Annotated in this window: 45 protein-coding genes and 1 pseudogene; 28 read left to right on the forward strand and 18 right to left on the reverse strand. The window is 70.6% G+C overall.

Annotated features, from left to right (window positions below):
* Positions 1-217 precede the first annotated feature (217 nt).
* Both AAT21_RS14835 and AAT21_RS14840 read left to right on the forward strand, forming a co-directional pair.
* Positions 218-586, forward strand: coding sequence for a UBP-type zinc finger domain-containing protein (locus AAT21_RS14835; protein WP_079025646.1), 369 nt, complete (start codon positions 218-220; stop codon positions 584-586).
* A gap of 13 nt (positions 587-599) precedes the next feature.
* Positions 600-1,097 carry a DUF427 domain-containing protein gene (locus tag AAT21_RS14840; RefSeq protein ID WP_046776999.1) on the forward strand — a complete coding sequence of 166 codons (498 nt, stop codon included), beginning with the start codon at positions 600-602 and terminating at the stop codon, positions 1,095-1,097.
* Between the two features lie 161 nt (positions 1,098-1,258).
* Here AAT21_RS14840 and AAT21_RS14845 read toward each other — a convergent pair whose 3' ends face one another.
* From AAT21_RS14845 to AAT21_RS14855, 3 genes are all read right to left on the reverse strand, one after another.
* The gene (locus AAT21_RS14845; protein ID WP_046777000.1) at positions 1,259-2,923 is read right to left on the reverse strand and encodes a glycoside hydrolase family 64 protein; all 1,665 of its coding nucleotides are present in this window, start codon (positions 2,921-2,923) and stop codon (positions 1,259-1,261) included.
* Between the two features lie 128 nt (positions 2,924-3,051).
* Positions 3,052-4,311: a glycoside hydrolase family 16 protein gene (locus AAT21_RS14850; protein ID WP_046777001.1), complete on the reverse strand. Its 1,260-nt coding sequence runs from the start codon at positions 4,309-4,311 to the stop codon at positions 3,052-3,054.
* A 538-nt stretch (positions 4,312-4,849) separates the two neighbouring features.
* The gene (locus AAT21_RS14855; protein ID WP_046777002.1) at positions 4,850-6,016 is read right to left on the reverse strand and encodes a S1 family peptidase; all 1,167 of its coding nucleotides are present in this window, start codon (positions 6,014-6,016) and stop codon (positions 4,850-4,852) included.
* Positions 6,017-6,399: 383 nt separating this feature from the next.
* Here AAT21_RS14855 and AAT21_RS14860 point away from each other — a divergent pair, with 383 nt between their 5' ends.
* Positions 6,400-7,347 carry a hypothetical protein gene (locus tag AAT21_RS14860; RefSeq protein ID WP_157879700.1) on the forward strand — a complete coding sequence of 316 codons (948 nt, stop codon included), beginning with the start codon at positions 6,400-6,402 and terminating at the stop codon, positions 7,345-7,347.
* A gap of 383 nt (positions 7,348-7,730) precedes the next feature.
* Here the strand turns inward: AAT21_RS14860 and AAT21_RS14865 are convergent, their stop codons facing one another.
* Complete coding sequence (locus AAT21_RS14865) at positions 7,731-8,537, reverse strand: class I SAM-dependent methyltransferase (protein WP_200904403.1); 807 nt, start codon at positions 8,535-8,537, stop codon at positions 7,731-7,733.
* A 132-nt stretch (positions 8,538-8,669) separates the two neighbouring features.
* Positions 8,670-8,828: an Arc family DNA-binding protein gene (locus AAT21_RS35600; RefSeq protein ID WP_079025647.1), complete on the reverse strand. Its 159-nt coding sequence runs from the start codon at positions 8,826-8,828 to the stop codon at positions 8,670-8,672.
* A gap of 29 nt (positions 8,829-8,857) precedes the next feature.
* Between AAT21_RS35600 and AAT21_RS14870 the strand changes: the two genes are divergently transcribed.
* A complete protein-coding gene (locus AAT21_RS14870; protein WP_200904385.1) occupies positions 8,858-10,099 on the forward strand; it encodes an RNA-guided endonuclease InsQ/TnpB family protein in 1,242 nt (413 codons plus the stop codon).
* A gap of 17 nt (positions 10,100-10,116) precedes the next feature.
* Here the strand turns inward: AAT21_RS14870 and AAT21_RS14875 are convergent, their stop codons facing one another.
* A complete protein-coding gene (locus tag AAT21_RS14875) occupies positions 10,117-11,430 on the reverse strand; it encodes an MFS transporter (protein WP_052757791.1) in 1,314 nt (437 codons plus the stop codon).
* A 238-nt stretch (positions 11,431-11,668) separates the two neighbouring features.
* Between AAT21_RS14875 and AAT21_RS14880 the strand changes: the two genes are divergently transcribed.
* The 8 genes from AAT21_RS14880 (at position 11,669) to AAT21_RS14915 (ending at position 22,997) form a co-directional block, all read left to right on the forward strand.
* Positions 11,669-13,660 (forward strand): S9 family peptidase, encoded by a 1,992-nt coding sequence (locus AAT21_RS14880; protein WP_046777004.1) that lies wholly within the window; start codon positions 11,669-11,671, stop codon positions 13,658-13,660.
* Complete coding sequence (locus AAT21_RS14885; RefSeq protein ID WP_052757792.1) at positions 13,644-15,638, forward strand: carbamoyltransferase C-terminal domain-containing protein; 1,995 nt, start codon at positions 13,644-13,646, stop codon at positions 15,636-15,638. The genes AAT21_RS14880 and AAT21_RS14885 overlap by 17 nt, the downstream gene beginning before the upstream one ends.
* Positions 15,639-15,685: 47 nt before the next feature.
* Complete coding sequence (locus tag AAT21_RS14890) at positions 15,686-16,867, forward strand: cupin domain-containing protein (RefSeq protein WP_046777005.1); 1,182 nt, start codon at positions 15,686-15,688, stop codon at positions 16,865-16,867.
* Positions 16,868-16,901: 34 nt separating this feature from the next.
* Complete coding sequence (locus AAT21_RS14895) at positions 16,902-17,408, forward strand: DinB family protein (protein WP_107081266.1); 507 nt, start codon at positions 16,902-16,904, stop codon at positions 17,406-17,408.
* Between the two features lie 409 nt (positions 17,409-17,817).
* A complete protein-coding gene (locus AAT21_RS14900; protein WP_046777006.1) occupies positions 17,818-19,035 on the forward strand; it encodes a cupin domain-containing protein in 1,218 nt (405 codons plus the stop codon).
* Positions 19,032-21,053 (forward strand): M13-type metalloendopeptidase, encoded by a 2,022-nt coding sequence (locus tag AAT21_RS14905; RefSeq protein ID WP_046777007.1) that lies wholly within the window; start codon positions 19,032-19,034, stop codon positions 21,051-21,053. Before AAT21_RS14900 ends, AAT21_RS14905 begins: the two co-directional genes overlap by 4 nt.
* A gap of 1 nt (position 21,054) precedes the next feature.
* Positions 21,055-22,356, forward strand: coding sequence for a Zn-dependent hydrolase (locus tag AAT21_RS14910; RefSeq protein WP_046777008.1), 1,302 nt, complete (start codon positions 21,055-21,057; stop codon positions 22,354-22,356).
* Positions 22,357-22,448: 92 nt separating this feature from the next.
* Complete coding sequence (locus AAT21_RS14915; protein ID WP_052757793.1) at positions 22,449-22,997, forward strand: LOG family protein; 549 nt, start codon at positions 22,449-22,451, stop codon at positions 22,995-22,997.
* Positions 22,998-23,032: 35 nt separating this feature from the next.
* On the opposite strand, the gene AAT21_RS14920 is transcribed toward AAT21_RS14915, so the two are convergent.
* The gene (locus AAT21_RS14920; RefSeq protein ID WP_046777009.1) at positions 23,033-24,022 is read right to left on the reverse strand and encodes a helix-turn-helix domain-containing protein; all 990 of its coding nucleotides are present in this window, start codon (positions 24,020-24,022) and stop codon (positions 23,033-23,035) included.
* A 127-nt stretch (positions 24,023-24,149) separates the two neighbouring features.
* Here AAT21_RS14920 and AAT21_RS14925 point away from each other — a divergent pair, with 127 nt between their 5' ends.
* From AAT21_RS14925 to AAT21_RS35605, 8 genes are all read left to right on the forward strand, one after another.
* On the forward strand, positions 24,150-24,491 hold the full coding sequence (locus AAT21_RS14925; RefSeq protein WP_157879701.1) for a hypothetical protein: 342 nt from the start codon (positions 24,150-24,152) through the stop codon (positions 24,489-24,491).
* Between the two features lie 155 nt (positions 24,492-24,646).
* Positions 24,647-24,829 (forward strand): hypothetical protein, encoded by a 183-nt coding sequence (locus AAT21_RS37525; protein WP_052757795.1) that lies wholly within the window; start codon positions 24,647-24,649, stop codon positions 24,827-24,829.
* Between the two features lie 5 nt (positions 24,830-24,834).
* Positions 24,835-25,941, forward strand: a complete 1,107-nt coding sequence (locus tag AAT21_RS14930) for a ParB/RepB/Spo0J family partition protein (RefSeq protein WP_157879702.1) — start codon at positions 24,835-24,837, stop codon at positions 25,939-25,941.
* Positions 25,942-26,022: 81 nt separating this feature from the next.
* Positions 26,023-26,250: a hypothetical protein gene (locus AAT21_RS14935; protein ID WP_046777010.1), complete on the forward strand. Its 228-nt coding sequence runs from the start codon at positions 26,023-26,025 to the stop codon at positions 26,248-26,250.
* A 212-nt stretch (positions 26,251-26,462) separates the two neighbouring features.
* Complete coding sequence (locus AAT21_RS14940; RefSeq protein ID WP_046777011.1) at positions 26,463-27,017, forward strand: SUKH-4 family immunity protein; 555 nt, start codon at positions 26,463-26,465, stop codon at positions 27,015-27,017.
* A 122-nt stretch (positions 27,018-27,139) separates the two neighbouring features.
* Positions 27,140-28,963: a hypothetical protein gene (locus AAT21_RS14945; protein ID WP_046777012.1), complete on the forward strand. Its 1,824-nt coding sequence runs from the start codon at positions 27,140-27,142 to the stop codon at positions 28,961-28,963.
* Between the two features lie 449 nt (positions 28,964-29,412).
* On the forward strand, positions 29,413-30,387 hold the full coding sequence (locus tag AAT21_RS14950; RefSeq protein WP_046777013.1) for a TerC family protein: 975 nt from the start codon (positions 29,413-29,415) through the stop codon (positions 30,385-30,387).
* Between the two features lie 121 nt (positions 30,388-30,508).
* Positions 30,509-30,664: a hypothetical protein gene (locus tag AAT21_RS35605; protein ID WP_235438796.1), complete on the forward strand. Its 156-nt coding sequence runs from the start codon at positions 30,509-30,511 to the stop codon at positions 30,662-30,664.
* An 11-nt stretch (positions 30,665-30,675) separates the two neighbouring features.
* Here AAT21_RS35605 and AAT21_RS14955 read toward each other — a convergent pair whose 3' ends face one another.
* From AAT21_RS14955 to AAT21_RS14970, 4 genes are all read right to left on the reverse strand, one after another.
* Positions 30,676-31,101 (reverse strand): DUF3592 domain-containing protein, encoded by a 426-nt coding sequence (locus AAT21_RS14955; RefSeq protein ID WP_063838097.1) that lies wholly within the window; start codon positions 31,099-31,101, stop codon positions 30,676-30,678.
* A 10-nt stretch (positions 31,102-31,111) separates the two neighbouring features.
* Positions 31,112-32,608 carry a DUF418 domain-containing protein gene (locus AAT21_RS14960; protein ID WP_063838098.1) on the reverse strand — a complete coding sequence of 499 codons (1,497 nt, stop codon included), beginning with the start codon at positions 32,606-32,608 and terminating at the stop codon, positions 31,112-31,114.
* 441 nt (positions 32,609-33,049) lie between these two features.
* The gene (locus tag AAT21_RS14965) at positions 33,050-34,258 is read right to left on the reverse strand and encodes an aromatic ring-hydroxylating oxygenase subunit alpha (RefSeq protein WP_052757797.1); all 1,209 of its coding nucleotides are present in this window, start codon (positions 34,256-34,258) and stop codon (positions 33,050-33,052) included.
* Positions 34,255-34,950 carry a VC0807 family protein gene (locus tag AAT21_RS14970; protein ID WP_327152738.1) on the reverse strand — a complete coding sequence of 232 codons (696 nt, stop codon included), beginning with the start codon at positions 34,948-34,950 and terminating at the stop codon, positions 34,255-34,257. Before AAT21_RS14970 ends, AAT21_RS14965 begins: the two co-directional genes overlap by 4 nt.
* Positions 34,951-35,289: 339 nt before the next feature.
* On the opposite strand from AAT21_RS14970, the gene AAT21_RS14975 reads away from it, so the two are divergent.
* Complete coding sequence (locus AAT21_RS14975; protein ID WP_079025654.1) at positions 35,290-37,107, forward strand: serine/threonine-protein kinase; 1,818 nt, start codon at positions 35,290-35,292, stop codon at positions 37,105-37,107.
* Between the two features lie 403 nt (positions 37,108-37,510).
* Positions 37,511-37,951: a hypothetical protein gene (locus AAT21_RS14980; protein ID WP_052757798.1), complete on the forward strand. Its 441-nt coding sequence runs from the start codon at positions 37,511-37,513 to the stop codon at positions 37,949-37,951.
* A 546-nt stretch (positions 37,952-38,497) separates the two neighbouring features.
* On the opposite strand, the gene AAT21_RS14985 is transcribed toward AAT21_RS14980, so the two are convergent.
* Positions 38,498-39,022, reverse strand: coding sequence for a peptidylprolyl isomerase (locus AAT21_RS14985; protein ID WP_235438798.1), 525 nt, complete (start codon positions 39,020-39,022; stop codon positions 38,498-38,500).
* A 707-nt stretch (positions 39,023-39,729) separates the two neighbouring features.
* Positions 39,730-40,131, reverse strand: coding sequence for a hypothetical protein (locus AAT21_RS37530; protein WP_157879703.1), 402 nt, complete (start codon positions 40,129-40,131; stop codon positions 39,730-39,732).
* A gap of 76 nt (positions 40,132-40,207) precedes the next feature.
* On the opposite strand from AAT21_RS37530, the gene AAT21_RS14995 reads away from it, so the two are divergent.
* Together AAT21_RS14995 and AAT21_RS38970 are read left to right on the forward strand one after the other, a co-directional pair.
* Positions 40,208-40,441, forward strand: coding sequence for a protein kinase family protein (locus AAT21_RS14995; RefSeq protein WP_235438799.1), 234 nt, complete (start codon positions 40,208-40,210; stop codon positions 40,439-40,441).
* Positions 40,435-40,719 carry a GNAT family N-acetyltransferase gene (locus tag AAT21_RS38970; protein ID WP_063838099.1) on the forward strand — a complete coding sequence of 95 codons (285 nt, stop codon included), beginning with the start codon at positions 40,435-40,437 and terminating at the stop codon, positions 40,717-40,719. Before AAT21_RS14995 ends, AAT21_RS38970 begins: the two co-directional genes overlap by 7 nt.
* 730 nt (positions 40,720-41,449) lie before the next feature.
* Here the strand turns inward: AAT21_RS38970 and AAT21_RS15005 are convergent.
* On the reverse strand, positions 41,450-42,289 hold the full coding sequence (locus tag AAT21_RS15005) for an SDR family oxidoreductase (protein WP_046777017.1): 840 nt from the start codon (positions 42,287-42,289) through the stop codon (positions 41,450-41,452).
* 90 nt (positions 42,290-42,379) lie between these two features.
* Here AAT21_RS15005 and AAT21_RS15010 point away from each other — a divergent pair, with 90 nt between their 5' ends.
* The 3 genes and pseudogenes from AAT21_RS15010 to AAT21_RS15020 all read left to right on the forward strand — a co-directional run bounded on the left by AAT21_RS15010 (position 42,380) and on the right by AAT21_RS15020 (position 44,566).
* The gene (locus AAT21_RS15010) at positions 42,380-42,751 is read left to right on the forward strand and encodes a winged helix-turn-helix transcriptional regulator (protein WP_046777018.1); all 372 of its coding nucleotides are present in this window, start codon (positions 42,380-42,382) and stop codon (positions 42,749-42,751) included.
* Between the two features lie 288 nt (positions 42,752-43,039).
* Positions 43,040-43,390, forward strand: a pseudogene (locus AAT21_RS39690) (IS110 family transposase); the annotation flags it as partial.
* 207 nt (positions 43,391-43,597) lie between these two features.
* Positions 43,598-44,566: a hypothetical protein gene (locus tag AAT21_RS15020; RefSeq protein WP_046777020.1), complete on the forward strand. Its 969-nt coding sequence runs from the start codon at positions 43,598-43,600 to the stop codon at positions 44,564-44,566.
* A gap of 634 nt (positions 44,567-45,200) precedes the next feature.
* On the opposite strand, the gene AAT21_RS15025 is transcribed toward AAT21_RS15020, so the two are convergent.
* Positions 45,201-45,842 carry a DUF6461 domain-containing protein gene (locus tag AAT21_RS15025; RefSeq protein WP_235438800.1) on the reverse strand — a complete coding sequence of 214 codons (642 nt, stop codon included), beginning with the start codon at positions 45,840-45,842 and terminating at the stop codon, positions 45,201-45,203.
* Positions 45,843-46,259: 417 nt separating this feature from the next.
* On the opposite strand from AAT21_RS15025, the gene AAT21_RS15030 reads away from it, so the two are divergent.
* Positions 46,260-46,844, forward strand: coding sequence for a tetratricopeptide repeat protein (locus tag AAT21_RS15030; RefSeq protein ID WP_167350584.1), 585 nt, complete (start codon positions 46,260-46,262; stop codon positions 46,842-46,844).
* A gap of 372 nt (positions 46,845-47,216) precedes the next feature.
* Here AAT21_RS15030 and AAT21_RS15035 read toward each other — a convergent pair whose 3' ends face one another.
* From AAT21_RS15035 to AAT21_RS37535, 3 genes are all read right to left on the reverse strand, one after another.
* Entirely contained in the window at positions 47,217-47,906 is a 690-nt protein-coding gene (locus AAT21_RS15035; RefSeq protein WP_235438801.1) for a trypsin-like serine peptidase, read from the reverse strand.
* A 936-nt stretch (positions 47,907-48,842) separates the two neighbouring features.
* Complete coding sequence (locus AAT21_RS15045) at positions 48,843-49,787, reverse strand: hypothetical protein (RefSeq protein ID WP_046777023.1); 945 nt, start codon at positions 49,785-49,787, stop codon at positions 48,843-48,845.
* Between the two features lie 618 nt (positions 49,788-50,405).
* Positions 50,406-51,143, reverse strand: coding sequence for a barstar family protein (locus tag AAT21_RS37535; protein ID WP_052757801.1), 738 nt, complete (start codon positions 51,141-51,143; stop codon positions 50,406-50,408).
* Between the last annotated feature and the right edge of the window lie 211 nt (positions 51,144-51,354).

Consider the following 51,354-nt stretch of genomic DNA (forward strand, 5'->3'; position numbering starts at 1 on the left):
GTGTCTGGACGGAGGAGTCCACCCCAGCATCCAGCTGGGCACTACCTCCAAGCCCGGTCCTTCAGGGCCGGGTCAAGTTGACGAAGATCGTGGACACGGACAACCCGTCCACCCTTCGGGTGGCGTTGCGGGCGCATCCGTCCGCGCCGCTCCCGCCGAAGAAGGACGCTGGAGTCCGCGAGCGGCGGACGCGGTGCGATCGTGGAACGGAGGCCCGATGGGCGAAGCCGAGCGGTGGGAGGTCGCTCCCGACGCAGGCCGTCCGGAGGGACGCGCGTGCTCTCACCTCGGCCTGCTGGAGGAGAGCGGCGCGCCCGGGGCCGCGCCGTCCGCCGGATGCCGGGGGTGCGCGCCCCACGGGGCGCCCTGGGTCAGGCTGCGGCAGTGCGTGACCTGCGGATACGTCGGATGCTGCGACAGTTCCCCGGGCCGCCACTCCTACGGGCACCATGCGCGCAGCGGCCACCCCGTGGCCGTGTCCCTCGCGCCGGACGAGGACTGGGCCTGGTGCTTCCCGGACGAGGTCTTCCTGGTCCGGGCCCGGCCCGACGCGGCGGACCCACCGACAGGCGGGGAGCGGTACTGATGGGAGGCCCCCAATGGGAACGAACGGCGCGGCCACGCCGGGCACGGAATCGGTGTGGGACTATCCGCGCCCGCCCCGGATCGAGCCCGACACCCGGCACGTCATGGTGTGGCACGCGGGCGTGCCGCTGGCCGACTCCCGGCGCTGTGTCCGCGTCCTGGAGACCAGCCACCCGCCGGTGTTCTACGTACCGCGGGCCGACGTGCGCATGGAACTCCTCCGGGCCTCGGAGCACCGGAGCGTGTGCGAGTGGAAGGGCACCGCCACCTACTGGAACCTCGGCCCGGAGCTCGGCCACCCGTCCGCGGCCCCCATCGCCTGGAGCTACGAGGCCCCGCGCCCGGACTACGCGCCGATCGCCGGGCATCTGGCGTTCCACGCCGACCGGGTCGACACGTGCACGGTGGACGGCGAGCGGGTCCGGGCCCAGCCGGGCGGCTTCTACGGCGGGTGGATCACGGACGGGATCACGGGCCCCTTCAAGGGCGTGCCCGGGAGCTGGGGCTGGTGATGCGGCCCCGGCTCCCGCCCCGGCTCCGGGTATTCGTGTGGCGACCGAACTCCCCGTCGGCACCGGCCGTCGCCCCGACGAGATCCGCACCCTTGCGCCGGACTGTCTGGTCCCTTCCGGATCTTGCGCGGGCTTGATCGGCAAGATCCGAGAGAGACGGCCTAGGCGAAGGAGAACCAGTTGACGTTGACGAAGTCGGAGGACTGGCCGCTGTCGAAGGTCAGATAGACGTCGTGGGTTCCGGTGGTGCGGCGGATGTCGGCGGGGACGGTGCGCCAGGCCTGCCAGCCGCCGGTGTTGGCGACGGCGAAGCCGCCGACCGGGGTGGCTGTGGGGCTGCCGAGGCGGACCTGGACCAGGCCGCTCACTCCGCCGGCGGCCCCTGAGGCGACGCGGGCGTGGAAGCGGGTGGCGCCGGTGGAGCCGAAGGCGACGGCCGAGAACTTGAGCCAGTCGCCGTTGGACAGATGGCCGACGGCGGATCCGCCGCCGCCGTCGGAGCAGGCCTCGACCTGTGCTCCGGACTGGGCATGGAACGCCTCGGCCTGGATGGTGGTGAAGGCGCCGGCCCCGCCGCCCGGGGCGGTGGCGGTCGGCGTCGGGGCCGGTGTGCCGCCGCCGGCCACACCGCCGACTGTGATGGTCCAGCGGCCGGGGGTGCCGGACTGCACCTTGCCCTCGAAGTCGACTCCGGCCGGGTGCACGTCGTCGTACGGGAAGGCGTACCCGAGATGGTCGGGCGTGGTGTTGTGCAGGATGCGGGCGTAGTGGTTGGTGCGCGGCCGGGTGTAGAAGGCGGCGGGCTTCTCGGCGGTCGGCTGGTGGGGGTTGTCCAGCAGGGTGGTGCGGTTGAAGGCGGCGGCGAGCCGTGCGCTGAGATTGCCCATCAGGTCGTTGCCCGTGGTGAAGGGCGCGTCGCTGCAGGAGAAGACCGAAAGGGTGGACGGCTTGGCGAAGCTGCCGACTCCGGGGAAGACGAGGACATCGCCGTTCACCCGGCCGGTGACGGTTCCCCAGGTGAACTGGGTGTCGATGCGCAGGTCGGTGGAGCGGTACTTGTTCCACACCTCGTCCACGTAGCCGTCGAAGTAGCCTCGGAACAAGGCGTTGTTGCCGCGGATCGCCAGGTTGGGGCTGAGTACGCGCACGTCGCGGCCGCCCGCGGTGACGATCAGCCGGCTCCAGTCGCTGCCGTCGGCGGCGGACTGGGCCCGCAGCGCGGCGGCGACCTTCGACAGTCCGTCGGCGGGCAGCCCGCGCACCGTCTGGGTGCCCTGGCCGGTCTCCAGCTGGAAGGCGATCGGCAGCGAGACCATGTCGACGAACGTGATGTTGGCGTACAACTGGTCGCTGTTGAAGGTGAATTCGCAGAAGTCGTGAGCGACGTTCGCGTTGGGGTCGGAAGGGTTGCTCACCGACGGCAGGGCCAGACCGCCGCCGCGGTTCACCAGGAAGGTGAGCTTCGCGCCGACGGAGAAGTAGATACGGCCGCTGTCCAGGCGGGGCAGCGTCACCCTCCGCGCTCCGGCGCCGGACGCGTTCAGCGCGATGGCACAGTCGACCCCGAGCGGGGTCTGGTCGTTGGCCGGAGCCGGCGGGTGGTACAGGCTGAAGCCGTCGGCCCGGATGAAGGCCCAGGTGCCGCCGGCCGCGGGGTCACGGCCGAGCACATAGGCGTACACCGTGCTGTTGCCGGTGGTGTTCACCAGGTCCAGGGGGAGCGTGCCGGTGGTGGACGCGTTGGCGCCCATCTCGAGCCAGGCCGCCGCGGCGGGCACGGCCAGGGCCAGGCCCGCTGTCGCGGCGAGGAGTTTTCTACGGGGCATGGTTCGCTGGTGGCGAGCCGTCACGGTGGCGGTTCCGTTCTTCGTGAGGTCGGGCGGGGGAGCGGTCGGACGCGGGGACGGGGGAGAAGGGAGGACGGGGGAGAAGGGAGGGCGGCGGGGCCGGTGGGTCAGCCGGCCGTCCACTTCTGGTTGGCGGCGCCGGTGCAGGTCCAGGTCTGCAACCGGGTGCCGTCGGCGGAGGAGTTGCCCTTGGCATCCAGGCACTTGCCCGCACCGGTGTTGGTGAGGTCACGGGCGGCGGTGTACGTCCACTTCTGGGCGTTGGTGCCGTTGCAGGTGTAGAGCTGGACGACGGCGCCGTCGGCGGTGGAGCCGCCCGCGACGTCCAGGCACTTGCCGAGGGCGCGGACGGTGCCGTCGCCCCCGATGGTCCACTGCTGGGCCGCGCTGCCGGTGCAGTCGTGCAGCTGGATGGGGGTGCGGTCGGCGTCGGAGCCGCCGGCGACGTCGACGCACATGCCACCGATGCCACGGATCGGGCGTGCGGCCGGGGCACTTGCGGAGGAGGCGCGGACATAGTCGACGGTCATCGTCTGCGGGAAGGACGTGGAGGCGTCCGGGCTGCCGGGCCAGTCCCCACCGACCGCCAGGTTGAGGATGACGAAGAACGGGTGGTCGAAGACCCACTTGTTGCCACCGGTGTCGGCCGGCGTGAGCGTCTTGTACGGGGTGCCGTCCACCGACCAGACGAGGGAGTTCGGGCTCCAGTCGACGGCGAACACGTGGAAGTCGTCGGCGAAGGCACGGCCGTCGGGCAGGTTGTACGCGGCGCCGAGGCCGCCCGCTCCGGAGTAGCCGGGGCCGTGCACCGTACCGTGCACGGTGCTGGGTTCGCGGCCGATGTTCTCCATGATGTCGATCTCGCCGCTGCCCGGCCAGCCCACGCTGCCGAGGTCGTTGCCCAGCATCCAGAAGGCGGGCCAGATGCCCTGGCCGCGCGGGATTTTGATGCGGGCCTCGAAGCGGCCGTACGCCTGGGTGAAGGTCTTGGCGGTGTTCAGCCGGGCCGAGGTGTACTGGCACTGCCCGTACCAGCAGCCGAGGCCGGCGTCGGCGTTCTTCCGCGCGGTGATGACGAGGTTGCCCCGGCCGTCGAGCGCGGCGTTCGAGGTGCTGTTGGTGTAGTACTGCAGCTCGCGGTTGCCGAAGCCCGAACCGCCCGTTTCGAGCGTCCACTTGGCGGCGTCAGGAGCGCGGCCGGCGGGGCCGTCGAATTCGTCGGACCAGGTCTGCGCGGCAACTGCGGCACCGGCGGGCGGGGCGACCGAACGGGTGAGGGACATGAGCACCGCCGCGACCAGGGCGGTGGTCACGAGGAGCACCACGCCGCCGAGAGAGCGGCGACGTGCGCGATGAGCAGCAGCCATGGGCATGGTTCCTTGTCTGGGTGGGGGAGAAGAGGCGCCGGGCCGGGCGAGCCGTGAAGAATGACAGAGAGGTACGAGAGCGCTCTCAAACGTGACGCAACGTCACCCGAGGCAGTGAGTATTACGGAGGGGTAACCGCCATGGCAACGTGGGGCGTTGCTCTTCGCACGTCTCTGACCTGCGGATTTCTCGCGCGGCCCGCGGCTTAACGATCTCTTAAGGCTGGCTTGATGCAGAGATGTGTGAAGCGGAGCCCCGCGTGATCGTCGGCCGGACGGCCGCCGCGGGTACTCCGCGCGGGCGTCCGGACCGCGTGCTCCCGCCCTCGCACCCGGCCCAGGCCGGCGGTTCCTCGTTCCTGCGCAGGTGTCCGGCGCCGCGCAGCCCGTCGATCGGTGCACCGGCGCCGGCCCGCGACACCGCAGACACCTCGGCGAGCGGCGCCGCCGGCCCCGTACGGGAAGCCGGGCGGCAGGTCCTTGCGGGTGCTCGCGCCCGGAAGGACCTGCCGCCGCGCCGGCCTCAGGCGTGTGCAGGGTCAGGCGGTGTGCAGCGTCAGGCCGTAGCGGCCGAGGATTTCGTTGACCGGCTGGAACCACGTCTGGCCGCCGGACGAGCAGTTGCCCCAGCCGCCGGAGGTGACGCCCTGGGCCTGGTCCCCGCTGAGGAACGAGCCGCCGGAGTCGCCTCCCTCGGCGCAGACGCTGGTCTTCGTCATCTGGTGGACGGCGCCCTGGCTGTAGTTGACGGTCTCGTTCCTGGCGAGGACGGTGCCGCAGTGCCAGCGCGTCGTGGACCCCGACCGGCAGACCGAGGCGCCCACGGGTGCCTCGGCGGAGCCGCGTACCAGCTGGTCCGGGATGGTGCCCCAGCCGAGCACCACCGGTACCGTCCACCAGCCGCTGTGGACGGCGACGTACGCGTAGTCGTCGCCGGGGAACGAGGATCCCCGGAAGGTGCCCATCGCGGACCCGTCCCAGCCGCGCACGGCGGCCCCCGCCCGCCCGCAGTGCCCAGCCGTCACGAAGCCGCCGTGCACGGAGAAGCCGATCGAACAGCGGACGTTGCCGGTGTAGTACGGGTCGCCGCCGACGGTGCCCGCGGCGTACGTACGGGGCGCCTGCGCCGTCTCGGCGACGGTGACGGGGCTGCCGGCCCGGGCCCGGTCGACGAACGCCCGTACGGCGGGGGCTTCCCGCTCGGCACGTACGACCGTGACGACGACGCTGTTGGTCCGCGGGTCGACGTGCCAGCCGGCCACCCCGGTGGGCGCGCCCAGCGTGTCCAGGCGCGCTTTGGCGCGGTCCAGCGCTGCGGCGCTGTGCCGGACGAGGCGGGTGTCGGCGCCCAGTGCCCGCACCTCGGACTCCTCCGCGCGGTCGGTCACCGCGACCACGAGCCGGCCGGTGGACGGCTCGTACCAGGAGCCGCCGTACGCACCACCCGCGGCCTGGCGTGCGGTCTTCTCCAGGGCCGCGGCGGCCTTTTCCGCGCGCAGCCGTTCCTCGGCCCGGGAAGCGGTGAGCCCGAGGTCCCGGCGCATCGCGTCGAGCAGCCCGGCCGAGGCGGACGGCGCTGCGGCGGACGATGCCGCGGCGGGCTCCGGAAGCGGGACGGCGCTCGCCGCGCCGGCGTGGGCGGCGCCCAGGCCGACGGTCAGGAGCAGTGCGGCGACGGCGGCGCGTAAGGGGGCGGTGTGTTGCACGAGACCTCCTGGTGTGGGGGACCGAACGCTTGAGAGCGCTCTCAGGGAGTGTCGGGCGCTACGCTAGCCGACCTGATTTGACAGGTCCATACCAAATTCCGGTTCCGCCGTGGCGGGACCCGCGCAACGGGACCAGGCTGTGCCCGCCGCCAGCTCGCCGTCGCTTCCTCCTCCGCCGCGCCGATCGGGTCACCTGCACTGCCCGGGCCGGTGGACTTGCCGGTGGGACAGAAAGCGACGTGCTGCGCAGGTCTCATCCCGGGGCGGCTGTCCCTCGCGGGCATTCATGCTGCCCCCAGCAGCGCTGTGGTGCCCCTCCTGCGCTCCCGGCCATGCCGATAGCGTCCTTCGGGCGGACTGTCTACACGCGGGGAGTGTGCGCCGTGCCATTACGCAAGGACCGGGAAGAGGCCGAGGTCGCGACGAAGGCGAACCGACGCGCAGCGGATCCGTACGGGGGCCGGCAGGTCGCGCCGGAATTCCGACCGGTCAATCCGGCCATGGCCACGGCCATGCAGCGCTCGGTGGGCAACGCGACGCTCGGGCGGATGATCGCGCAGGGACCGGCCGGGCCGAAGGTGCCGCACGCCGCGCCCGGTGCGCGCAACAGAAAACGCACCCAGGACGAGGTCGTCGAGCGCGGCGAAAGCCCCCCGGCCAGCCAGCAGAAGACCGAGGCAGGAGCGGCCACCCGGGCCACCCGCAGCGGCAGGGCCGGCGCGGCGCCCTTGGTGAAGGGCAAGGAAAAGAGGGCCGAGGAAGAGATCGGCAATCCGACCCTTGTCTTCACCTCCAGCTACGACGGAGACGAGCAGCAGTCGCTGAACGGCAACAACAACATCGGCTTCGAACAGACGGCAACGCTGCGCCGCGCGGACGGGATGCAAACGCCCGCGGCAGACGCGTACGACTTCTGGCAGGAGGTCTCCGACGAAAGCCGCCAGATCGTTCCGACGTCGGTGAATTACCAGCCCAAGAAGGCACCCCGCCGCGCCTGGGGCGTGGACGGCCCCTTCCGCCCCCCGTACAACGACGAGGACGGCACCATCGTCAAGGACGCCGACCGGATCAGCTTCGTCGACAACCCCGGCTTCTCCACCACCACACGCATGTCGGCCGGCTACTTCCTCGTCGACTACACGGTCCGGTTCCGCTGGAAGGTCCGCAAGAAGCAGGGCGGCCGCTTCACCAAGGCCGAGCCGTTCTGGGAGAGCGACGAGATGACGCACCGCGTCACGTCCGCCTTCGACGCGGAGAACCCGGAGGAGGCCGTGCAGGTCAACCACCACGCGGCGGGCAACCGCACCTGGAACGTACAGCTGCCCAACTGACCCCGCCGACGCGGCAGCGCTCAGCACCCCCCCCACACGACCGGAGCCCGGAGCAGGCCCTGAAGGGTGTTGCACAAAGTCGACGTTGCGGCCGGTGCGGGGGTGTGCCTGCCCGGGCCGGGAACGGCAACAGGGCCGGCCCGGTGCGTGCGGGTCGGCCCTGTCGCGTGCGGCACTCGCGCGGCAACGCGGTGCTGCTCTGCCCCTGTCTGCGAAGCAGGTCCACCGGCAGTTCGAACCGTACGGGCCGCGGCGCTCCGCAGAAGTCCGCGTCCGGAAGCCGGCGTCGAGCACCTTCTTCCCGAGGCCGTCCCGGGCAGGGACCTCACCGGGGAACGCGGCGAGGGAGTCCAGGGCTGCCAGGACGCCCTCGAGCGGGCTTGTCAGTGTGCGGTGACCGAATACGCGGCGAGCGCACGGTTGCCGCGCGGCTTGGCGATGGCCCGGAGAACGTCGGCCTGGCTCAGGACGAGCTGTCGTACCGGCTCGGGCAGCGCGGCCAGCCGCTCATCCCTTTCCACCAGGTCGAGGCAGGCTGCGATTTCCCAGTCGCCGTCCTGGAGTTCCCGGGTGTCGACCGGCTCGCTGCTGTCGGCCGTCCAGCCGGCCCCGGGCAGGAGACGGAGCAGGCTCTCGCGGGAGAAGGGCGTGCGGACGTTGCCCTGGCCGGGCGATCCCGCGGCCCCGGTCTGTCCCTGGATCAGTACGGCGAGCAGGTGCGCCAACTGGTCGTCGCAGGCAGGCGTCAGGTCCCACTCGGTGAACCACAGTCGCCGCGCCCACGGCCGTACCCGGGCCAGCGTGTCGCGCAGTTGTCCGAGCGAGGTGAAGTACCAGGAGCAATGTGCGAGCACCACATGGTCGAAGGTGCTGTCGGGAAAGCCGGCTGACGGGTCGAGGACGTCGGTGCCGAAGCGGAAGTCGATGCGTGGCCCGAGAGGGCCCGCCGCGAGCCGGGCCGCCGATTCTCCGATCGTGACCGGTGCCCCGTAGGAGGGTGCGGCCACGTCGACGGCCACCACGCGCCCTTCGGGCCCCACCGCCTCCGCAAGGACGGCGGTCATGTCGCCCTGGCCGCAGCCCAGCTCGAGGACGGTTGAGCCGGGTGCGATGTGCCAGCCCGCCACGAGCGCGGCGCGGTGGCGAGTCTGGGACAGCTGGGTGTCCGGGCTGTGATCGGCGGCGGCCATGCCGGCCGCGAGCGAAGGAGCCTTGGCGAGGAGCTTGGAGTGATTCACCGGGTTCCTCCGAGGATGCCCCGGCCTTCAGGCCGGGGAGGAATCGGACTCCTGCGGAGCAGGGCAGGGAAAGCCGAATCGCCGTCAGGGCGATTCGGCGTGATCCCGGGTGGCGGCGCGCTCGCCCTCAAGTCGGTGGACGATCTCGGAGTTGAGTGACCGGTGGGCGGCCTTCGCCTGGGCGACCAGCCATGCGTGGAGGTCGGCGGGGAGGCGCAGCGTGATGCGTGATTCATGATCCATGCCCTTGATCGTAGTGCTAGGGTGACACCATGGCGACACCACGACTGGCGGAGGAGACCGGGCACGCCCGGTACACCTACCGCCTGCGTGTGCCGTCCACCGCGCGGGCCGGTCTGGAAGCCGAGTGGGCGCGCTGCCGGTGGGTGTGGAACGAGTGCGTGGCCATGTCCCGCAAGGTCCACGCCGCGAACCGGGAGACCGGCGAGAAGACGACGTGCGGCCCGGCGCAGCTCGACAGGATGCTGACGGAGGCCCGCACCGCGATGGCCTGGCTGCGCGAGGGCGCGTCGGTGCCGCAGCAGCAGATCATCCGGGACTTCGCCAAGTCCCGCGCGAAGGCGCTCAAGGACATCAAGGCCCGGCTTCCGATGCGGCAGCGCGCCGGGATGCCCCGCATCAAGCGCAAGCGGGAGTCCGCGCCGTCGCTGAACTACACCCGCCGCGGGTTCCGCCTCAAGGACGGGCGCCTGCACCTGGCCGGCGGCATTGTGCTGACCGTGGTGTGGTCCCGCGAGCTGCCCGCCGACCCGACGTCGGTCCGCGTCTGCCGCGACAGCCTCGGCCACTGGTACGCCTCGTTCGTCGTCGCCGTCGAGACGCAGCCGCTGCCCGCTGCCAGCCGGGCCATCGGCATCGACTGGGGCGTCCGCGAGACCGCCACCACCACCTCCGACGCCCACGACCTCCCCCACCCGCAGCACGGGAAGACCGCCGCGCAGAAGCTGGCCCGCTACCAGCGGATGATGGCCCGCCGCGCCACCCCGAAGAACCGGCCCGACACCGCCGGCTACCGCAAGGCCCGCACCGCCGCCGCGAAGGTCTCCAAGAAGACCGCCCGGCAGCGCCAGGACACCGGCCGCAAGTGGGCCAAGCGCATCGTCCGCGACCACGACGTGATCGCCGTCGAGGACTTCCGGCCGAAGTTCCTCGCCAAGACCACCATGGCCCGCAGAGCAGCCGACGCCGCGATCGGCGCCACCAAGACGGCCCTGATCGAGATGGGCCGCAAACACGGGCGGGACATCCGCCTCGTGAACCCCGCGCACACCACCATGGACTGCGCGCAGTGCGGAGCGAGAACCAAGCACGCACTACCTCTTTCGGAACGTACCTACGCCTGCACCGCGTGCGGAGCCGTGTCCCCCAGGGACAAGAACTCCGCCCGCGTGATGCTCGTCCGGGCTGGTCTCAACCCGGCTGGTGCTGATCGTGTAAGCGCCGGTGGACCGCTGGTCCCCGGCCAACGTGAGCCAGGAATCCCCGTCCTTTAGGACGGGGAGGATGTCAATCAGGGAGCAGCGGGTGAGGACGCGGGTGAGGACGCGGGCGCGGGCGACGGTGCCCGGTCCGGTGTGCCGGCGGTGCTCGCCGCCCCAGTGCCCGTTGCCGCACCGGCGTGCGGCTCGGCCGGCTCCGCCGTCCGTGTCCCGGGCCGGAAGTGCCACAGCGCCAACAGCCCGGCCACGCCCAGCAGCGCGGCCTGGACGTCGAGCGCGAACGGCAGCCCGAGCAGCCCGGCCAGGGCGCCGGCCAGCGCCATGCCCAGGGCCGTGAACCCATCGAACACGCTCTGGAAACTGGCCAGGACCCGCCCGCGGGTGGCGTCCGAGGTGTGCAGTTGCACGATTGCCATCCGGCCCGCGAACACCCCGATCCCCGGGGCACCCAGCACCGCGAACAGCGCCGCCTGGAACCAGATCGCGGTGCTCACGTACGCGCTGTTCCAGGTGAAGGCGGTCATGGCGGAGAACACCAGCAGCGCCCGGCCCAGCAGTCGGCCGGGATCGGTGCGACGGGCCAGCGTGCCGATCAATGCCCCGCCCGCGATGCCGCCGATCGCCTGGACCCCGCGCAGCAGACCGGTTTCGCCCTCGCCGCCGCCCAGCCGTTCGGTCACGAAAACGATGAACAGCACGGCGAACAGGCCCTGCGCCAGGCCGATCAGCCCCACCGGGAGCACCATCAGCCGCAGCCCGCGCCGGCTGCTGATCTCCCGGAGCCCGGCCACCCAGGCCCGCCACACCGGCTCCCGCACCGCAGCCCGCTGCGGCACCCCGAAGGGGCGGGACAGCAGCGCCACCGCCACCAGGAAGGAGGCCGCGTCGATGACCAGGACTCCCGGCAGCCCGAGCCCAGCCACCACGAACCCGCCGCAGGAGGCGCCCAGCAGCCGCGCCAGGTTGCCGTTGAGGCTGGCCAGGCCGTTGGCGGCCGCGACATCCTGCGGGGCGACCACCGAAGGCAGCAGCGCGTACTTGGCGGGCTGGAAGACGGTGGCCAGTGCCGCCTGCGCGCAGGTGACCAGGTTGACCAGATACAGCTGGCCGGGCCCGTCGACGGCGAGCAGTGGCAGCAGTACCAGCACTTGAAGCAGGCTCACGCCGATCATCAGCCGACGCCGGTCCCAGCGGTCCGCGAGCACCCCGGCCACCGGCGACAGCAGCAGACCCGGCAGCAACTCCAGGATGAAGTTGGTCGCGGTAGCCGTGACCGAGCCGGTGAGCTGGTAGACGAACACCGGCATGGCGATCATGAAGATCCAGTCGCCGGTCTCCGAGACGAATCCGGCGGTCCACAGCCGCCGGAAATCCCGGTTCGCCAACGGACCCTTCAGCGCCCCCCTGGGGAGGCCTTTTGCTCGGGTCATTGCGGAGACCTCACCATCTGCGGTCGGCGGGCAGGAGCGCATGATGATGCCGAACATCCGTGGCCTGCTCAACTTCCCCGTTCAACCGCCGCATTACCGCGGTTGAACACCAGCCAGGAGGCCGAAGGCGCAGTTGAACGGCGCAGTTGAACGCGGTTGAGGATATTCGGATTCCACCCCTAATTTTCCGTCCATGCTCCCTACGGATATCGATCTGCTGCGAATACTGGGACGGCCCACCCTGTCCGGCGACGGACGTCTGGCTGCCGTCAGCGTGACGGCGCCCGACGTGGCCGCCGATGCCAACGCGACCGAGCTGTGGGTGGCCGCGACCGACGGGTCCACGCCGGCCCGTCGGCTCACCCGGGGCCCCTACGACAGTGCCCCGGCCTTCTCCCCGGACGGACGCTGGCTCGCCTTCCTGCGCCCGCTGCCCGGAGGTGGTCCCGCCCAGATCCACCTGCTCCCCATGGACGGCGGCGACCCGTTCCCCGTGACGGACCTCCCACTGGGCGCCGGTCAGCCGGCGTGGAGCCCGGACGGCACCCGGCTCGCCTTCACGGCCCGGGTGCCCGAGCCGGGCCGGTATCTGCCCGGCGTACCGCCGGGCAAGGAGCGGCCGCGCCGGATCACCGCACTGCGCTTCATGGCGGACGGCCTCGGGTTCACCTTCGACCGGCCCCGCCACGTGTTCGTCACCGCCCCGTTCGCCACCGGCGCCTTCGCTGCTGCCCCGGCCGCCGCCCAGCTCACCTCCGGCCCCTTCGACCACGACGAGGTGGCCTGGAGCCCGGACGGTTCCCTGCTCACCTTCGTCTCCGGCCGCCACCCCGGGCACGCCGACGACCTCCGCCGTGACGTGTGGGTGTGCGCCCCCGACGGCACCGGCCAGCGCCCGCTCACACGGGGCGGCCTGGAAATGAGCTGTCCGACGTTCTCCCCGGACGGCAGGAAGGTCTACTTCGCCGCCGAGACCCTCACCGCGGACGGCCGCGCCCGGGGCGCCAGCAGCTACGGCCTGTGGTCGGTCCTCAGCGACGGCTCCGCCGACCCGGTCCGGCTCACCGACCCCGAGACCCACCACCTGAGCTTCTCCTCCCTGATGATCCAGGCCGGCCGGGACGGGGTGTACTTCCCCAACGACTGGCACGGCGAGGTCCACCTGGTCCTCGTGCCCTACGACGGTGGCGAACCCCGCCCGGTCGTCACCGGCCCTCGCCAGGTCAACGGGTTCGCGGTCGCCGAGGCCCCGGACGGCACCACCACCGTGGCCGCCGTACTGTCCTGCGCCGAGAGCGCCGGCGACCTCACCCTGCTGCGCGACGGCGCCGAACGCGAACTGACCTCCTTCGGCGCAGAACTGCGGGCCCGCGCACGGCTGCGGCCCATCGAGGAGTTCACCGCGCACACCGAGGACGGATACCCCCTCCAGGGCTGGCTGGTCCGTCCGCAGGGCCCCGGGCCGCACCCCGTGCTGCTCCAGATCAAGGGTGGCCCGTACACCCAGTGGGGCTACACCCTCAACGGGCCCGCCTCGTTCGAGGAAGCGCAGGTCTACGCCCGCGCCGGCTACGCGGTGGTCCTCGGCAACCCGCGCGGCACCTCCGGGTACGGGCAGGCGCACGGCCGCTGGGCCGCCGACGACCTGGCCCGCCGGACCGCCCCCGACCTGCTGGCCCTGCTGGACCACGCGCTGCGCGACAGCTCCCTGGACGCCGGCCGCGTCGGCGTCCAGGGCGGCTCGTTCGGCGGCTACATGTCGGCCTGGCTGGCCGCCCATCACGGCAAGCGGTTCCGGGCGGCGATGGGCGAACGCGGCTGCTACGCCATCGACAGCCACTTCGGCTCGGCCGACGACGGGGTCAACAACTCCATCGCCCTCTACGGCGCCGACACCGCCCGGTGGGCGGAGCTCAGCCCGATCAGCTACGCCGACCAGATCGACATCCCGATGATGTTCATCCAGTCCGAGGAGGACCGGCACACCCCCATGGAGCAGGCACAGCGGATGTTCGTCGCGCTGAAGATGCGCGGGGTACCCGTGGAGCTGCTGCTGTTCCCCGGCGAGGGGCACGACATGTCCCGCACCGGTCTGCCCAGCCACCGGGTCGCCCGCTACGAGGCGATTCTCGACTGGTGGTCCCGCCAGATGCCCGAGGAGGACGACTGTGCCCCCGCACGCTGACCAGCCCGCCGAGTACATCCTCTCCACCTATCTCACTCCGCCCGGCGAACGGGCCGTCATCTCCCCGCGCCACGACCACAACCTCTCGCTGTGGCGGCGCACCGCCGACCGGGTCGAACTGGTCCGGCACTGGGAGCTGGAACGGATCAGCGGCCAGAAGCACCACTCCTGGCCGCTCTACACGGCCGAGCGGGCCGAGGCCTTCCTGGCCCATCTGCTGGCCGGCGAGGGCCTCACCCCCGCCGACGTCACCGTCAGCTGGGGCACCCCCGGCCTGCCCGGCCACCAGCCGCTCCAGCTGCCCCAGGGAGCCGAGGGACTGCCGCTGCACAGCCTGGGCCACCTGTTCAGCGGACTGATGACGGACACCCGGCTGTTCAAGGAGTCGGTGATCATCGGGCTCGCCGTGGACGCCGCCCCCGACCTGGTCCTGGAGCGGGAGCTGCCCGGCGCCTACTACGCCGGATGCGTATCGGTCCGCGGCGACATCACCTTCGCCTCGATCGAGTCGCCCGCACCGCTCTACCACGCCGCCGACAGGGTGCTGGGCAAGGAGCCGGGCACCCTGATGGCACTCGCCTCCGCCTGCGACACCACAGCCGGCCTCGACGCGGCCGCCGAACTCGGCGACCTCACCTTCTTCGGCGGGCATGTGCAGCCCTGGGCCGACGCGTTCGGCCTGGTCCGGCGAGTGCTCGCGGAGGCGGAACGGCAGCTGGCCGACACCGCCCCCGACCCGAGGTTCACCGCCGAGGAGAACCTGCACAGCGCCGTGATGAAGGTGGTCCAGGAATGCTGCGAGCTGATCATGGCCCGCACCGTGGACCGACTCGCCGCCCTGGGAGGCGTGCGCCCCGAGGACGGCTACCTCTGCGTCAGCGGCGGCTTCGCCCTCAACGTGCAGGCCAACACACGGATGCTGGAGCGGTACCGGTTCCGGGGCCTGCTGACCCCGCCCTGCGCCAACGACTCCGGCGTAGCTCTGGGCCTGGGCCTGCTCGGACTCTGGACGAGCGGTGCCCTCGACACCGCCGACCTCAAGATCACCACGGCCTACCAGGGCAATGACCTGCGCACCGATGAGATCGACGAGGCGCTCGCCGCCTTCGCCCCGTTCGTCGAGCAGGTCGAGGACTTCACACCGGAGCGGTTCGCCGAGGACCTCACCGACTCGGTGGTGGTCTGGGCGGACGGCGCCGCCGAGATGGGACCACGCGCCCTCGGCCACCGAAGCCTCCTCGGAGACCCCCGCTCGGGGAAGGTCAAGGACCTCCTCAACGAGTACAAGCAGCGCCAGTGGTGGCGTCCGGTCGCCCCTGTCGTGCTCGCCGAGCACGCCGGCGACTGGTTCGAGCAGGACCGCCCCTCCCCCTACATGCTGGAGGCCGCCCGGGTCCGCCCCGAAGCCCGGGACCGGATACCGGCCGTCCTCCACCTCGACGGCACCGCTCGCCACCAGACCCTGACCGCCGCCGACAACCCGCTGCTGTACCGGGCGATCGAGGCGTTCCGGGACGCCACCGGGGTACCGATCGTGTGCAACACCTCCCTCAACGACAAGGGGGAGCCGATCGCCGATACCGCTGCACAGGCACTGAACTTCGCCGTCCGCAAGGGCATCCGGATCGTCTACCTGGCCGGCCGCCGCGTGCTGCTCCACGAGCCCGGCACCGCCGACGCCGTCCCCCCGGCCGGCCCGCACCCCCGGGCCACCGCATACTTCGCCGGGCAGGAGGCCGACCGCGACGCGATCTGGCAGTCCTGGCTCGACCGCGGCCACACCGAAGCCGGCCTGCTGCTCCTCACGGGCACCCCGCAGCTCCTCGCCGACCCGGACACCTGGACCCCCAACCGCATCCGGCTGCTCGCCGAACGGGTCGCCTCGAAGGACCCGGCGTTCGCGCAGAACCTCGAGCAGTTCCGCCGCGACCACGGCCCGGGCACGGTTTTCGGCGACGCGCCCGCCCTCCGCCACTGACACCCCTCTCCGGAGAAGATCCGGGACACCTGGAACGGACTACGCCCATGACGCACCACACCTTCGCCGACCTGGTCGGCGACGAGAAGGAATTCTTCGCCGAGTACTTCAACAGGAAGCCGCTGCTGCGCAAGGGCGCGCTGAAAGCCCCCCAGGACATCCTCTCGCTGCGCCGGCTCGACGAGCTGGTCCAGCTCGAGATCATCCGACCGCCCTACCTGCGGGCCAACCTCAAGGGCGCCGGCGTCCCCGACCAGGGGTTCACCCGGACCATCACCGTCCAGGGCACCGACCTCACCGACGCCATCGTCCCGGAGAAGGTCTACGAGCTGTTCCGGGCCGGCGCCACCATCGTGTGGAGCTCCCTGAACCACCTCGACACCTCCCTGCGCGACTTCACCCGCGTCATCAGCGACCGGTTCGGCGCCAAGACCGACTGCGTGGCCTTTCTGACCCCGGCCGGCAAGCAGGGCTTCTCCCCGCACCACGACCCGGTCGACCTGTTCATCGTGCAGACCGAGGGCACCAAGCGGTGGCGGCTGTGGAACCCGGCCGAGGTACGCCGCGGTGAGGCGGCCTCCTACACCGCCGAGCAGCTGGGCGAGCCGGTCATCGACGTCCTGCTGGAGCCCGGCGACGTTCTCTACCTGCCGTACGACACCCCGCACGCGGCCGCCGCCGAGGAACTGGCCTCGGTCCACCTCTCCATCATGATCCGCCCGCGGATGTGGAAGGACCTGCTCAAGCAGACCTTCGAGGAGCTGGTCCGGGACCCGGAGTTCAACGAGTTCCCGTTCATCGGCGCGGACCGTACGGCCGGCACCGAGACGCTGTTCACCGAGAAGCTGCGAGCCGTTGCCGGGCGTCTGGCCACCCTCGCCCCCGGACCGGAGCTGGACCGGCTGGCCGAGCTCGGCCGCCGGATGCCCGGCAACTCCGCCGGGAACACCTTCCGGACCACCGCCCGCCTCGACGCCCTGGAACCGGACACGCCGATGCGCCGCACCGCCGCCACCGTCGAATTCGACACTCCCGACCACGGACGGGTCCAGCTCACCGTCAACGGGCACCGGATCGCCGTGCCCGAGCCGGTGGCCGTCAGCCTGGCGGGCCTCGCGGTGGGCGAACAGATGTCCGCCGCCAGCGTGTTCCCCGGGGTCCCCGCCGAGCGGGCCACCCGCACCGCCCAAGGCCTGGCCAGGATCGGCCTGTTGGAGGTAGCAGCCTGAACCGGGCCCGCCATCCGGATGAGAGGATCCGGCTGTGACCATCGAACGACCTTCTCCGCCCACCGTCGCCGACGAGCGCGAGATGCTCCGCGCCCACCTGGAATTCCACCGGCAGACCCTTGAACTGAAGTGTGCCGGCCTGTCCGACGACCAGCTCCGCACACGCTCCATGCCACCCTCCACCCTCACCCTGCTGGGCCTGGTCCGGCATATGGCCGAAGTGGAACGCTCATGGTTCCGCCGGGTGGTCGACGGGCAGGACATCCCGCTGGTGTGGTCCGAAGACTTCAACTTCCAGACGGCCTACGAGGCCGACGACGCGAACGTGCCCGCGGCATTCGCCGCCTGGCGGGCCGAGGTCGAGCACGCCCGGCGCATCGAGACGGAGGCCGGCTCCCTGGAGCTCGTGGTCCACGAGCGTCGTCGCGGCCTCGACGTCTCGCTCCGCTGGGTGATGCTCCACATGATCCACGAATACGCCCGGCACAACGGGCACGCTGATTTCCTCCGCGAGGGAATCGACGGCACCACCGGGGTCTGAACTCTCGTTACCTGCAAAACCCTTTCAAGCCGTGCCTCACTGCCCTTCCCGGCAGCGAGGCACGGCTTCTCTGCTTTTCCGCTCCACTTCCTTCCGTGATTCCGTTCAAGTGCGCACGCGGCATCGGTTGAACAGGTTGAACACCACCGGCATTCGTTGACCGCAATCCCGTCCGCGGGGCAACATTTCATCAACGCCGGGAACAACCCGGCCACAAAAAAAGGGAGTTGATTGTCATGGAGAACACCTACGACGACATCGAGTTCATCGAGACCTCCGCCGAGCTGCTGGCCACCGCGTACCACGTGAACATCCAGTAACAGCCGGTCGCGGCATAAGGGGCGGCTCCGGCCGCCCCTTTGGCCCGCACAGCCCCAGGCACACAGGGACGCGAACAGGAGACGGGATCGTGACGGACTGGACCTTCGAGGAACTGGTCGGAGACACCGAGGAGTTCTTCGCACGGCACTTCGGCGAGCGCCCGATGCTGCGCCGCGGGGCGCTGGACGCCGCCCGAGCCCGGGAACTGGTGTCGGTCGGCCGGCTCGACGACCTCGTCGCCATGGAGACCGTGCACCCCGCCTACATCCGCGTGGCCCGCGGAGGCCAGGGCATCCCCGGCAAGGCCTACACCAGGGTGGCCGCCGAGCACGGCGCGGCACTCACCGAGGCCGTCGTGCCCGAGCAGGTCTACGAGCTGTTCCGCTCCGGCGGCACCGTCACCTGGAATTACCTCCACCACTTCCTGCCCTCCGCCCGCCACCTGGTTCAGGCGTTCACACAGACCTTCGCCGCCCCGGCCGAGGCGGTCGCCTTCCTCACTCCCGCCGGCCACGACGGCTACGCCCCGCACCACGACCCGGTGGACGTGTTCGTCGTGCAGACGGAGGGCACCAAGCGCTGGCGGGTCTGGAACCCGACGGGCGAACGCCGCAGCGACCCTGCCACCTACCCCGACGGCACTCTCGGCGAGCCCGCTCTGGAAACCACCCTCCACCCCGGCGACGTGCTCTACCTGCCGCACGGCACCCCGCACGCCGCCGCTGCCGGCGACCTGGTCTCCCTGCACGTATCGGTCACCGTCACCCCGCGCCGCTGGCGGGACCTGCTGCGCGAGACGGTGGACGCGCTGACCGCCGACGAGGAGTTCGCCACCGTCCCCTACCTGGGCGGCACGGGCACGGACGACGGCCCGTCCGCCACCGCGCTCGCCGCCAAGCTCGGACTGCTCACCGAACGGCTGGCCCAGGTGGCCCCCGCCGCGGAGGCGGCACGGCTCACCACAGCGGGCCAGGAGCGGGCGGGCGCCTTCCGGCCCCGTGAGTTCGAGCGGCTGGCCTCCCTCTGCGGGCTCTCCCCGCAAGACCCGCTGCGGCGCAGCAAGATCCCGGTCGCGATCGGCCCGAGCGACGGCGGCCGAACGCAGCTGACCGTCAACGGCCACACCCTTGCCGTCCCGGATGCGGTGGCCGCCACCCTGCGTCTGCTCGAAGAGGGCGGATCGGTCCAGGCCGGGGAACTGCTCCAGGGCGCCCCCGCCCCGCGCTCCGTGCGCGCCGCCGAGTCCCTCACCCGGCTCGGCCTGCTGGAACCGGCCCCCGCAGGGGCGGGGAGCGTGGACCGATGACCACCGCCCCAGCCGCTGCCTGGGCCCCCGTCCGCCCGTCCGCCGCACTCCTCGATCCCGCTGCCGAGGCCCACGGCACCGAGCCCCCCCTGCTCGACCTGTCGGTCCGCCCGCAGGACGACTTCCACCAGTACGCATCGGGCCGCTGGGCCGAAGGGTTCGTCCTGCCCGAGCACCGGGCCGAGGCCACCATGCTGTCCCTCCTCGCCGAGCAGGTGCAGGAAGAGGTCGCCGCCCTGGTACGGGCCCCCGGCACCGACCCGGACGGGCGCCGCATCACCGACCTGTACACGAGCTTCATGGACGAACCGCGGATCGAGGAACTCGGCGTCGGCGCCCTTGCCGGCGACCTGCTCGCGATCCGGACCGCGCCCGACCGACGGGCACTCGCCCGGGTGCTGGGACGGCTTCAGGCACAGGGCGTGACCGGCGCCGCCGCCCCCGCCGTCACCGTCGACGCGCAGGAGTACGTACTCGACCTCACCCCCTCCGGCCTCGGCCTGCCTTCCGCCTCGCTGTACCGCGAGGCGCGCAGCGGGCGCCTGCGCGAGCGGTACGCCGTCCATGTGGCGGCGATGCTCTCCCTCGCCGGGCTGCCCGACGCCGAACCGGCCGCGGCCCGCGTCCTGCGGGCGGAAACCCTGCTGTCCGGCGGGCACATCCCGCCGGACAGCACGGGTGCCGGTGCCCCTGACACCGCCCCGGTGCCCGGCACTGCCGCCGAGCTGGCCCACCGGGACCGCGGCTTCCCCTGGCCGGAGTGGCTGGAGGAGCTCGGCCCGGTCCCCGGTGCTGCCCGAGTGCGGATCCGGTCCGCCGGCTTTCTGGATGCCCTCGAACACTGGTGGGCCACCACCCCGCTGGAGTCACTGCGGCTCTGGCTGTCCTGGCGCTACGTCCACGAGATGGCCCCGTTCGGGCCACGCCGGATGTTCTGCGAGCACTTCAGCTTCTACTGGCGGGACCTGACCGGCGTCCGCCGGCCCTGGCCGCGCCGGTTGCGGGCCACCGCCTTCGTCCAGACCGCCGCAGGCGACCTGGTCGGCGCCCGCTACCTGCGCACCCACCTGGACCCGCACACCCTTCAAGCCGCCACCGCCCTGGTGAACCGGCTCGCCACCGCTTTCCGCGACCGGCTGGCCGGAGCCGACTGGCAGAGCCCCGCAGGCCGGGCGGCGGACCTGGCACTGCTGGCCGGCATGCGCTTCGACCTCGGCGGCCCTGCTGCCGGCCACCCGGGCCACCCCCGTCCCGGCCGGCCCGGCCCCCCGGCCGAACCCGGCCCGCTGGTCACCGACCCCGCCGACCTGATGGGCAACGTCAAGCGCGGCCGGGCCCGGCTCTTCGCCCACCAGCTGAGCCGGCTCGCCGGCCCGCCGGACCCGGCCGAATGGCGGGTCCTGCCGCAGGCCGTCACCGCCTACTACCGGCACGGACTCAACCAGGTCGTCGTCCCGGCCGGACTCCTGCGGCCCCCGGTGTTCACCGCCGGGGCCGACCCGGCCCGCGACCACGCGGTGCTCGGCGCGATCGTCTGCCACGAAATGGCGCACGCCTTCGTCCGTGCCTGGCGCACCGGCGCCGACCGCGCCGAGTTCGACCGCCGTACCGCCACGCTGGCGGCTCAGTACGACCGCTACGCGCCCGAGGGACCCGGCGGCCGCCGGGTCAGCGGGACCCGCACACTGGCCGAGAACATCGCCGACATCGCCGGTCTGACGGTGGCGCAGGCAGCGTTCGACGAGCACCTGGCCTCCTGCGGGGTGACCGGAGCCGCCCGCCACCGGGAACTGCGCCGGTTCTTCGTGCTGTGGGCGTCGATGTGGCGTGGAAAGCGCACCCCGGAGCGGATGCGTGAGCGCCTGGAGAACGACACACACGCACCACCCCGATTCCGCTGCAACGGCGTCCTCGGCCACATACCCGGCTTCTACGAAGCGTTCGGGGTCGGCGAGGGAGACCGCATGTACATCCGGCCGGCCTACCGGTTCACGCTGATGGCGCCGAGGAGCGAGTGAGATGAGCGACCAGGTACTGGAGCGGGGCGGACAGCGCACCCTGGACATCGACCCGGACCGTCTGCTGCGGCGCGTCGCCGAGCTGGCACGCATCGGCGCCGACCCGGTGACGGGAGGCATCACACGCGAGGGCTTCAGCGCCGCGGACCGCCAGGGGCGTGCCTACCTGATGGACCAGGCCCGGGCGGCCGGGCTGACCCCGTCGGTCGACGCCGCCGGGAACATCGTGGTCCGCGCCTGCCTGCCCAGCTCCGCCGGCGATGAGACCGGCGAACGGCAGGTGCTGATGATGGGCTCACACCTGGACACCGTGGTCAACGGCGGACGGCTGGACGGCGCATACGGGGTCCTGGCCGCCCTGGAGGTGGTGCAGACCCTCGCCGATTCCGGGCTGGACACCGTCTGCGAGCCGGTTGCGGTGGCCTTCGCCAACGAAGAGGGAGCCCTGTTCCCCCAGCCGTTCTGGGGATCCATGGCCGTCGCAGGACGGCTGGCCGCACTGCCCCAGGAACCCGCCGACCACCACAACAGGCCGCTGCGCGAAGCACTGCGGCGTGCCGGCGGTGACCTGGACGCGCTGGGAAGCGCCTGCTGGCCGGCCGGCTCGATCGCCGCCTACCTGGAACTCCACGTGGAGCAGGGACCGGTACTGGAGCGCAGCGGCAACCGGATCGGCGTGGTGGAAGCCATCACCGGCCGGACCGTGCTCACCCTGGAGGTACGTGGCAGCGCCGGGCACTCGGGGACCAGCCCCATGGTGGGGCGGCGCGACGCGATGGCGGCTGCGGCCCGGGTGGTACTGGCGACGGAGAACCTGGCAACGGAACGCCGACTGTGCCGGGTGGCCACCGTGGGCCGCCTCGACCCGCACCCCAACACCCCGAACACCATCGCCGGCGCCGTCCGCCTGACGGTGGACTTGCGCGACACCGACGTGTGGCGGATGACAGGCGCCGAACAGGTGCTGCGCCGGATGCTCCGATCGATCGAGCTGTCCACCGGCACCGAGATCGAAGTGGTGGCCGAGACCCGCTCGGACCCGGTCTCCGCAGACCTGCGGCTTCGCGCGGCGATCGAGCAGAGCGCGGACGGGCTGCATCTGTCACACGAGGTACTGCCCAGCGGGGCGGGCCACGACGCCCAAGTGGTGGCGGACCTCGCCCCGATCGGGATGATCTTCGTCCCGAGCCTCGGCGGGATCAGCCATGTACCCGAGGAGAACAGCCGGCCGGAGGACCTGGTGGCCGGAGCCCGGGTGCTGCTGCGCACCGCCCTGCGGGTGGCCGACGGGACAGTGCTGTGAACCGGCCGGGAGGCGGTCCGGTCGGGAGTACGGGCAATGCCGGGGAGCAAGGGCTCACGCAGACGCCAGTCACCAGGAGCAAACGGATCGCAGTGTTCTGCGGCGCCCGCCCCGGAGCGAGCGAGGACCACGTCGCGTTCGCCCGTGCCTTCGGGTACGAACTCGCCCGGCGCGGCCGGGACCTGGTCTACGGGGCCGGGGGAGCGGGCGTGATGGGGGCGGTCGCGGACGGGGTGCTGGCCGGCGGCGGCACCGTCACCGGGGTGCTCCCACGCAGCCTCTACGAACGGGAGCGCGCAGACCGGGCACGCGGCGAGACTTTCGTGGTGCGCTCGATGCACCAGCGCAAGGCGCTCATGTACCGGCTCTCCACAGGCTTCGCCGTACTGCCCGGGGGGATCGGCACCATGGACGAGCTGATGGAGGTGGCCACTTGGAACCAGCTCTCCCTGATGGAGAAACCGGTCGTGGTGGTCAACCACCGCGGTTTCTACGCTCCGATGCTCGCCATGCTCGACCACCTGGTGACCGAGGGCTTCCTGACCGCGCAGGAGCGCGGTGTCGTACGCAGCGCCGAGACCGCCGACGAGGCCCTGGACCTGCTGGCCGCACCGGGGGCGGCCGTTCTGGCCCCGGTGTGAAAACAGGCCGCGGGCCGGCCCCGCGGGCCGACCGGTCAGCCGGGGGTGTCGGGCAGGTAGCCGCGCTGCACCGCGTGCACGCCGGCCTGGAAACGGCTGGCAGCGTCCAGGGCGTCCATCAAGCCGGAGGCGATCCGGCGCGCGGTGCGCGGGGAGACACCCAGCCGGGTGCCGATGGCCTCGTCGGTGTAGCCCTGGGCAAGCAGCCGCAGGGCCTCGGCCTGCTGCCGGTTGAGGGCGCCGGGAACCGGGCGGCTGCACGTTTCCAGCGGTTCGGCCGACTGCCACACGCTTTCGAACAGAACGTGCAGGGTGGCCACCATCCCCTGCGAGGTCACCTCCACCGCCCCGGCCGCCGTGTTGCCCGTGTCGGCGGCTATCACCGCCGCCCGGCGGTCGTAGATGATCACCCGGTTGGGCAGCGAGGGCACCGTACGCACCTGGCATCCCTGCTCGGAGAGCCAGTGGGCATACTCCATGGTGTCCGGGCAGCTGCGGATGGAGTCCAGATAGACGGTGCGCATCTGCACCCCCCGTTCCAGCAGCTGCTGGTTCAGCGGGCGGGAGGCGTTCATGTTGGTCAGGGTCTGCGGACCGCCCGGGGCGAAGGTGAGCAGCTCGTCGGTCACCTTGCTGCGCAACACGGCCAGGTGGTCGCGTATGGAGTCGATCCCGTCGAAATAGCGCACCCCGGCAGTACTGTCGCTCCGCCCGTCGTACTCAAGGATCAGCTGCGCGGCAGCGGCCCGGCTCTCCTCCAGCCGTTGCTGCTGGTGGGCGAGCTCGGCCTGCTGGCGGGCGAGCAGGATTTCCATGCCGACGTGCGGACTGACCGCGTGCATCCGTCCGGAATCCTCCGTCGACGGGCGCACCAGGGCCATCGCGCTGAGCCTGTCGAGGGCATCGCGGACTTCCTTCTCGGACAGTCCGAGCCGGGCGCACAGATCGGGTACATCCTGTGGCCCGTCCAGAATTCCGCGGTAGACCGATTCGGCCGCCGTGTCGAGTCCGAGCAGGTCAAGCATCGAGCGCCACTCCAGACCGGGAGATGAGATGCGTGATTCCGCCGAACATACGGGCCAGCCGTCCACTGATCAATACGGCCTCGGCACATGCGTCCGGAATACGACCTCCAGACGCCGGCATCCGGAAGTGAAGGGTTTGCGGCACTCGATGTACCTCGTCCACATCCACTTGTGGGCCTCGCCGGCCTGCGGCCGGCTCCCGCACACCACTGCGGCGGACATCACCGGCTACGCCGAGGACCGCGAGGACCTGCTTCACGTCAGCGTGCACCCCGAGCCCGAAGACCACCCGGTCGTCGGCGTCTATCTGCGGGCTGTCTCGCTGGCGGAAGCGGAGGCGGCGGCCGTGCGCCTGTGGCAGCTGGCGCAGACAGCCCTGCCGTCGCTGGCCGGCTGGACCCTGCTCCGGGCCGAGGTTCCGCTGCTGCCGCAGGCCCTGCCCAACCCGCCACCGGAGACGTCCGCTTGACCATCGATTTACCCGAGGTCTACCTGCCCTTGAGCGAAGTTGGACTGAGTATGCCAAGGCCGGTTTGCCCGTCCCGACCCCCCTGTCCACAGCTCAGGGCGGTGAGCAGACTCAAGGACGTCACCAAACCCGTCCGGTGAAAAGGCAGGAACAACATGTCGCCGAAGATCTCCCACAGCATGATCCGCGGAGCCATCGCCGCCGGAGCCCTGGCCCTCGGCACCCTCGGGGCGGGCGCCGCCCACGCCGACACCGGGACCGCGACGACACCCCCGTCGGCCGCAGTGAGCACCACCCCGGAACAGCGTCCGAGTGGCGACGACCTCGGCTGGCAGTGACGACCGTGGCCCCCCGACCCGCTGAAACAGCAGACCGGCTGATCGGGCTCCGGGACCGGGGAATCCTCGACCTCCCCGTCGAACGGGTACCCCTGGACGAGATCTCCGTCGGCTTCTCACCCCGAGTGGACGGCGAGGACGCCGACTGGGTACGGACCCTCGCCGAGACGGAGAACGAACTCCCGCCCATCCTCGTCCACCGCCCCACCATGACCGTCGTCGACGGCATCCACCGGCTGCGCGCCGCCGCCGTCCAGGGCCGCACGGACATCCGGGTCCGGTACTTCGACGGGCCCCCGTCCGAGGCCCAACTGCTGGCCGTGGCCACCAATACAGCCCACGGCCGCCCGCTCACCCCGGCCGACCGGGCCGCGGCCGCCACCCGGATCTTCACCCTCCACCCGCTGTGGTCGGACCGCGCGGTAGCCGCGCTCACCGGACTTTCCGCCCGCCGGGTCGGCAGACTGCGCAAGGACACCGGCGCCGCCGACACCGCCGTCCGCCGCATCGGCCGCGACGGACGAGTCCGGCCGGTCAACTCCTGCGCGGGCCGGGAGCGAGCCGGCGAACTGATCCGCGCCAACCCCGGCGCCTCACTGCGGCAGATCGCTGCAGAGGCCGGTCTGGCACCGGCGACCGTCGCCGACGTACGCGACCGCCTGCGACGCGGACAGCACCCCGTGCCCGGCCGCGACCCCGCTCCCGAGGCGCGCGGCCCCCAGCCGCAACCCCCTCCCGCCGACCCCTCCACCGCTCCCGCCGGTTCCGCCCCGTGCCCGGCCGGGACCGCCGCTCCGGTCGAACTCGCGCCGGTCCGGCTCGCTCCGCGCCACCCGGCCGTCCCCGCGGCCCCGTCCCCCGACCGGCTGCTGCGCATCTTCGACGCACTGCGCCGTGACCCTTCCCTGCGGCTCAGTGAATCCGGCCGCAACGTACTGCGACTGCTCAGCGCCTGCACCGTGATGACCCAGGACCGGCAACAGATCGCTGCCGTACTGCCCGCCCACTGCAAGCAGCCCATGGCCCAGCTCGCTCAGGGCTATGCCCGGCTGTGGAACCAGCTCGCGGACGAACTGGCGGCCGGGGAAGACCCGGCCACGCTCAGTGCCTGACACACCGGCAGGCGCGACGTACCGACAGGAAGGGAGGGGCCGGCCGTGTCGCCCCACACCCCCAGGCCCATCTCCGGAATCATGGACGCGGTAGTCACCACGACCCGCGACGCGGACGGCACCCTCGCCTTCCACCTCCTGGTCGGCCCATCCGACCGGCCGCATGAGTGCGACCGCGTCGAGGTCACCCTCGACCCCGAACATGCACGCGTCCTGCTCGGCGACACCGCGCTCATCCTGCGCCCGCCCGCCGGCCGGGTGCCTTGCCGCGTCGGTGTCGAGTTCAACGGACCCGCCCCCCAGCGCTGACCCGCACCCAGACACCGGTCCAGCCCAGCAGGGAGCCGCCCGGCCTGCGTGTTCCCGTCACCTTCTGACCCGGGGCAGCGGTATACCTCCCATCGGAGGGAACGTTCCGGTTCGGTTGACCGCTCATGTACCTGGGGGTGTGGGGAGGGGCTGTCTCCCCGGGCCCGACCTGTTCCTGTGGGGAAGACCGAGGAAAACAGGAGGGGCCGGCAGTGAACTTCACCGTCACGCCAGAGAGTGTCATCGCCGCTTATGGACTGGGCGCCGTCACCTACTTCCCCCGTCAAAGCGCTGCGGGAATCGAACCACGTACGGCTCTCTTCCTGAGCTCGGTCGGGCTTCCCGCATCGGAAGTATTCACCTCTCGCATGGACGTCGAAGACCCCTACGGCCCAGACGTTGACGCAATCACGCTCGGGAGCCGATTCGAACACTACGGGCTCCAGTGCCCCGAAGAAAGCAGATCATGGTGGAGTCTCGGATACCTTTTCACTTCACTCCTCGCCTTGGACCCGGTATCCGGGAAGGTTTTCGCCTTCCCGGACGGAGCCACTGAGTACATCGAGCTTCACCGGGACATCGAATCTCTGGTGTTCGCTCTGATCGAGTTGCGGAAGCTCGAAAACGATCACGACAACGGAGTTGATCCCGAGAAACTGGCCTTCCGCTTCCGAGAAGCAGTCGACGCCTTCGACGCCACAGCCCTGGCCGACGAAGAATCCCAGTGGAACCTCTCAATGGAGGAACTCGAGCAGGGAATCTGGTGACACGGGTCGCGCCCGAAGCTGATCGGCGTTGCCACGGCATCGGGAGCAAGTCTTGTGCTCCTGGGAAGTACTGGCGTGTGTCAGGAAGCGGCTCGCCGGTCGTGGGGTGCTGTGTTGGGTGTATGAGCCCGATCGAGATCCGCGTGCACGGCGTCGGCGAACACGGTCCCCTGAGCGCATTGGGCAGCGTCGGCCTCGAACCGTCGACACCACCCGTCAAGGGCATCGATTGGTACAAGAAGCCGCAGATCCCAGCCCACGACCTCGCCCTCATCAACTGGTCGCGGACCTCGCGCGGCGTCGCCGGCTTCCTGTGGTACCTCGCCATCCCCTTCACCCTGCTGAATGTCGTCGGCTACACCAGACCTGCCGGCAGACGGCCCGCCGGATACCACGCCGTTGCCTGCTCAACGGGCCTGCTGGCCACCGCGGTACTGACCGCATGGCTGATCGTCATCACCGAAACGGTGCTGGAGTACGTACCGGGCCTGGCCGACGCGACGGTCGTCGCAGAGTTGCTGTCCACGATGCTTCCGGCTGCAGCCGTCGCCGCGGCGATCCTGTGCCGAACCTTGACGCGGCCGGAGCACGGGATCCCCAAGACCCTCGCGTGGCTCCACGCCCTGCTCGCCCTGGCCCTCGGCCTGGCCGTGTGGTTGTTCAGACCGGCCCGGAGAGAGTGGAGATGTTGGCCCAACAGCTTCGGCTACGGCGCCGACGTACCCGCTGCGATCCTCGGGACAGGTACCGAACCGCGCGTCGACGCGATGATGGTCTTCGTTCTCATCTCCACCCTCGTCGCCCTGCTCCTCGCTGCGGCGTTGTGGAACTCGGCGGCCGCCGTGATCACGATGCTCGTGTTCCTCCTGCTCCACGCGACCGGCGCGATTCTCCGGCTCGGCGCCGGGTGGCTGATGAGCTACCTCGACCACATCGGAGCCGTCGCCGACCGGGACTCGGGTATGGCACCGACGGCCCACCTGCTCAGAGTGGCCGACCCCGCCGAAAACCGGGTCCTGCTCCTCGACCTCGTGCCCGTTGTCGCCTGCGCCGCCATCCTCGGCTTCGTCGCGGCGCTCGCGATCACAGCCCGCACCTCAAAGTGGAGGGAAACCCGCCAGAAGGCGCACCGCCCGGCCTACCGGCGGCACTGGTTCAGGCACCTCGTCGTCACCTCGCTGCCGCAGATGATGCTGCCGGCCCTCGTCGTGACCGTTGCCATCTACGTCGTCCTGGCGATCCCGATCGCTGTGGTGGCCTCCAACACGAGCTGGAGCGGGTGGCCGCTGACCGCCGCGCTGATCCTGACGCACGCGATCGTTGCCGCGGTGCTCGTTTTCATTGCCCTGCGCGGCGAAATCTGGTCGGTCCCCATGGCCTTCGGCACGGTGGCCGATGTCGCCGGCTTCTGGCCTGTCCGATACCACCCCCTGGCCGGCAGCTCCTACCGCGAGGAAGTCGTAGGCGGACTGCGGGACGTACTCGCACGCCACCGGGAGAGAACCGTCGTCCTGTTCGCCCACAGCCAGGGGTCGGTCCTGGGCGCCTGGTTGCTCGCCAACGAGTTGGTTCCTGAGAATCTTCAGGACGACGCGCTTGCCGTCATGGAAGGGCCCTCACTTCTGCCGCCGAAGAAGAGCCTCTACCTCCTCACCTGCGGCTCGCCCCTGAACTCGCTGTACCGGGGATTCTTCCCGTCCTACTTCCACGACCGGTTCTTCCTCCGTGTCTCCAAGAGGACCGCGGGGTGGTTCAACGCCTGGCGGGAGACGGACCCCATCGCGACCAAGATGCCGGACGCTGTGAGCGGACGGGTCCATGAAGAGAGGATCGAGGATTCGGACGACGATCGCTTGCGTGGACACAGCGACTACTGGATCGAGGAAGCACCGACCGAGTGGATTCAGGGACAGCTGACCCCGACCAACGGTGCCACACCGTCGTAGAAGCTCTGGGAACCGTCGCCAGAGTAGTCAGCCCGACCCTCTCGCGCCGGGCTCGGCCGAGGCAGGCGAGGCACCAGGCCACGATGTCGTGAGCCGAGAGCATCGGCCTGGTGTGGGGGCTCAGTAGTACAGGCGGCGTCCGCGATGCCGACCCGCGGGCTGACTTTCGACGGGTTCCGCGCCACCTGCTCGGCCGTCACTGGCCGGCTGCGCCGGCGCGTCGGGGTCCGGGCTCCCCGACCGCCACCGCCGGGCCGGGGAGGGCCAGGTGGTGGCGGTCGGCCGACCGTCCGGGGCCGCGGCGTGCCGCGGGCGACCGCCAGGAGGGCGCGGCATGGTTTGCCAGCATTCAGGCACAAAAAAAGTCAAACAAGTATAGTTACGGCAAAATGGCGCGTAAGGGCACGCGTAAGGGCGCCGCCCTACTGCCCGTCCTGCGGGGGTCCGCCGTGCACGACGTGCCCTACTGGCTGTGGATCGTCTTCGCCGTCACCGTCCTCGTGGCGCTGGCGGTCGATCTCCTCGCGCATCGGCAGGCGCACGTCATCGGCTTCCGGGAGGCGGCCGCGTGGAGCGGGGTGTGGGTCGGCCTGGCGCTGGCCTTCGGGGGCCTCGTGTTCGCCGTCGTGGGCACGCAGGCCGGTGTGGAGTACACGACGGCGTGGCTGCTGGAGAAGAGCCTGTCGGTCGACAACCTGTTCGTCTTCGCTCTGATCTTCGGCTACTTCCGGGTACCGCGGGCCTACCAGCACCGCGTGCTGTTCTTCGGAGTGCTGGGCGCGCTGGTGTTCCGGGGTGTCTTCCTCGCCGCCGGAGTGGCCGTCGTCAGCCGGTTCACTGCCGTCCTGTACGTCTTCGCCGCGATCCTCTTCTACAGCACGTACAAGATCCTCAAGGAGGAGGACGACGGCTTCGACCCGGGGCGCAGCCTCGCCGTCCGGCTGCTGCGGAGGATCGTGCCGGTCAGTGACGACTACGTCGGGACGAAGTTCTTCGTGAAGGAGGCCGGCCGGCGCGTCGCCACACCGCTGCTGGCCGTGGTGGCTGCGATCGAGGCGGCCGACCTGGTCTTCGCGGTCGACAGCGTGCCCGCCGTGCTCGCCGTCAGCAGTGACGCCTTCATCGTCTACAGCAGCAACGCCTTCGCCATCCTCGGGCTGCGAGCGCTCTACTTCATGCTGGCCGGCATGCTCGACCGCTTCCACTACCTGAGCACGGGGCTGGCCCTGATTCTCTCCTTCATCGGCGTGAAGCTGGTCCTGCAGGCCTCGCACGAACTGATCAGCGCCTCGATTCCCGAGATCCCCTCGCCGGTGAGCCTCGCCGTGATCGTCGTTGTCCTCGGGGTGTCGGTCACCCTCAGCCTGCTCCGGCCGCCACCACCGCCACCGCCGGACGACGACAGGTCCGCCCGCAGGGCGTGACCGCCCGGCCAAAAGAAAGCTTCAAATCCGGGCAAAATGGACGTAAAGTCGATTTATGGACGGAGAAAAGCATCCCGCCGCATCCCTTCCCGGACACCTTTGCCCCGGCTGCCATCAGCAATTGCCCGCGACGGTCCAGCGGCACAAGACGATGGGCGTCTACGTCCCCCTCTACGCCGACGCCCCCTGCACCAACCCCGCCTGCCCTCAAGCCGCACCCGCCGGCCGGCCGGAATCGCAGGCGCAGCCGCCCACCGGCGACCGAACCGCCCCCTGAGGCGCCGCCCGTCACCGGCGCCGCCCGTCACCGGCGGCGCCCGTACGTCCCCCGACTGCTTGGGCCGCCGTCTTCATGGCCGGCAGAAGCAGGAAGAACACGGCGCCCGCGCCGGTCGAGGCGGCCAGCAAGGTCGCCATACCGCTCTCCACGTCGGCCGCGTTGGCGACGACCTGCGGATCGTCCGCCCGGTACCGGACGGTGAGGTGCGCGCCCACCGGGTGACTGCTGCCACCACTGCCCGGCAGCAAGGCCGCCACGACGGTGCGGCCCTGTGCCTCGAAGACGACCTTGCACCGTCCCAGCGTGCACGTACCGCGGGTATGGATCGTGGCGTCGGCGCGTATACCGTCGCGGAGCGAGCGCAGATGCCGGGCCTGGGGAGTCAGTACCAGTGCCGACAGTGCGCCGAGGAGCAGCGCGAGACCCAGCCACACGAAGACTTGCCTACGGTGCCCGGTTCCTGCACGTACCGTCTCCTCCACCATGCTCCCCTACACCCCCGTATGCGCTTTCCGTACGGGGCAACGGTATGGGGCTCCCGCAGCGGAGTCCCGGGCTGCCGACGGCACCCGTGAGCCGGTCCGGTTGCCGGACATCGGCAGGACGGGTGGCCGAGCGATCCCGCCGCACCGCCGCCAGGTCGGCTGCTGGCTGCGTCGCGCAGTGCGACAGTGGTGCGGGCCGCGGCTCCGAGGTCGGTCTCGTGGACCCGCACACCATTCCCGCGTCGAACGTGGACACGTGACCGTTGAACTGGGTGTCCGCTTTCAGCTGCTCGCGTCGGACGTCATGGTGTGACCGCTGACCGCTGACCGCTGACCGGTCGTGGTCGTGCGGGAATCGCGCGAGGGTGATCGTGCGCAGCAGCCATTCCACGGGGCCGTAGCGGTGTCGGTCCATCAGCCGGGAACTGAGGGCGAGCTGGACGGCGTACAGGGCGAGCGCGCCCAGTATGACGACGGCCGGGCTGAGGCGGTCGTACAGGGCGAGGCCGTAGGCGGTGAAGACGAGGGCCATGACCAGGGACTGGCTCAGGTAGTTCGTCAGTGCCATCCGGCCGGCGGGGGCGAAGAGCGCTGCGATGCGTGCGCCGCGGGCGGTCGTGATGAGCAGGAGCATGCCGCAGATGTATGCGGCGGTCAGGGCGGGGGCCGTGACTGTTCCCACCATCTCAGCGAAGAGCGACCACCGGGGACCGAGCGGGCCGCTGACGGCCAGGGCCATGAACAGGCTCCCGGGCAGGCCTACGGCGGCACCGAGCACGCAGATGCGGCGCATCTGCGCGCGGTGGCTTCCCGTGTCGGCGAGCAGACGCCGCTTGCCGCAGTGCAGCCCGACCAGAAAGGCCGCCATGACAAAGCCGCTCATCAGCAGCGAGGCGAGGAGCTGGTCCGGTAGCTGGCCGATGTTGGCCCGCACCACGGACAGGGCGTCGCGGCGGTAGCCGGCGACCAGCCCGGGCAGGCCTTCCGCGAGTTCGGCGTCCGCTTCGGCTGTTTCTGCGTCCGACATGAGCAGCGTCCCCCAGCCCAGAAGGAGCAGGAACGCGCTGAGACATCCGTACAGGATCCGGGCGGCGCGCAGTGCCGCGCCGGGTGTGCAGTTGCGTGCGGCGATGAGGACGAGGCCGAGCACCGCGTACGTCGTGAGGATGTCGCCGGTGTACAGGAGTACGGCGTGCAGGACTCCCAGGACGAGCAGGCCGAGTGACCGGCGCAGCAGGCGGGGAACGGCGCTCCTGCCGGCGCGTTCGGCGGAGGTCAGCTGCAGGGTGAAGCTGTAGCCGAAGAGGAACGAGAACATCAGGTAGAACTTGCCGACCGCGAAGGTCTGGACGACGCCCTCGACGGTCCGGTCGAGTGCAGAGGCACCCGGATCGGTGATGGCTCCGAGGCCGTACGGACCGGCCATCATCATCGCGTTGACGAGGAAGATACCCATGAGCGCGAAGCCGCGCAGAGCGTCGACCTCCGGTATGCGTGCCGGTCGGTCTCGTTGTGTGTGCGCTGCCGCTGAAGTCACTGCCCCCCCCAGGTAGTCGTCGTGCGGGGTCTCCTGCCCATGCCCGGCGTGGCCGAGGGTCTTCGGGCGGGCCAAGGCAGGGGGCATCGGGAAGATCGCCGCACTGTGGTCTGCGACGTTAGCCCACTTGAAACGCCGGTACGTCGGACGCCCGGCGGCACGGGCGTCGCAACAGTCATTGAACAGAAGTCAAGGCCGTGCGGATCGCGCCGCCTTGACATGTGCGGGCTTGCTCGATGGACGAGTACTGCTTCTGCACGTTCACCTGCCCGGGCCGGCCCGCTCCCCGGTCCTCACCGCCCGCAGCGGCTCGTCGGTCCCGTATGTGGCCGCCGACGTCGGCGCCGGTCCCGAGGCCGGTCACAGCAGTCGCTCCGCGAGGTAGCGCTGGAACTGCCACAACGGGCGCTCCAGGGGGGAGAACCGGCCGTTGGACGGAGCCGGGTGGGAGACCATGCCGCGCTGAACGCCGCGGACGGCCACCAGGTCCTCTTCCTGGATCTGCGCGATCTGGGCCCGTATGCCGGCCAACTGCTCCCCGAAGCCGGGTGTGTCCGGCACGCCGGGCGGAACCATGGCCGTGATCCGGGTGTCGTGGGTGGCGGGACCGGTGGGCAGCCAGCGGATGCCGACCGCGCTGCCAGGCAGGACCGCCAGGACGAACTGCGGGAAGATACCGGCGACGAGCATCCCCGGCCGCGGTCCCCGGCCGGTTCGTGAATGCCTTCCCAGTCCCGTGCCGTCCCGCTCGGGGTCCGACAGCGGGGTGAACATGGTGAACCAGCGGCCGTCGCACTCGTCGACTTCCGTGTCGCGGCCCGGCAGCACCTGATCCAGGGTCTGCGCGTGTGTACCCATGTGGTGGTAGTTCTCGGAACCGTTCTCCACCGCCACCTTCCAGTTGGCGGGTACGCCCTCCCAGGTCTGGGTGTGGACACTCACCCAGTCTGCGATGCCGTGGCTGTTCAGCCGCAGGTCCAGCCCGTGCAGTTCGGGTGCTGCCGGTGCCGCGCCGGGGTCGAGGTTGAGCATGACGAAGCCGTTCCAGACCTCGACGCGGTGCGCCGGGAGCCGGCAGCCGGCCCGGTCGAAGTCGACCCGCTGCATCAGTGGAGCACCGGCGAGCTGCCCCGCGTACTGGCCGTTCAACCGATAGGTCCAGCTGTGATAAGGGCAGGTCAGCCGTTCCAGGCAGCCCTTTTCGGGCGCGGTCTCCGGCGGCAGGAGGTCCATGAACCGGTGGCGGCACACCCGGGACAGGGCGTGCAGCTCGCCCTCCTCGTCCCGGATGATCACCAGTGGCGTGCCGAGGATGTCCAGCCGCAGGTAACTCCCCGGCTGTGGAATCTCCTCAGCCCGTGCGACACACAGCCACTCCCGCCGGAAGATCCGTTCGACTTCCCATTCGTACAGTTCGGGAGAGGTGTACGCATGGGGTGGCAGTGTCTGGCCTTGTTCGAGCGGGAGTTCGGCCAGACGCCGCAGCTCCGCGAGCGTCGCACGCAGCGCCTCGGGGGCGGAGGGTGAGGGGGCCGTGGGCCCTTCGGTCCTGGTTCGGTGGAGAGTCATGGTGATCGGCCTTCCTTTCTGGTGATCAGGGGTGACGAACCGAACAGGGACAGTGCGTGCCGCCGCCCGTAGCGGCGGCTGTAGGAGACGGTGACCAGGGCGACGGCGCACAGCAGCGCCAGTCCCTTCGCGCGGTTGAGTGCCGGAACCGACTCCACCGGAAGCAGCAGGGCGACGAGCACTCCTGCACCGCAGTCCAGCAGTTGGGCGCAGCCCCACAGCACGGTCAGCCGGGTCAGTCCGCCGCGCAGCGCCGGTGAGACGCTCCAGGCCGCTTCCCGGGTGCGTGCAGCGGTGGGCCCGTGCCAGGACTGGCCGACCTGGAAGGCGAAGGGCTTCGCCACGAGAAGCGAGCCCAGGATCCAGAGCCCGGCGGCTGCTGCGAGTCCGGCGTCCTTGACGAGGACGAACCGGGGACTGGCCACGAGCAGCGATGTCACGATGCGCACCGCCAGCATGCCGATCATGAAGACTTCGAAGCTGTCCACGCGACGCCGTGTGGCCGCCGCGACGGCCATGCGCACCGCCGGGACAGCGCCGCTGAGCGTCAGTGCCGACCACTGGCTGATCCCCTGCGCCCGCAGGACGTAGAACACGGCCAGTGGCAGGACCACGGCGAACAGGATCGCAGTGGCCGCTGTCCGCCACGTCGGCATGTCTTGTGTTCCGGTCCCACCGTTCAGTGATTCCATACGAAAAACCGTAGGGAACGGCGAGGATCAGCGAATCGACGCGAGGGACGAAATGTCGCATACATCCTTCGATGTACCGATTCCCCGTTCGTCACGTCCAGGGCCGCTGGCGTTGGGAAAGAGACGGGGCAGACCTGGCCGATCTGCCCATGCTCGCTCGGCCTTTTCCTGACCACGGCCCGGATCGGGCGCCACAGACCGTTCGCCAGGCGTCCTGTCGGCGCGGCCGGCACCGCACTCTGACCTGTCCCTCCCTCGCTCTCCCGGAAGGGACAGGGCACGGGCCGGGAGGCGAAGGCCCGTTACGATCTTCCCTCGTTGATCAACGAGGGGAAAACAATGTCGAACGCCGACCGTGCCCTGATGGGCTCGCTGGGGCCGAACGACCCGCAGGAGATAGCCGGGTACCGGTTGCTCGCCAAGATCGGCGAGGGGGGTATGGGCTGCGTCTACCTCTCCCGGACCCGGGGGAACCAGCCGGTCGCACTCAAGGTCATTCGACGCGAGTTCGCCCAGGAGCAGGACTTCCGGGCGCGGTTCGAGCACGAAGTGCAGGCGGCCCGCCGTGTGCAGGGCTACCACATCGTGCCGGTTCTCGACCACGACACCAGCGGGGATCAGCCCTGGCTGGCCACCGCGTTCGTGCCCGGCCTGCCACTCGACGAGGCCCTCGCAGCCCACGGACCGCTGCCCCTGCCGGCCGTGTTCCAGCTGATCGGCTGCACCGCCCAGGCGCTGCATTCGGTACACGCTGCCTCGGTGGTGCACCGCGACCTCAAACCCAGCAATATCCTGCTGGGTTCGAACGGCCCCTGGGTGATCGACTTCGGCATCGCGCGAGCCACTGACACCACCCAACTGACCCGCAGCGGCGGGTTCATCGGGACCCCCCAGTACATGTCACCCGAGCACGCACTCGGCAAGACCGTCACCCCCGCCACCGACATCTTCGCGCTGGGGCTGATCGCCGCCGTCGTGGCCACCGGCCGCCACCCGTACGGCGACGGCTCGGGCATCTCCATCGCAGCCTCGATAGCCAACACCCCACAGCAGGCACCGGACCTCAGCCGCTACCCGGACGCACTGCGGCCGCTGCTGGAACGCTGCCTGGCCGCCGATCCGGCGCAGAGGCCCCTGCCCGCGGAAATCGCCGAGTTGTGCAGCAAATCCGCAGGGCGCAAGCTGCGCGATTTCGCGGACTGGCTGCCCGCACCGATCGCCGCGGAGATCACGCGGCGCGAACAACTGGCGCAGGCACCGGTCCAGCCCGCGTACACGCCGACCCACACCCCCGAGCCGGCCCGACCGACGTACGCACCCACCCAGGCCGCAGCACCGGCCCACCCGGCCCGCCCGGCCCACCCGGCGCACGTGCCGACGCACAACGCGACGGGCGGCCACCCGCCCTTCCCCATGTACGACGCTCCCACCAGCGCCGCCTACACGCCGCCCCCGCCCCCGGCCGTCGGCCCGGCTCCCGTGCCCGTTGCCGCGGGTCGGAGGAACACGCCGCTGATCGTCGGCGCGGGGGTCTTGGCGGTGGCGCTGGTCGCGGGCGGCAGCTGGTACCTGACGCGCGCCGACGACAACAGCAGCAAGACAAGCGCGAGCGACGACCAGCAGAAGGCGCCGGACCAGCAGAAGGCGGCGGACCAGCCGAAGGACGCCGCGGCACCCGCGCCGCAGTCCAGCGGCTCCGCGGCCGCCCCCCAGGCCTCCGCCATCAGCCCTGCCTACACCGAGGTCTACAAGGACAGGCCGCTCAAGCTTCTGGCGGGCCGGGAATTCGGCAAGATCAACGCCGTCGACCTGGACTTTCCCAAGGTCGCTCCGTTCGGGGAGATCGGCTGGAAGGAGCGAGAGCTGGAGATGGGCTTCGAGGACGTGAGAAACAAAACCACGTTCGGGAAGAGCAAGGGAACCACCCCCGAGCAGTGCGCGGACGCAGCCGCCACCAACCCGATCCCCGAGCGGCTGCCGAGTTCGGACCTCTCGGGCGCGGCCAGTGTCATCGTCAAGGGCGATCTGCTGTGCACGGTCACATCCAAGGGCAACCTGGCCATGGTCAAGATCGTCACTATCGAGCCGTCAACCAGCAAGCAGTACACGGTTCCGACCTACCTCACCGAAGTCACCCTCTGGAAGCGCCGGCCCTAGACCATCCAACCGACAGCACTCGTCCCCGCCGCATCGACCAGCAGCCAAGGCACGGATCGCCCGGGCCCCACCACCGGCACGGCCCCTCGGCACCCTGACCTGCCGGCCGCCCCGGCCACCGAACCGGTGAGGGGCCGCCGGGTGCTCGGTGGTGACCGGCGCGGCTGGTTCACCCCGGCTCAGCGCTGGAGGTGCCGGTCCCGTACGGGTGCGGGGCGGCCGCCGGCACTTGAGTGTGATCACGAAGCCATCCGTTCGCGGTGCACAGCCGCTCCAGCGCCTGGCACCGGCCTGCCCCGAAACATCCGGACCTCCGCATGCGGCCGCCCCACCCGTTCGTCAAGGGACGACGGGCTGACGAGCAGTCATTGATCTCCGGCCGCCGCCGGGGCACGATGCAGGAATGAGCGACCAGCGCTGCGACCACGGACTGATAGTCGGCCAGTGCGGACACTGCAAGCCGGTGCCGCACGGGCTTACCGCCAACGTCTGGACCACCCGCGGCGGCTCCGTCTTCCACCGGACGGTGGCCTGCGAAGCTCTCGCCGACGGCCAAACCCGCGCCGCACGCTTCGGTCGGGACGTTCACCAGCCCACCCGTACCGCACTCGCCGACGCCATGGCCCAGGGCCGCGGCGCCTGCATCCCCTGCTTTCCCGCTTACAGGCCGTCCCGCACCGCCAAGCCCTGCCTGGTCCGTGAGAACGGCCGGTGGCTGCCCGGTCTGCTCACCGAGTGGCGGCGCGGCAAGGACGGTCGGTGGAGCGGCGTGGTCTCGTACGCAGCCGACGGCGACCAGGTCACCGTCCTCAAGGACCAGGACGACCTACGCTCCGCCCCGTGAACCGCCCGCCGCCGCCTCGCATCCCCCAAGCCCCGGCAAGCGCGGTGTCCGGGGGACGAGGGCTGTGGAAAAGACAGGCCAGGCGCGTGGCGTCTGCCAGGGACGTGTCCAGGCACAGACATGTCCCGTCCTGGTGCAGGTATGCCTCGGCGGTGCCTTCTTCCGTTGTGCTGTTGCGTGACGCGACCGCCCTGACCGGCATCCGGCCGTCGGGGGGCGGGCCCGAAGCCGCGCACTGCGGGCCCGAAGCCGCGCACCGTGGGCGTGAAGCGGGCGGCGGGCCGTGGTCTGCTGCCCGCCGCACCTGCTACCGGCGTGCCGGCCCTCTCTGACGCGGCCCGCCGCGCCGCCCAGGAACGCCTCACCGGCCGGGAGGAGGAACCCGGCAAGGAGGCGGAGAAGACGGCGCCGGGCTGGTCGGCGGAGCAACTGCGTGACCACCTCGGCGAGGACGTCCTGGCCGTGCTGATGCAGAGTGAGCACCGGCCCCGGATCGCGCATCGACGCGAACCTGGCCCGGCGCACGCCGAGCCGGGCCGCAGGGAGTCAACACCGGCAGGACGGCCGGACACGGAGCAGCTCGGTCCGCAGCACCGGTGTGCCGTCTACCGGTGCGGGGTTCTCCGCGGTCGGCTCGATTCCTCCGGCGGCGGTTTTGCCGAGTGTCGCCAGGCCGTCGGGGCCGACCGTGCCGAACACCGTGTAGTTCGGTCGTAGTGCGGAGTCGCCGTAGACGACGAAGAACTGTGAGCCGTTGGTGTCCGGACCGGCGTTGGCCATCGCCAGCAGGCCGCGCCCGTACAGGCGGCGCGCGCCGGTCGGATCGGTCGGTGCGGGTGGCAAATCCACCGGCAGCTCGTCTTTGTACTTGTATCCCGGCCCTCCCTCACCGGTACCGGTCGGGTCGCCGCACTGCAGGACCTTCAGCGTCGGATACGCCGTCAGACGGTGGCACACCGTTCGGTCGTAGAAGCCATGCCGTGCCAGGTGCAGGAAACTCTGAACCGTGCACGGCGCCTTGGCCCGGTCCAAACGCAGCGGGAGCGGACCCTGGCTGGTCGGAACAGCCATGCCGACCGTGCCACGGCTGGGGGTGCGCCGCGGGTCAGGCGGCAGTGGAACAGGGCGCGCGGCCGGCTCGTCCGGGGTCTGTGTGTACTGGCACGGCCCGTGCGTGGTGCGTGGCGGAACGCCGTCGGAAGCGGTGGCAGCACTTCCCCCGGATACGACTAACGTCGCGGCCGCGAATGCACTGAACAGTGCTCGGTTCATTTTGCGCGCCCTCCTGATGATCGCCAGGTTCTGGAGCGGTCGCAGTTTAGGGCGTGGCTTGTCCGGCGGGAATGGTCAACGGCAGGAGGCCGACGTGGTCTGTCCCGAGCGGCCCCGGCGGGAGAGCACCTTGACGAAGACGGCCCACGGTGCCTCGGCAGTGGGGTTCACGTTCACCGAGCTGCTGAACTTCGTACAGTCTTCGCCTGCGACTACCTGGCCGGTTCCGGCCTGCTCCGCCCCGCACCCGGTCTATAACGGGAGTGCGGCTCGGCGGGGTCATGCTCGCCGTCCCGTACCGACCAGGGTCAGCCGAGGCTGGTGCCTGTCTCTGGAGGCTTTCGGGCGTTGTTCCTGAGGTTGGCGAAGGGCAGAGCTCCTCTCGGTCATCGGCCGCCAGGCCACGAGTAGTGCGTCCGAGTCGGCCAGCTGCCAGATGTAGCGTCCACCCCAGTGGCCGGCCAGCAGCCCGGTGCCATGGCGGCGATAGTCGGCAAGCCGCTGATTCAGTCCGTCCTGACCCGCGGCCTTCCCGATGTATACGACCGTTGCCCCGTCCACCCAGGCATCACTGAGCTTGTCGGCGGTTCGTAGACCACGGCTGTGTCGGTGAGGACGTCCCCGCGGGTGGTGGGGGTGGCGGGCAGGTCGAGTCTGTCGTCGGTGAGGAGGCAGGTGGCTGCGACGGTGCGGGTGCGTGAGACGGTGCTGGTGAGGCCCTTGCCGGCGTTGCGGGCGTACCAGGTGCGGGTGCAGGTCTCGTCGCCCGTCTTGGCGGTGTCTCCGTCAGCGGCGGTCTGGACGGTCATGCCGTAGTCGTCGTAGGTGTTGGTGGTGCGGGTGGTGCGCCAGGTGTTGGCGGCGGTGAGGAAGGACCGCGTCCCGTACCGCGGCGCCCTGACCCACACCACCGCCCCTGAGATCGCCGCCGCCGTTCTCGCGACTGCGGCGGACACTCACGTTCAGGCGCAGCCGGCTGCCGACGTGTGGAGCCTGGGCGCCTCCTTGTTCTGGTGCTGGACCGGCCACCGCCCCGTCCCCTATGACGACAGCCTCGACCGCCTGGCCAAGCTGGCCGTCATCGCCACCGGCGGCACCACCCCGCTGGCCGACGTACGGCCTTGGCCGTTCCCCACCTTCGCGGCCACCATCACCGCCTGCCTGGCCCCTGACCCCGCCGACCGCCCCACCGCCAAGGAACTGATCGCAGCATGGTGACCCTGCGCGCCCTGACCCTCCACGACGCCCCCGCCCTCACCCGCATCTACAGCGGAGCCTCGGTCCGCTACACCACCGGCCGCGGGCTCATCCTCGACCAGGCCCAGGAGAAGATCCGCAGCGCCCTTGCCCGGGCGGTCCAGACGCCGACGGCGCAGTGGAGCTGGGGCATCCTCGCCGCCGACGAGATGATCGGCCTCATCGCCCTGCGCCGCCGCTTGCCCGTCATGGGGCCCATCAGCTACATCCTGCGCGAGGACACCCGGGGCCGCGGCTAGGCCACCGACGCCGCCCAGCAGGTCGTCGCCTTCGCCTTCACCACCGTCGGCCTGGACCGGGGGGGAAGCCATGCACCACCCCGACAACCCGGCCTCCGGCCGCGTCCTGGCCAAGGCCGGCTTCACCCGCACCGGCACCACCTACCAGACCGCCGCCGACGGGGCCGCCGTGCCGTACACGTGCTACGCCTTGCAGGCTCCCGTGCCCCATCGGGGAGTGGGCAGTCTGGGGGATCAACGCAGCCGCCGACGCCTGGGCCCGGATTCGTCAATCCTTCCCAGCCGGCCCTCTACGCTGCCGTCATGACGCTGAACGCCGACGAGTATGAGCTCCTTCGCCTGATCGCCCAGTCCCCGACGTGGACGCGCCGTGCCGTCGGGCCGGACCGGTCCTGATGGACTTGAGCTTCCAGTCCGGCGGAGGGGGCCGGCGGGCCGCCTCAACAGCCTGCTCCGCCTCCAGCCCGCTGATCGCCCGCTCCGCCAGCTTCTGCTGCCAGTCCAGCCACGCCCGTACAGCCCGCCAGCTCTTCAGCCGGGCCTTCAGCTCGCTCACTAGGACCGCGTCCCGGGGTCGGTGACGACGAACTCCTCGCCACTCCATCGCACGCTCAGCTCGCGCACCCCGTCCGGCCCGCTCTCGGCCGCGCGGAACAGCTCGATGTGCCCCGCCGTGCCCCAGCCGCGCTCCGCCGAGCGAGAAGCGCAGCTTGATCAGCGCCAGTCGGCCTCAGCGGAACGCGGCGACGTTCCGGGCGGCCCAGTCGGCGAAGGGGCGCGGGGCGCGGCCGACGACCTCTTGGACGTCCGGGCTGACGCGGAGTTCGGCCGGGCTCGGGGAACCGAGAATGTCCAGGGTGTCGTCGGCGAGTTCCGCCGGCATGCTCTGAGTCATGGCGGTCTTGGCTTCGTCCCGGGTGAGTTCATGGAACCTCACCGACGAGCCCAGCGCGGCGGCGATGGCCTGCGTCTGCTGGCGCGGAGTGATCACCTCGGGGCCGGTCAGCTCGTAGACACCGCCGCTGTGCCGGTCGTCCAGCAGGCAGGCCGCCGCGACCGCGGCGATGTCCGCCGGGTCGATGATCGGCACACCGGTGTCGCCGAAGGGCGCGGCGACGGTCCGTCGCGTACGGACGGCGTCGGCCCACCACAGAGCGTTGGAGGCGAAGCCGCCCGGCCGTAGAACGGTCCACTCCAGCCCGGACTCGCGCAGCGTGTCCTCCAGCGCCCGCATCGCAATCCGCGTCGGCCCGAAGGGCCTGGTCACCACGCCCAGCGTGGAGAGCAGGACGACCTTGCGGACCCCGCTGTCCGCGGCTTCGCCGATGATGTCGGCGGGGCTGGCCCCAGTGGCGTGCAGGTCGCCGGACAGCAGCAGGAACAGGGCCTTCGTCCCGGCCAGCGCGGGCCTGAGGCCGGCAGGGTCGGCCAGGTCGGCCACCACGTGGCGGGCCCCGTCCGGCACGGCCGCCGCATGCCGTGACACGGCAGTCACCTGCTGGCCCCTTTCAACCAGCTCCTGTGTCAACGGCCGGCCGATGTTTCCGGTAGCCCCGGTGACCACGATCATGAGCAACTCCTCGTCAGATGTCTTCGTTGGCCTCACGCTAGAAGCAGGGCTAACTTCTGGTAAGGACATACCTTCAGGTAAGTTCATGACATGACGGGAAGCGTGCAGCGCAGACAGCCCGAGGTGGGCAAGCGGTATGACGTGTTTCACACCGACTGCCCCGCGCGGGACGTCGTCGACCACGTGACCAGCCGGTGGGGCGTCTGGGTGCTGATCTCCTTGCGGAGTCATAACCTCCGGTTCTACGAGTTGCGCGACAGCATTCAAGGCATCAGCGAGAAGATGCTGGCCCAGACCCTGCGCGCGCTGGTCCAAGACGGCCTGGTCTGGCGGGAGGTCGAGCCGACGACGCCGCCCCAGGTCACCTACGGGCTGACCGATTTCGGGCAGGAGATCGGCGAACCGCTCACAGATTTGTTCGACCGGATCACACAACGGCTGCCGCCGCCCAACTCGGAATAGTGCGGCAGTACTCCGGAAGCCGATTCTCGGGACAAGGCCCACCACCGCTCCCGCAGGTTCGCGCGGCTGAAGCCTGCCCATCGAGCGCAGGACATGCGAACGAGAGCCGCTCCGAAGGTCACGCGACCTTCCGCCCCAGGAGAGCCAGAAGCTGCTGCTGAGGCGTGGCCTGCGCCGAAGCGGTCAGAGCGGGTGCGTACATTCCGGTAGCGGCGAATTGCTCGGCCATGGGAGCAACGGCCCCGCGTGCTCGTCTTCGAGAGCAGCACCGGCGAAGGGGCGGGATCCATGGACGTGTTCTGCGGGATCGACTGGGCGGAGGGACACCACGACGTAGCGCTCATCGACGGCATCGGCAAGCTGCTGGCCAAGTGCCGCATCGGCGACGACCTGGACGGCTACCGCCTGCTGCTGGACCTCCTGGCCGAGCACGGGGACACCCCCGAGGCGCCGATCCCGGTGGCGATCGAGACCGGCCGCGGCCTGCTCGTCGCCACGCTGCGGCAGGGCCCCCGCAAGATCTGCGCGGTCAACCCGATGGCTGCCTCCCGTTACCGCGACCGGCACGGAGTCAGCCGCAAGAAGTCCGACCCGGGCGACGCCCTGGTCCTCGCCAACATCATCCGCACCGACGCGCATCTTCAAGAGCATCCATCAGCTCCTGGAGTCGAACGCAGACGTGCAGACCTTCGTGATCGACTCCAAGATCCCGAAGGGCGAGATGGAGACGCAGCTCGCCCGTCTTCAGGAGAAGCACGACACCAAAGGTGTGCAGTTCGTCATCCGCACGCCAGACGGAGTCATATTCGTCCCTCGGGACGGTAAGTTCATGCCGGAGGTGGCACCGTGATCGCCAGTACGCCAGTGGCCCGATGGACGTGGGGCGACTTCGTCGAGGGTGTGGACCCGCTGGTCCGGTGCCTCGGAGACCTGATGGCGGCTCGGTCCGTGCTGGCCTCGTACCGGCTCGCGCTCGGCGAGCCGACCTTCCGTCTCGCCATCTCCGAGGCCGGCACACAGGCCGGCATGCTGTTCCAGAGCGAGCTCTCCGCCGCCGGATCCGCTGAGGAGCTGGCAGGCGCGATCAGGTCTGCCATGCGCCCCGGTCCCATCGGGTCGGTGGATGCCCGGTGCACCGTGGCCGACTCGCTGTCCACCGGTGCGCAGGAGATCCGGACGGAAGGCGTGTTCGACCTGGCCGCCTTTGTGGACACCGGCTTCGCCACAGTGGATCTGATCACCTACTCCGATACCTGGATGCCGTACGACCTCCGAGGCCGGGCCCAGTCCGCCGTGTACGAGGCGAACGCGCCCCGCCTCGCGTCCGTGCTCGAGGAGCTCACCGAGGTCCTGGGATCCGACATGGACCCCGAGGACCCCACCTACTTCGGCACGCCGACCGCGACGGGTGTCGTTCCCCATGTCGACCCGGACGGAACTCCGTCCGACTCCTGGTCCCGGTTCGAGATCCCCCGGCGGTACGAGGAGTTCACCCACGCCCCCGGCTTCGGGCACATCGGATACCTACGCTCGGTGCCGGGCGAGGTCCGCTACGTGCCGGTGACCGACGACCGCGGGGTGCTCGGATACCTCTGGGCCTGCGAGTCCGAGCCCGCCGCGAGCTTCGAGCCCCGTGACCTCGATGACGACGAGCGGTACCGGACCGCGCTCACGTGGCTGGACCGCCTGCGCTCCGCATCCGATCGGGGACTGTCACCCTGCCAGGCCCTGACGGAGCTGACGGGACGATCACTGAGCGACACCGAGGGGCCCGTGGGCCTGGCGGAGCTGCGTGCACGGGCGGAAGACGTCTGACCGTTTCCACCCCCACACACACCGCTGTGGACCATCAAAGCGGTGCGTCTGTCCCCGCGGCCAAGGACGTCGCGGCCGGGGAGGACCGTTCCCGTGTCGTGGTCTTCCTCGCCCGCGGCGGCGGACGGCCCGGACGGCCGTCCCCGACAAGGCCTCGCTGCACGAGAATTTCGACGGGCTGGAGGAGATGCAGGTGGCCCTCCGCCACGCCTACCGGCTGCCGGACCCCGCCGACGAGGCCTTCAAGGAGGCCCGCCTCGCTCTGGGGGTGCCCCTGCATCCGGTCTCCTACGCGCAGTGATCCAGAGGAGTAGGACCCGCTCGCACGGCCGGCGCTCCCCGGCGCCGGTCGGAGGCCGTGGGTTCGAATCCCGCCACGTTGCCCTTGGCCGGAGCGGGCCCAGGCCCTGGCCACCTGTATGTGTTCCGTCCCCCCCCGTCGGGCTGACCTGGGCGCGGCCGCGCGTGGCGGCATCGGGTGGCCAGGGCAAAAGATCGACCTCATGCTCGGCATCCTCACCGAAGCCGACACTGGCAGCTTCGCGAGGAAGCAGTAGCCGACCGAGCAGCACAGCCAGCAGCTGTGGTTTCAGTTGACGAGTGTGAGCACATGAGTTGGCGACCTTGCGATCGCTCAGACGTGCATGTCTGGGGTGCCGCGTACGGCATACGCCGGCAGGCGGGATTCCTTGAGGTACGTCGGGGAGAGCGAGAGGCCGAACCGCTGCTCGATGATGCCGAGGGTGCGCCGATAGGTATCCGTGTAGGGCTCACCTTCGGGAGCGATGAGCGTTTTCCCGTCGGGCTGCAGCACGCACCCACTAACGAGGTCGGGAAGCAGCAGGTCAGGCTCCCGACCCCATCGCCACACTTCCTCGCCCAGCCCGAAGCCACACAGTTCCACGCCGTCCCGAGCGTAGAAGACTGTTGCCGGCGGGTGCTCTTGCATCGGCACGTAGTGGACGGCTTCGACGCCCCTCCGGGAGATCTCCGCCAAACGCTCCCCGCCGGTCGAGTCCCCGTACTCCAGAGCGAATGCCCAACCCTCCTGCACTCCGACGCGTATGACACCGTCGCCTTCCTCGCCTGGTCGGTACCACTCACCTAGGTCCCAGGCCTCGGCGTCGGTGATCGGCTCGGTCGCGCCGTCCCGGTCGCCTCCCATGCGCACCGCCAGTTCCTGCGCGGATATCCCCCGTACGAACACCACGCTGGACATCCAGTGCTCCAGATCGACCAGCCAGCGAATCCCGTCGTGCATGTCTTCGCCCTCCACCCATAAGACAGTGGGTGCACCCTATGCCGCACCACCGACAAGGCGATCCCGTCGCGCAGCGCCAAGGAGCACGCCGTCGGTCAGGAACCGCTGGGGCAGCCGCTGTCCCCGCTCAACTGCCGCTCCGGCGGCGGCCGGTTGGGGGCGGGGACGTATTCTCGCTGGTTGTGACGGTGCGAAGACGACTGTGGGATGCGGCGGCCTGGATGGCATGGGCGAGAGGTGCTGCGGCCCCGTGGCACGGAGCTGCTCTCGACGAAGCCGATCGCCTCGCATGGGAGGGTTCGTTCGAGGCGGCGGAGGCACGGGCGCGTCGCGGCTTGTGAGGGTGTGCGGCGCGATCGGCGGCCTGTCGTTGTCTGGGAGGGCCGGTACTACGCCGTTCTGGGGGCGTTTCTCCACGGGCGGCGATCGGCGGTGCTGCCTGAACTTGAAGGCCTGATCGCCGGACTGGAGCAGTTGGCCGGCGCGGACCGGCGGCTGCTGGTGCAGGCCCGGATGATCCGCGCGTGGGTGCTGATCGACGAGGGACGGCCTGCCGAGGCGGAGGTCGAGGCCGAGGCCGCTCTGCGGACGCTGACGCGGATCACCCACCTGAACAATGACTGGGAGCTGGAAGTGGGGGCTCTGGTCTGCCTGGGGGACGTCCTTTGCGCACTGGGCCGGCACGAGGAGGCGGAGGTGATCGTCCGCGGGCATCGGCTGCGGGCCGAAGGACACGCGGCGACCGGCCTGCATTTTCTGTTGCTGCACAGCCTCTCGGGCCAGGGGCGTCATGAGGAGGCGCTGGCTGAGTCCGGCAAACACTGTCCCACGGTGAGTCCCTACGACGCCGGGGCGTACGAGCTCGCCAGGGCCGTCGCCCTGCACGGCCTGGGCCGCCACGACGAGGCGAGGGACGAGGCGCAGCGTGCACTGACCGCGAGCGAACGCCACCTCCACCCGAGCCACCCCCGGGTCGGCGAGATCCGAGTGCTGCTCGCGCTCATAGCCCCCGCCTGACACGACGGGGTCTTCCAGATCCTGATGTCCACCTGCCGGGCCTGCGGGCGCCGGCGGCGGATCCCTCGGCGCCCGCAGGCATGGGTTCGGCTGTGTGACGTCGATGCCGGTTCGGTGCACGGAATCGGGCCGTGCGGTGCAGAACACCTCGCGTACGGTGCAGGCATGCTCTCGCCAACACCTCTCGCGACGGCCGCCACCGACATGCCCGGCACCGGTTTCTGCTTCCCTGCGGGAGAGTGATGGGCCGGGCCTCGCGCCGCCGGGCCGAACGCCTTGGCATGGACGGACGGCCGGTGGTCGGCGTCATGGAATGGGACGGCAGCGTCAGCCGGCCCGACCGTGTGGGTGCAGACCGTACCCATGGCTTCGTCAGCCGGACTCGGACTGCTGGTAGAGACGTTGCGCGAAGGCGCCGAGCGCTGTTCCGTAGCTTGCGTTCCCGTCACCGCTGATGTTCACCGCGACGACGGTTCCCTCCGCTGCGGTGTCGCCCGAGAGGTAGGGGCCGCCGCTCGAGCCCATCCCCATCAGGCAGGGGACGCGCAACAGTGTCTTGCCGGACGCCCATGTGGTGACACCCGAGCAGTGCAGGACCCGGTCGGTGTACGGGTAGCCGAAGAAGTGAGCCGACCGGCCCGGTTCCGCAAGGAACGAGATGGGCTGGGCACCGGTCACCTCCGATATGTTCCGCCCGTCGCGGCCGGGGTTCATCTCCAGCATCGCGACGTCCAGGCCGTCCTTCTGCCAGTTCTCGGCCATCCTCACCCGGCGCACGGTGAAGCCACCGTGCGGTCCCGTCCCGTTCTGATAGCCCGGAACGAAGTAGAGGCCGTTGTCCCAGGTGGCCGCCCTCGCCGGAGCTCCTTCGACCGACGTCCTGACGCAGTGCGCCGCAGTGATCACGGTGCGGACGCCGACGACGGTCGCGGTGCAGGCACCGGAGTTGCCGTCCGCGCCCGCGGCGTACAACCGGCCGACCGTGCGGGCAATCGAGCCACCAGCAGTCCAGGCGGGCTGGACCAGGTCATCTGTGGCGTCGTTGCGGGCCACGGCTGCCATGCCGCCCCCCGTCCAGTGGTCCTCAGCGGCGATGCGTTCGCTCCCAGCACTGGCGTCGTCGTGCACCACAATGCGCGTTTCAACGGACGCCGGGCCGTTACGTCCTGCCGTCATGACCGCGTCACAGCCTGTGGCTCCCCACAGGACGAGAACGGCCGCGCCTGCGACTGCCCATCTGCCACGCGCGTCTCTCATGTCCCCCACACCCTCAATCCCGGTCCTGGTTCATTTCCGGGCCTTTGAGGCTGTGCCCTTCCCGGTCGTGGTTCACCGTCCGTACGAGGTCAAACCCTCGCGGGAGCTTACGACAGAGCCGACGCTGTGGGGCCGCCGGCCCGGTGTGCCGCCTGCGCCAGGTGCTGGCCCACAGCCCCAAGGTGTCGAAGCGGCCGCCTGCTGAAACGATCGTCCTCGGCGGGGGTGCCCTACGGCGGCAGACTGGGCCGGTATGCCACGGAGGACCCGGACCGCTACGCGGTCCTGGAGCCCGGCCGCCAGTATGTGATCGCGGTCCAGTCCGGATCGACCACGGGTTCCGCGGGAAGTGAGGCGTGGGCCTGGTACGCCGAGCCAGCCGAACGGGGCCTTGCGGGGGAGCGGGAACCCTGGCAGAAAGCGATCGCCACTCCTGCCGAGGCAGCCGCCGGCAGCGCGTGCGAGGACATCAACGTACCGGCGGGCTGACAGGGCACCCGCCGCCCTTCGGACGGACTGCTCCCGGCCCCCGTGGCGCTGTCGACCGCGGGCAGGCCCGGCTGCCGTCACACGTCGCCGGTACCGCCCCGGTCGACAGCATCCAGCTGCTCCGCACCGCGCGGTGGACAGCACGACCGGGCCTCGGCCGTGTAGTTCAGGGGCAGCTCGCAGTGGTGGGAGCCGCAGCACGAGCAGATGAATCCGTGATCGGTGGGCCCTGAAGGGGAGGGCAGAGGGCGGCTACGACAATCCGACGGTGGGGAGGGACCGACGCACGGGATGGCCGTCGGCGCCTTGGGTCAGCCAGGAACCGTCGCCCAGGGGCTCCCCCTCGTACGGGTTGCTCACGCCGAGGAGCGCGCCGGTGCGCACATCGACAAGGTGGTGGCGGAACCACTCCTCCTCGTCCTCGCGTTCACCGCCCAGGGTGACGACGGCCGTGTCCGGGGTCAGGTAGCCACCGCTCCATTCCACGTACGTGTCGTCCGGGTCGTACCCGAAGGCATCGACGGGCAGGGTGAACTGCACGTCCCCGCTGGGGTGGTCGTGGAAGGCGACGTCGCCCTGATCGTGGTCGACGCTCATGAACTGCCGCCCACCCGGAGCCAGGTCGATCAGACAGCGGTCCGGCCACGGGTACATCACGAACCGCGGCGCGCCGTCGGCGCCGATCACACCCCTGAGGACGACGGCCCCGTCCTGGCCCTCACCGATGGTGAGGTACACACTGCCGTCGACCGGGTGCGTGTGGTGGACACTGCCGTGTCCGGCAGTCTCCACCTCCCGCCGGGCGAGCACCTCTCCGCTGTCGGTGTCGTACACGACCCACTGGTCCGCGACCCCGCGCTGTGCCATCACGTCCGGCCGGTAGACCCACACGGTGCGGCCATCGGGGGACAGCGAACAGCCGGGCCGATGGCCGTGACGCACGTCGGAGTGCGGTGCGAAGGCAGACACCCACATCGGGTCGCCGGAGCGCGTGAGGCAGACGACCTCGTTCAGCGTGGTGTACACGACCCGCTCCAGATCGGCCCGGACCACGGACTCCTCGACCGCGTCGCCGACGCGCGGCCGGAACACCACGGCGGGCTCCAGCGGTCCGAAGACCTCGGGGTCCACCGCGTAGGCAAGGATCAGCCCGTTGCGGTGTCGCGCGATGACCTTCCAAAGCCGCCCGGAGTCCATCCACTGAGGCTAACCACCAGCTCAGCCCGGCCGACAGCCGGGCCCGGCACATCAGGTCTACGCCCACGGCACCGGCAGGCTCCGGGGGTCGACCGGCCCGGGTACGAAGACGGGGAGCCCGACTGGTAGAAGAGGTCGATGTCAGCCTCCTCCCCGCCGACGCACCGGTCGCCCGCCCCGTGCGGGGCGCGCGCTGCCGTCCGGAGCAGGGCAGCGGTCCGCATGCGGGTAGGACCACAGGATGCCTGTTTCCCGCGATGGCGACGGTACGGGCGGAGACGGTTTTGCGTGCCGAACTGGGCCCGGCAGCGTCGATGCCCTCCGCGCTCAGGCGCAGGACCAGGTCCGTGCCGAGCTGCGGGAGTTCGCCCGGAGCGTGGGCGGGCGCGATCATGAGACAGCCCGGCTGGGCAACACCGACCCCCGGCCGCACGCGCACGGCCGGACGGGGCTGCGCCCCGGACTGCGCGCCCCTGGCCTCGTTGACTTCAAGCGACGGTTCTGGCACAGATCTTGGGGAGTCGTCGCGGAGAGTCATCGCGGTGTTCGAGGACGGCCGTCGTCCAGTTGGGGCGTCTACTCGGCGAATCCAGTTGCTTGGCTGGCGCGGCCCGTCGTTCATCCGTCCGAATGTTCGCGGTGCAGGTACTCAGAGCGGGACTGGAGGATGTCCAGGGCCTCATGGATCGAGCAGCCGAGGTGGTCTCGGAACAGCTTGATGGCCTCGATGTTCCTGCCGCTGAGGATCTCCTTGTCCGCGAAGGAGAGCGGGCCGGCCGTCCAGGGGGCGGACGCGGGGTCTCCGCCTGGCCAGTCGACGTCGGTCAGCGTGGCGAGCAGGCGGCCGTCCGAGAGCGCCACCGCCACGTCCATGTCGCGGGCCGCTTTCTCCGTGAAGGCAACGGGTGCTGTGTGGTCCAGGAGAAGGACGAAGTGCTGGGCAATACGCTGCCACCACTCATCGAGTTCGCCGTCGCCGTCCAGGCGCAGGTTGGAGTTCCAGGCTGCCTGGGCGAGAACCGATACGAACAGCCCGAGGAAGTCCGACTTCAGCAGGTCGTCCGCGTGCTCGATCAGAATCGCGAGGTCCTGGTTCCCATGACCGGGACCGTGCCAGTCGTGGAGGCAGTCCACAAGCGCATCCCAGTTGTGGCCGAAGTAGCCGGGGAACGACAGCTCCCGGGCGAAGGTACGGAAGACGGACGCCGGATCCCGCATTTCCCGGCCGTCCAGCCGCAGGACCAGACCGTTTCGCTGCACGAGCGCGGCCGTTTCCGACGCCAGCCATGGGTCGGCCGGGGAGGTGAACACGACCCATGGAGAGCGGTGTTCCGTCAGAGTGGGCTTGATCATCATGGGAGATCCTTGCACGGCATGTGCTCGGAGCCCGAGTGATTAACCCGGGGCTTTCACTTTGGGTCCGTCCGGATCGTGGGCGGGAACGCGAAAGTGCCTTCTGACCTGGGACGATGAACCTTGTCTCGGGGTTCTGTCGGTCCAGGTGGAAGGCACTTTCTGCGTGCAGGGTATCGGTTCGCGTCCCAAGCTCCATGTCTCCACCGACGGT

This window comes from Streptomyces yangpuensis, assembly GCF_001005295.1.
Taxonomy (GTDB): Bacteria; Actinomycetota; Actinomycetes; order Streptomycetales; family Streptomycetaceae; genus Streptomyces; species Streptomyces yangpuensis.

Bases quoted from the DNA above. Each gene is read 5' to 3' on its own strand.
- AAT21_RS14835 (WP_079025646.1), top strand. From the start codon at position 218: ATGGGCGAAGCCGAGCGGTGGGAGGTCGCTCCCGACGCAGGCCGTCCG.
- AAT21_RS14840 (WP_046776999.1), top strand. From the start codon at position 600: ATGGGAACGAACGGCGCGGCCACGCCGGGCACGGAATCGGTGTGGGAC.
- AAT21_RS14845 (WP_046777000.1), bottom strand. From the start codon at position 2,923: ATGCCCCGTAGAAAACTCCTCGCCGCGACAGCGGGCCTGGCCCTGGCC.
- AAT21_RS14850 (WP_046777001.1), bottom strand. From the start codon at position 4,311: ATGGCTGCTGCTCATCGCGCACGTCGCCGCTCTCTCGGCGGCGTGGTG.
- AAT21_RS14865 (WP_200904403.1), bottom strand. From the start codon at position 8,537: ATGGCCGCCGCCGATCACAGCCCGGACACCCAGCTGTCCCAGACTCGC.
- AAT21_RS35600 (WP_079025647.1), bottom strand. From the start codon at position 8,828: ATGGATCATGAATCACGCATCACGCTGCGCCTCCCCGCCGACCTCCAC.
- AAT21_RS14870 (WP_200904385.1), top strand. From the start codon at position 8,858: ATGGCGACACCACGACTGGCGGAGGAGACCGGGCACGCCCGGTACACC.
- AAT21_RS14880 (WP_046777004.1), top strand. From the start codon at position 11,669: ATGCTCCCTACGGATATCGATCTGCTGCGAATACTGGGACGGCCCACC.
- AAT21_RS14890 (WP_046777005.1), top strand. From the start codon at position 15,686: ATGACGCACCACACCTTCGCCGACCTGGTCGGCGACGAGAAGGAATTC.
- AAT21_RS14905 (WP_046777007.1), top strand. From the start codon at position 19,032: ATGACCACCGCCCCAGCCGCTGCCTGGGCCCCCGTCCGCCCGTCCGCC.
- AAT21_RS14910 (WP_046777008.1), top strand. From the start codon at position 21,055: ATGAGCGACCAGGTACTGGAGCGGGGCGGACAGCGCACCCTGGACATC.
- AAT21_RS14920 (WP_046777009.1), bottom strand. From the start codon at position 24,022: ATGCTTGACCTGCTCGGACTCGACACGGCGGCCGAATCGGTCTACCGC.
- AAT21_RS37525 (WP_052757795.1), top strand. From the start codon at position 24,647: ATGTCGCCGAAGATCTCCCACAGCATGATCCGCGGAGCCATCGCCGCC.
- AAT21_RS14935 (WP_046777010.1), top strand. From the start codon at position 26,023: ATGGACGCGGTAGTCACCACGACCCGCGACGCGGACGGCACCCTCGCC.
- AAT21_RS14945 (WP_046777012.1), top strand. From the start codon at position 27,140: ATGAGCCCGATCGAGATCCGCGTGCACGGCGTCGGCGAACACGGTCCC.
- AAT21_RS14960 (WP_063838098.1), bottom strand. From the start codon at position 32,608: ATGGGTATCTTCCTCGTCAACGCGATGATGATGGCCGGTCCGTACGGC.
- AAT21_RS14965 (WP_052757797.1), bottom strand. From the start codon at position 34,258: ATGACTCTCCACCGAACCAGGACCGAAGGGCCCACGGCCCCCTCACCC.
- AAT21_RS14970 (WP_327152738.1), bottom strand. From the start codon at position 34,950: ATGGAATCACTGAACGGTGGGACCGGAACACAAGACATGCCGACGTGG.
- AAT21_RS14975 (WP_079025654.1), top strand. From the start codon at position 35,290: ATGTCGAACGCCGACCGTGCCCTGATGGGCTCGCTGGGGCCGAACGAC.
- AAT21_RS14980 (WP_052757798.1), top strand. From the start codon at position 37,511: ATGAGCGACCAGCGCTGCGACCACGGACTGATAGTCGGCCAGTGCGGA.
- AAT21_RS14985 (WP_235438798.1), bottom strand. From the start codon at position 39,022: ATGGCTGTTCCGACCAGCCAGGGTCCGCTCCCGCTGCGTTTGGACCGG.
- AAT21_RS38970 (WP_063838099.1), top strand. From the start codon at position 40,435: ATGGTGACCCTGCGCGCCCTGACCCTCCACGACGCCCCCGCCCTCACC.
- AAT21_RS15005 (WP_046777017.1), bottom strand. From the start codon at position 42,289: ATGATCGTGGTCACCGGGGCTACCGGAAACATCGGCCGGCCGTTGACA.
- AAT21_RS15010 (WP_046777018.1), top strand. From the start codon at position 42,380: ATGACGGGAAGCGTGCAGCGCAGACAGCCCGAGGTGGGCAAGCGGTAT.
- AAT21_RS15035 (WP_235438801.1), bottom strand. From the start codon at position 47,906: ATGGCAGCCGTGGCCCGCAACGACGCCACAGATGACCTGGTCCAGCCC.
- AAT21_RS15045 (WP_046777023.1), bottom strand. From the start codon at position 49,787: ATGGACTCCGGGCGGCTTTGGAAGGTCATCGCGCGACACCGCAACGGG.
- AAT21_RS37535 (WP_052757801.1), bottom strand. From the start codon at position 51,143: ATGATGATCAAGCCCACTCTGACGGAACACCGCTCTCCATGGGTCGTG.